The 57,671-nt window shown below is 60.8% G+C and carries 57 protein-coding genes (2 of these 57 cut by a window edge); 26 read left to right on the top strand and 31 right to left on the bottom strand.

Annotated elements, in window-relative coordinates; translation table 11 throughout:
• The 8 genes from A0257_16300 to A0257_16335 form a co-directional block, all read left to right on the top strand.
• Positions 1-115, top strand: partial view of a hypothetical protein gene (locus A0257_16300; GenBank protein ID AMR29809.1) — the 3' end only. Its footprint begins 308 nt before the window's first position; 115 of the gene's 423 nt are visible here — the last part of the coding sequence; its start codon lies beyond the left edge, outside the window; its stop codon occupies positions 113-115.
• Positions 116-153: 38 nt separating this feature from the next.
• Positions 154-675 carry a thioesterase gene (locus A0257_16305; GenBank protein ID AMR28499.1) on the top strand — a complete coding sequence of 174 codons (522 nt, stop codon included), beginning with the start codon at positions 154-156 and terminating at the stop codon, positions 673-675.
• A 619-nt stretch (positions 676-1,294) separates the two neighbouring features.
• Complete coding sequence (locus A0257_16310) at positions 1,295-2,050, top strand: hypothetical protein (GenBank protein ID AMR28500.1); 756 nt, start codon at positions 1,295-1,297, stop codon at positions 2,048-2,050.
• Positions 2,032-2,952: a hypothetical protein gene (locus A0257_16315; protein AMR28501.1), complete on the top strand. Its 921-nt coding sequence runs from the start codon at positions 2,032-2,034 to the stop codon at positions 2,950-2,952. Before A0257_16310 ends, A0257_16315 begins: the two co-directional genes overlap by 19 nt.
• A 386-nt stretch (positions 2,953-3,338) precedes the next feature.
• Positions 3,339-4,064, top strand: a complete 726-nt coding sequence (locus A0257_16320; protein AMR28502.1) for a hypothetical protein — start codon at positions 3,339-3,341, stop codon at positions 4,062-4,064.
• Positions 4,061-4,963 carry a hypothetical protein gene (locus A0257_16325; protein ID AMR28503.1) on the top strand — a complete coding sequence of 301 codons (903 nt, stop codon included), beginning with the start codon at positions 4,061-4,063 and terminating at the stop codon, positions 4,961-4,963. The genes A0257_16320 and A0257_16325 overlap by 4 nt, the downstream gene beginning before the upstream one ends.
• A 21-nt stretch (positions 4,964-4,984) precedes the next feature.
• The gene (locus tag A0257_16330; protein ID AMR28504.1) at positions 4,985-5,911 is read left to right on the top strand and encodes a hypothetical protein; all 927 of its coding nucleotides are present in this window, start codon (positions 4,985-4,987) and stop codon (positions 5,909-5,911) included.
• 71 nt (positions 5,912-5,982) lie between these two features.
• On the top strand, positions 5,983-6,807 hold the full coding sequence (locus A0257_16335) for a hypothetical protein (protein ID AMR28505.1): 825 nt from the start codon (positions 5,983-5,985) through the stop codon (positions 6,805-6,807).
• Positions 6,808-7,748: 941 nt separating this feature from the next.
• Here A0257_16335 and A0257_16340 read toward each other — a convergent pair.
• Both A0257_16340 and A0257_16345 read right to left on the bottom strand, forming a co-directional pair.
• Positions 7,749-8,621 carry an aldo/keto reductase gene (locus A0257_16340; GenBank protein ID AMR28506.1) on the bottom strand — a complete coding sequence of 291 codons (873 nt, stop codon included), beginning with the start codon at positions 8,619-8,621 and terminating at the stop codon, positions 7,749-7,751.
• A 593-nt stretch (positions 8,622-9,214) separates the two neighbouring features.
• A complete protein-coding gene (locus tag A0257_16345) occupies positions 9,215-9,562 on the bottom strand; it encodes an HxlR family transcriptional regulator (GenBank protein ID AMR28507.1) in 348 nt (115 codons plus the stop codon).
• A 223-nt stretch (positions 9,563-9,785) separates the two neighbouring features.
• Here A0257_16345 and A0257_16350 point away from each other — a divergent pair, with 223 nt between their 5' ends.
• Together A0257_16350 and A0257_16355 are read left to right on the top strand one after the other, a co-directional pair.
• Positions 9,786-10,844, top strand: coding sequence for an NADPH:quinone reductase (locus tag A0257_16350; GenBank protein ID AMR28508.1), 1,059 nt, complete (start codon positions 9,786-9,788; stop codon positions 10,842-10,844).
• A 98-nt stretch (positions 10,845-10,942) separates the two neighbouring features.
• Complete coding sequence (locus A0257_16355; GenBank protein ID AMR28509.1) at positions 10,943-11,266, top strand: hypothetical protein; 324 nt, start codon at positions 10,943-10,945, stop codon at positions 11,264-11,266.
• Between the two features lie 152 nt (positions 11,267-11,418).
• On the opposite strand, the gene A0257_16360 is transcribed toward A0257_16355, so the two are convergent.
• A complete protein-coding gene (locus tag A0257_16360) occupies positions 11,419-11,787 on the bottom strand; it encodes a hypothetical protein (GenBank protein AMR28510.1) in 369 nt (122 codons plus the stop codon).
• Between the two features lie 453 nt (positions 11,788-12,240).
• Between A0257_16360 and A0257_16365 the strand changes: the two genes are divergently transcribed.
• The 5 genes from A0257_16365 (at position 12,241) to A0257_16385 (ending at position 16,011) form a co-directional block, all read left to right on the top strand.
• Positions 12,241-12,489, top strand: coding sequence for a hypothetical protein (locus A0257_16365; GenBank protein AMR28511.1), 249 nt, complete (start codon positions 12,241-12,243; stop codon positions 12,487-12,489).
• Between the two features lie 384 nt (positions 12,490-12,873).
• A complete protein-coding gene (locus A0257_16370; protein AMR28512.1) occupies positions 12,874-13,482 on the top strand; it encodes a hypothetical protein in 609 nt (202 codons plus the stop codon).
• A 97-nt stretch (positions 13,483-13,579) separates the two neighbouring features.
• Positions 13,580-13,999, top strand: coding sequence for a hypothetical protein (locus A0257_16375; GenBank protein AMR28513.1), 420 nt, complete (start codon positions 13,580-13,582; stop codon positions 13,997-13,999).
• A 348-nt stretch (positions 14,000-14,347) separates the two neighbouring features.
• Positions 14,348-15,199 (top strand): AraC family transcriptional regulator, encoded by an 852-nt coding sequence (locus A0257_16380; GenBank protein ID AMR28514.1) that lies wholly within the window; start codon positions 14,348-14,350, stop codon positions 15,197-15,199.
• A 74-nt stretch (positions 15,200-15,273) separates the two neighbouring features.
• Complete coding sequence (locus A0257_16385; protein AMR28515.1) at positions 15,274-16,011, top strand: short-chain dehydrogenase; 738 nt, start codon at positions 15,274-15,276, stop codon at positions 16,009-16,011.
• 66 nt (positions 16,012-16,077) lie between these two features.
• Here A0257_16385 and A0257_16390 read toward each other — a convergent pair whose 3' ends face one another.
• Together A0257_16390 and A0257_16395 are read right to left on the bottom strand one after the other, a co-directional pair.
• Positions 16,078-17,631, bottom strand: coding sequence for a hypothetical protein (locus tag A0257_16390; GenBank protein AMR28516.1), 1,554 nt, complete (start codon positions 17,629-17,631; stop codon positions 16,078-16,080).
• 48 nt (positions 17,632-17,679) lie between these two features.
• A complete protein-coding gene (locus A0257_16395; protein AMR28517.1) occupies positions 17,680-18,525 on the bottom strand; it encodes a hypothetical protein in 846 nt (281 codons plus the stop codon).
• 120 nt (positions 18,526-18,645) lie between these two features.
• Here A0257_16395 and A0257_16400 point away from each other — a divergent pair, with 120 nt between their 5' ends.
• The 8 genes from A0257_16400 (at position 18,646) to A0257_16435 (ending at position 27,167) form a co-directional block, all read left to right on the top strand.
• On the top strand, positions 18,646-19,611 hold the full coding sequence (locus A0257_16400) for a hypothetical protein (GenBank protein ID AMR28518.1): 966 nt from the start codon (positions 18,646-18,648) through the stop codon (positions 19,609-19,611).
• Between the two features lie 228 nt (positions 19,612-19,839).
• On the top strand, positions 19,840-20,568 hold the full coding sequence (locus A0257_16405) for an ABC transporter permease (GenBank protein ID AMR29810.1): 729 nt from the start codon (positions 19,840-19,842) through the stop codon (positions 20,566-20,568).
• Between the two features lie 32 nt (positions 20,569-20,600).
• Positions 20,601-22,742, top strand: a complete 2,142-nt coding sequence (locus A0257_16410; GenBank protein ID AMR28519.1) for a hypothetical protein — start codon at positions 20,601-20,603, stop codon at positions 22,740-22,742.
• Between the two features lie 141 nt (positions 22,743-22,883).
• Positions 22,884-24,140 carry a hypothetical protein gene (locus A0257_16415; GenBank protein ID AMR29811.1) on the top strand — a complete coding sequence of 419 codons (1,257 nt, stop codon included), beginning with the start codon at positions 22,884-22,886 and terminating at the stop codon, positions 24,138-24,140.
• Between the two features lie 213 nt (positions 24,141-24,353).
• Positions 24,354-24,614 (top strand): hypothetical protein, encoded by a 261-nt coding sequence (locus A0257_16420; protein AMR28520.1) that lies wholly within the window; start codon positions 24,354-24,356, stop codon positions 24,612-24,614.
• A 65-nt stretch (positions 24,615-24,679) separates the two neighbouring features.
• Complete coding sequence (locus A0257_16425; protein AMR28521.1) at positions 24,680-25,366, top strand: hypothetical protein; 687 nt, start codon at positions 24,680-24,682, stop codon at positions 25,364-25,366.
• 26 nt (positions 25,367-25,392) lie between these two features.
• Positions 25,393-26,103 carry a hypothetical protein gene (locus A0257_16430; GenBank protein ID AMR28522.1) on the top strand — a complete coding sequence of 237 codons (711 nt, stop codon included), beginning with the start codon at positions 25,393-25,395 and terminating at the stop codon, positions 26,101-26,103.
• 47 nt (positions 26,104-26,150) lie between these two features.
• Positions 26,151-27,167 (top strand): hypothetical protein, encoded by a 1,017-nt coding sequence (locus A0257_16435; protein ID AMR28523.1) that lies wholly within the window; start codon positions 26,151-26,153, stop codon positions 27,165-27,167.
• A 640-nt stretch (positions 27,168-27,807) separates the two neighbouring features.
• On the opposite strand, the gene A0257_16440 is transcribed toward A0257_16435, so the two are convergent.
• The 10 genes from A0257_16440 to A0257_16485 form a co-directional block, all read right to left on the bottom strand.
• Positions 27,808-28,005, bottom strand: coding sequence for a hypothetical protein (locus A0257_16440; GenBank protein AMR28524.1), 198 nt, complete (start codon positions 28,003-28,005; stop codon positions 27,808-27,810).
• A gap of 331 nt (positions 28,006-28,336) precedes the next feature.
• Positions 28,337-29,173: an elongation factor Ts gene (locus A0257_16445; GenBank protein ID AMR28525.1), complete on the bottom strand. Its 837-nt coding sequence runs from the start codon at positions 29,171-29,173 to the stop codon at positions 28,337-28,339.
• Between the two features lie 170 nt (positions 29,174-29,343).
• The gene (locus A0257_16450) at positions 29,344-30,117 is read right to left on the bottom strand and encodes a 30S ribosomal protein S2 (GenBank protein ID AMR28526.1); all 774 of its coding nucleotides are present in this window, start codon (positions 30,115-30,117) and stop codon (positions 29,344-29,346) included.
• A gap of 21 nt (positions 30,118-30,138) precedes the next feature.
• Complete coding sequence (locus A0257_16455; protein ID AMR28527.1) at positions 30,139-30,525, bottom strand: 30S ribosomal protein S9; 387 nt, start codon at positions 30,523-30,525, stop codon at positions 30,139-30,141.
• A gap of 45 nt (positions 30,526-30,570) precedes the next feature.
• Positions 30,571-31,023 (bottom strand): 50S ribosomal protein L13, encoded by a 453-nt coding sequence (locus tag A0257_16460; protein ID AMR28528.1) that lies wholly within the window; start codon positions 31,021-31,023, stop codon positions 30,571-30,573.
• A 175-nt stretch (positions 31,024-31,198) separates the two neighbouring features.
• Positions 31,199-31,912 carry an RNA pseudouridine synthase gene (locus A0257_16465; GenBank protein AMR28529.1) on the bottom strand — a complete coding sequence of 238 codons (714 nt, stop codon included), beginning with the start codon at positions 31,910-31,912 and terminating at the stop codon, positions 31,199-31,201.
• Positions 31,913-32,067: 155 nt separating this feature from the next.
• Complete coding sequence (locus tag A0257_16470; protein AMR28530.1) at positions 32,068-33,159, bottom strand: two-component sensor histidine kinase; 1,092 nt, start codon at positions 33,157-33,159, stop codon at positions 32,068-32,070.
• Between the two features lie 60 nt (positions 33,160-33,219).
• A complete protein-coding gene (locus A0257_16475; GenBank protein AMR29812.1) occupies positions 33,220-33,933 on the bottom strand; it encodes a DNA-binding response regulator in 714 nt (237 codons plus the stop codon).
• Positions 33,934-34,060: 127 nt separating this feature from the next.
• A complete protein-coding gene (locus tag A0257_16480) occupies positions 34,061-34,873 on the bottom strand; it encodes an ATP-dependent exodnase (exonuclease V) alpha subunit - helicase superfamily I member (protein ID AMR28531.1) in 813 nt (270 codons plus the stop codon).
• A 211-nt stretch (positions 34,874-35,084) separates the two neighbouring features.
• Entirely contained in the window at positions 35,085-36,095 is a 1,011-nt protein-coding gene (locus A0257_16485; GenBank protein AMR29813.1) for a DNA recombination/repair protein RecA, read from the bottom strand.
• A gap of 465 nt (positions 36,096-36,560) precedes the next feature.
• Between A0257_16485 and A0257_16490 the strand changes: the two genes are divergently transcribed.
• Complete coding sequence (locus A0257_16490; protein AMR28532.1) at positions 36,561-37,589, top strand: hypothetical protein; 1,029 nt, start codon at positions 36,561-36,563, stop codon at positions 37,587-37,589.
• A 94-nt stretch (positions 37,590-37,683) separates the two neighbouring features.
• On the opposite strand, the gene A0257_16495 is transcribed toward A0257_16490, so the two are convergent.
• The 13 genes from A0257_16495 to A0257_16555 form a co-directional block, all read right to left on the bottom strand.
• Positions 37,684-38,055, bottom strand: a complete 372-nt coding sequence (locus tag A0257_16495) for a hypothetical protein (protein ID AMR28533.1) — start codon at positions 38,053-38,055, stop codon at positions 37,684-37,686.
• Positions 38,056-38,133: 78 nt separating this feature from the next.
• Positions 38,134-38,730, bottom strand: a complete 597-nt coding sequence (locus A0257_16500) for a hypothetical protein (protein AMR28534.1) — start codon at positions 38,728-38,730, stop codon at positions 38,134-38,136.
• Positions 38,731-39,086: 356 nt separating this feature from the next.
• Positions 39,087-39,512, bottom strand: a complete 426-nt coding sequence (locus A0257_16505; GenBank protein AMR28535.1) for a hypothetical protein — start codon at positions 39,510-39,512, stop codon at positions 39,087-39,089.
• A gap of 85 nt (positions 39,513-39,597) precedes the next feature.
• Complete coding sequence (locus A0257_16510; GenBank protein ID AMR28536.1) at positions 39,598-40,563, bottom strand: AAA family ATPase; 966 nt, start codon at positions 40,561-40,563, stop codon at positions 39,598-39,600.
• 140 nt (positions 40,564-40,703) lie between these two features.
• Positions 40,704-42,002 carry a peptidylprolyl isomerase gene (locus A0257_16515; GenBank protein AMR29814.1) on the bottom strand — a complete coding sequence of 433 codons (1,299 nt, stop codon included), beginning with the start codon at positions 42,000-42,002 and terminating at the stop codon, positions 40,704-40,706.
• A gap of 248 nt (positions 42,003-42,250) precedes the next feature.
• On the bottom strand, positions 42,251-44,626 hold the full coding sequence (locus A0257_16520; GenBank protein ID AMR28537.1) for a peptidylprolyl isomerase: 2,376 nt from the start codon (positions 44,624-44,626) through the stop codon (positions 42,251-42,253).
• Positions 44,627-44,933: 307 nt separating this feature from the next.
• Positions 44,934-45,350 carry a hypothetical protein gene (locus A0257_16525; GenBank protein ID AMR28538.1) on the bottom strand — a complete coding sequence of 139 codons (417 nt, stop codon included), beginning with the start codon at positions 45,348-45,350 and terminating at the stop codon, positions 44,934-44,936.
• Positions 45,351-45,436: 86 nt separating this feature from the next.
• The gene (locus A0257_16530) at positions 45,437-45,766 is read right to left on the bottom strand and encodes an anti-sigma F factor antagonist (GenBank protein AMR29815.1); all 330 of its coding nucleotides are present in this window, start codon (positions 45,764-45,766) and stop codon (positions 45,437-45,439) included.
• A gap of 21 nt (positions 45,767-45,787) precedes the next feature.
• Positions 45,788-47,887, bottom strand: coding sequence for a hypothetical protein (locus A0257_16535; GenBank protein AMR28539.1), 2,100 nt, complete (start codon positions 47,885-47,887; stop codon positions 45,788-45,790).
• A gap of 134 nt (positions 47,888-48,021) precedes the next feature.
• Positions 48,022-49,500, bottom strand: coding sequence for an IMP dehydrogenase (locus tag A0257_16540; protein AMR28540.1), 1,479 nt, complete (start codon positions 49,498-49,500; stop codon positions 48,022-48,024).
• 130 nt (positions 49,501-49,630) lie between these two features.
• Positions 49,631-49,837: a hypothetical protein gene (locus tag A0257_16545; protein ID AMR28541.1), complete on the bottom strand. Its 207-nt coding sequence runs from the start codon at positions 49,835-49,837 to the stop codon at positions 49,631-49,633.
• Between the two features lie 287 nt (positions 49,838-50,124).
• Positions 50,125-50,976 carry an FRG domain-containing protein gene (locus A0257_16550; GenBank protein ID AMR28542.1) on the bottom strand — a complete coding sequence of 284 codons (852 nt, stop codon included), beginning with the start codon at positions 50,974-50,976 and terminating at the stop codon, positions 50,125-50,127.
• A gap of 177 nt (positions 50,977-51,153) precedes the next feature.
• Positions 51,154-51,987: a short-chain dehydrogenase/reductase gene (locus tag A0257_16555; GenBank protein AMR28543.1), complete on the bottom strand. Its 834-nt coding sequence runs from the start codon at positions 51,985-51,987 to the stop codon at positions 51,154-51,156.
• A gap of 184 nt (positions 51,988-52,171) precedes the next feature.
• Here A0257_16555 and A0257_16560 point away from each other — a divergent pair, with 184 nt between their 5' ends.
• Entirely contained in the window at positions 52,172-53,275 is a 1,104-nt protein-coding gene (locus A0257_16560) for a hypothetical protein (GenBank protein ID AMR28544.1), read from the top strand.
• Positions 53,276-53,415: 140 nt separating this feature from the next.
• On the opposite strand, the gene A0257_16565 is transcribed toward A0257_16560, so the two are convergent.
• From A0257_16565 to A0257_16575, 3 genes are all read right to left on the bottom strand, one after another.
• Entirely contained in the window at positions 53,416-56,115 is a 2,700-nt protein-coding gene (locus tag A0257_16565; protein AMR28545.1) for an ATP-dependent helicase HrpB, read from the bottom strand.
• Between the two features lie 9 nt (positions 56,116-56,124).
• The gene (locus A0257_16570) at positions 56,125-56,886 is read right to left on the bottom strand and encodes a hypothetical protein (protein AMR28546.1); all 762 of its coding nucleotides are present in this window, start codon (positions 56,884-56,886) and stop codon (positions 56,125-56,127) included.
• A 161-nt stretch (positions 56,887-57,047) separates the two neighbouring features.
• On the bottom strand, positions 57,048-57,371 hold the full coding sequence (locus tag A0257_16575; protein ID AMR28547.1) for a rhodanese: 324 nt from the start codon (positions 57,369-57,371) through the stop codon (positions 57,048-57,050).
• A gap of 55 nt (positions 57,372-57,426) precedes the next feature.
• On the opposite strand from A0257_16575, the gene A0257_16580 reads away from it, so the two are divergent.
• Positions 57,427-57,671, top strand: the 5' portion of a protein-coding gene (locus A0257_16580; protein AMR28548.1) for a hypothetical protein. Its footprint extends 388 nt past the window's final position; 245 of the gene's 633 nt are visible here — the first part of the coding sequence; the start codon lies at positions 57,427-57,429; the stop codon falls past the right edge of the window.

The following is a 57,671-nucleotide window of genomic DNA, read 5'->3' on the forward strand; positions in this document are numbered from 1 at the left end:
AATCGTACTGGCCGCGCTGCCAGGCCTGGTTTTTACTCGCGAAACGGACCCCACTTTTGGGTACCAGGAATTAGTAGTGAAGTCTGCGCCGACGCGCGTTCCCAAAAAACGGTAGCTTTACGCCGACCTATTTCCCGCCTTTCGCCCCGTCCCATGCCCGATTCCACCGCCCTACCCCCCGCCCCGCCCGCCGACTCGCTGGCCGCCGCTGCCTTTCGCCGGCAGGTGCTGAGCCCGGCCAAGCTGCGGCTTTTTATGCTGCGTAAGCTGCCGATGGCCTGGCTGGCGGGGCTGCGCTTGGTGGCCCTATCGCCCGAAGCGGCCACCGTGACGGTGCGGTATAAGTATTTGACCCAAAACCCGTTTCGGAGCATCTATTTTGCCTGCCTGGCGATGGCGGCCGAGCTGGCTTCCGGCATTCAGGCCATGATGCAGGTGCAGGGGGGTAAGGCGGTGTCGATGCTGGTGGTGGGCCTCACGGCCGAGTTTAGCAAGAAGGCGGTGGGCACCATTGCCTTCACCTGCCCCGACGGCGCGGCCATCGCGCAGGCCGTGGCTGAGAGCCGCGCCACCGGCGAGGGGCGCGTGGTAGTGTGCACCAGCACGGGGCGGGATGAGGCCGGCGACGTGGTGGCGGTGTTCCGGGTCACGTGGTCGTTTCGGGCGAAGCAGTAGTGGCAGCCAGTTAACCGGCTTGTAATGTTTTTATCCTCGCCAAGTAAAAATCTCTACAGTCTTTGTAGGGATTTTTACTTGGCGAGGATAAAAACACTACAAGTCAACCTCCATGTTTGTCCGCGATGAAGGCGGGTCTGGCGGCGCTTCGGGCTCGGCAGCGTTGGCGGTTCTCGGGTTGGGGAGATAACGTGCAGAAACGCGCCCCTATCTAGTAGAGCGGTTTCAAGGTGAGGGTAGAAGGGGGGGCTGGCGGCTGGTTTTCTGCTTCCAGGACAAAGAAAAGTTGCCTTATCCACGTCCATTTCTACCCAACCACCTGAAGCCCGGTTCAGGCGGAAAATGCGCTCCTTGCCGAAGACCGATACCGGACACAGGAGCTACTTACTGTTGTTCTTACCCGACTGCAACTCACACAAGGCAGAAGCTTGAACCAGGACAATACCATAAAATGATTATCATGACAAGGCGCATCATCAAGTCAAAAAGTATCGGCATTGCCACCAAGCTCGTTGGCGTTGCCCTGTTCACCGGCGTAGCGGTGCTGACAGCTCCGGTGGCGGGTGGCCTCGTTCGCGCCCAGACCCGAAAACCTGCTTCAAGTACCGCAGGCGAGGGGATGAAATTCTATCAGTCCGAGGTGCATTCGGACGAACTCGGCCTCGACGTTGAGATTAATGGCATCTCCGTCGAGTCCGACGAGGGCGGTAGCGGCGGGCAGCTCCTGAACACGTTTCTGCTGGGCGAGCCAAACCACCTCACCATTACGCTGCACCCCCCCAAAGGGGCTGCGCGGCCGCCCGCTGGCGCGTTTGTCATCTTCAACATCAATGCTTTCGGGCGCGAGCGAACCAGCAAGCCGGAGCTGGTCTACCACTACGAGTGGCGGCAGACTAATCCGGCCAAGCCGCTGCCCGCCACGATTCACGCCGTCCTGCCGCCGGTAGTGCGCGCCGGGCCTTTGAGCTGGCAAGCCGCACCGAAAGTCACGTTGAATGCCCAATCGGAGGCGGCTATCAACGCGCTCGTCAAGCGCTACTACGCTGCCTTGGCGGCCAAGGACGCGGGCCAGCTCAGCGAGTTGCTGAACAATTCGTCACGGGATGCGTCCATTGCCCTGGGACGCCCGCTGGCCGACATCGAGGCCAGCCAAAAGCGGCGGTATCAACAAGATTTTGCTGATTCGCACTGGCGCGTCAAGCCCGTGGATTACGCCCATCTGCAGTACCATCTTTGTGCGGATAATCGAATTGTTGCCGTGGTGAACCCTAACGGCAGCGCCCCGCTCGTCTCCGCCCCGGACGCCAATGGGAGCACCTCCGAATTTACCGTCCGCGTTGCCCTGCTCCACGGCCAGTGGACCCTGGTGCTTTGAAAAACCGACCCCCAGCGGATGAGTTCCTACCCCAGGCGGGCACCGAAGCTCCCCGCCTGGCCGCGCCGCCGCGGCCGGTGCCGCGCCTGCTCCCGCTGTACCTGACCCTGCTGACGACCCAGCTGGGCTGGCTCGCGCTGGGCGTCGGCCAGTTTTCTTTCTGGGTCTGGTGCGCCTTTGGGGCGGATGTTAAGAGCGTCTTATTCCTGGCCCCAAAACAAACCGGGTCGGGAACCGTGACGCGCATCACCCTGACCCCGTTTGAAGAAGGCACCGGGTCCTCGCCCGGTGCTGGCAAGATTTCGGTTCAGTACACCAGTCCCATCTACGCCGTCCAGTACACGTACCGGCGCGGCGGGCGGCGGCTTTCGGGCGTTTCCTACGCCGTCGGAGACGCAGAAACGGGGCCTTCCCTGTGGATGCACGACCCCAACACCTATTCACGCCGGTTCGGGGACCTGGCCGATACGCCGCTGGCGGTCGGGATGGCCGTTCCGGTGGAGATAGTGCGGGGGCTGCCGGCTCTGTCTAGGGTGGCGCAAATGAGGTCCAACGTCTTCCCTGCCTACCGTCTCCTGGTATTGGCGTTTACCGCGCTGGGCCTGGTCTGGATTATTCCCGGCCTGCGGAACTACAAGCGCATTGGCACGCTGCTCGCCGCCGGGGTGGAAGACCAGGCCGGGGAAAACCTGACCGACCCAGCGGGCCGCCTGCCGGAGTTTCCAATCAGCCAGCCCGCGGACCGCTGGCTGGGCATCCGGGAGGGTCGGCTTCATGCACCAGGGCTGGCGCGGTGGCTTGTAGTGCTGATTATTCCTCTCGGCGGGCTTCTTGCCAGCCTCTCCTACCTCTTGCATCACTGGGCGGCAATCCGCTACACCTGGCACGCACTCACCGGGTAGGGCCGGTGGGGTTGGCTTCGAGCCTAAAGAGGACCCGGCCGCGAGCCGTCTCGGGGATGGGGGTAAAGCTGCTTGGCAGCCGCTTCTTGCTTGTTTACGTTTGGGGTAAACGTAATTACTCCATAGCTTTCGGGAGGGGTACTTTCCTGCCTGTCACTGCTGTCAATTTAATCTCCTGAGAAAGGAACGAGAAAAATATGGATACTCTTGGCTACGCTTTATTGGTGATTTTGGGAGTAGCATTACTGGGTGCCCGCCAGGCCGAGCCCGCAACCCAAATCGCAGCGGCGAAAGCAGCTACGCCAGTCTCCGCGCCCCGTCCCGATAACTCGCCGCCGAGGAAAGCCCGAGAGCGCTACCATCTGACGGCCGATTATGAGGGCGTCTTGCTGGAGGTGCGGGTCAACGACATGCCCGTTATTCTGGACGATGGGAGGGACGGCACGGGGTCATACGTTATCAATAATTTGCTCACCAGCGCGGAAAACACCATTACCGTGGTGGCAAAACCGCCCCAGGGCCAAACCCACGCCCTCGCAAATGCCACCATCCAAGTTAGTGTCATCACCATTTCTGGTCTGGGTGGCGACAACGATAAGGTAAAGGCGTTGTATAGCTTTGACTGGAAGATGAAAGACACGCAGCTGCCCCTGCCGAGCGTCCGCGGCCAGTTCCAGACCACCCCGCCCGCGGAGCCGCTGAGCTGGCAAAACGCCACCAAGCTGAGCTTGGCGACGCTGGACAAGGCCGGCATCAACGCCCAGATTAAACGGCTTTATGAGGCGCTTATAGATAAAAATGCGGCGGAAACCACGGCCTTGCTCGCCTCCGCAACTCACGACCTGAATGTTGGTTTTGGCCTGCCGCCGGGAAACCCGGATGGCGGCTGGCGCAAAATTTACGAGGAGCAGTTCCGCCGGCCGAACTGGGGGCTCAGCCCAATTCACTACGAGGCTTTGGGGTACACTATCTATGGTGGCGGGCGCGCAGTCCGCGCGCACGCCCCGAACGGCCGCCCGGCTTTTACGTCCACGCCAGACGAAGACGGCGGGACTATCATCTTCGACGTTTACCTTTCTTTACTCAACGGCCACTGGGTAATCGTGAAATGAGCCAGCAAAACCCCCACGCCTCACCGCGCCCCACCCCGCGCCTACTCGCCCCGCCGCCGCGCCCCGTGCCGGCGGGGGTAGTGCTCTACCTGCTGCTGCTGGCGAGTCAGCCCGGTTGGTTTTTTCTGAACTTCGGTATGCTGCTGTTCTGGTTCAACTGCGCTTTCGGAGCAGATGTCAAGTCTCTGCTGTTTCTGGCCCCGCAGCACGCTCTAGGCACGGTGACGAGCTTGAAAGTAACGCCAATTCTGGAAAGCACCGGCTCAAGTTCCTCCGCCGGCGGCTTGCATCGTGACTATGGCATCCGGCCGATATTCGCATTTCAGTACACTTACGCCTTGCCCGGCGGCCAGCTGAGACGGGGAACCTCTTACGTAGGACATTATAATCCCAGCGATGCAGGGGAAGACCTCCGCGACGGCCTGTTGATTGAGGGCGCTTCAGCGGACACAACCGGAGGCTACGAGCTGGTCAAGAGTGGCTCCAAAGTCTGGGTCGAGTACGTGGGCTTTTTGCCCGCGGTCTCGCGCATCCGGGGAATGCACTCCAACGTGTATCCCCTGTTCACGCTGGGCGTTCTCGTCTTCGCCGTTATCGGCGTGGTGCTGCTGCGGCCGGCCGCGAAGAACTACCGCCGCATCCAGTTCCTGCTGCGGTCGGGGGTAGAAGATGCCGCCCACGCCAACCTCGATGACCCAGCGGGTCAGCTGCTGAGCTTACCCATCAGCCCGCCCGCGGACAAATGGCTGGGCATCCGGGAAGGCCAGCTGCACGCGCCGCGACTACTGAGGTGGCTGCCGGTGCTTCTCATCCCGCTGGGCGGGCTGCTGGTTAATGGCCTGTACTGCTGGCAGCACTGGGCGGAAATCTCCTACACCTGGCACGCACTGGTGGGGTAGCTAATTGTAAAAATAACCGCTATGAAATTAGGTTTCAGAGTGCCGCGCGGCTCGTCCTCGGCCCCCTTTCTGTGGGCGGCGCTGGTCTTTTTCCCGGCCTACCTGCCCCTGCCCGGTCACGGACAAACAGCCACCAAAAAGACACCCGCCATTCCGCCGAAATCGGCCGCCGTTGCGCACCCTGGTAAACCTGTGATTGGAACCTACTACAACTACATTCTCGACGTTGACCCCAACCCGTATGCCTACACCGTCCGCGTGAACGGCTGGCTGCTTTCCAGCAGCCCCGGTGAGGCCAACACCCATTTTAGTTCCACCCGCCTCGGCTGGTACCTTGTTCAGGGGCAAAACACGGTTACCATCGACATTGGGCCGCCGCCAAAGGGCGTGCCGCCGGGATACCAGTTCGCCGTGCGGGTCCGCACGGCCGCCGGCACCGTCGCCGCGTATCACTGGGACCCCGCCAAGCCTCATGCCTCCTTGCCCGTGCGGGCCAACGCGCAGTTTGAGGTGCCGCGTTTGCCATTGGGACCCTGGGCCTGGCAAACGGCCCCCAGGATTACGCTGGACGCCCCGACCAAGGCCGCCATTAATGCCCACATCAAGCGCCTGTTCAACGCCCTCGACACCAAGAACGTGGAGGCGGCCGTTGCCCTGTTCGCACCCAGAAACCGGGAGGATTCAGCGATAGACGGTACTTCTGCCGCTGAGTCAGATGCCGCCTCCCGTGCTGATTGGCTGCGGATGTTCGCGGTTCCGGGTTGGCACCTGGACCTGATTGATTACTCCAAGCTGCACTACACATTGGAGGCAGACGGCCGTGCCGTGCTGGTGCTGCGGGCCAATGGCAGCGATGTACTACGAACAACTTCGTCCTTGGACGGGGCAGGGGGCAGCTACGACCTCTACTTCAGCCTCATCCACGGTCAGTGGACCCTAATCCGCTAATGTTTAATAATACCCATTGCCAGGGCCTTTTTGGGTCAGCAACACTGGCCGCCCTTTTGGTCCTTCTTGCATTGCACGCTCACGGGCAGGCAGCCACCAAAAAAACACCCGCCATTTTGCCAAAATCGGTAACCGCGTCGCACCCTGAAAAACGCGCGGCGGCTCCCGATTACACGGAGGATGTCCGGTCCGACGGCGAGGCCGTGACCGTGCTGCTCAACGGTTGGCCCATCGCTGACATGCAGGGCGGGCAGCATGCCGGGCTAATCAACTACGCCCTCGTTGACGGCCCCAATTACCTGGCGGTGACCATTGCGCCCCCGCCCGGCGGCAAGCCCGGCTCCGTGGACATCGCCACGGTCCTTATCCAGAACGGGGCTAAAAACGTGCTGAGCGTCCAGTGGAAAGCGAGGACGACCCCGCCGCCGCCGCTGCCGTTGCACCAAGCCGCTACGTTCCAGTCCGGCACGCACTTCGGGCCGCGCGTCTGGCAGACGGCCGCGCCCATCACGCTCGATGAGGCCACGAAGGCGGCCATTCGCGCTCAGATTCACCGCCTCCATGACCTGCTGGAGACCAAAGACCTGAACGGCATGGTCCAGCTGTTTGCCGTGCGGGACCGCGAAGACGCTCTTTCGCACGGCGAGTCGCCGGAGCAAAATACGGCGGCAGCCCGCAAAGATTACCAGCAAATGCTGGCTGACCCACACTGGCGAATGGCCCCGGTCCACGACGACCGCTTGCAGTTCCACTTGCTTGCGGATAAGCGCGTGGTGCTGGCGGACTATGGGAAGGATACCCAGGTGCTGACAACGCTGCCGACGCCAAGCGGCGATATAACTGCTTTTGAGCTTTACTTGTCCCAGGTCAATGGGCAGTGGATTATTGTCCATTAGCCGCTTAGGTAGCAGAAGCTTCATTTAAGCTGTTAGGCATTAGGTGTCCGTTGCTAGTTTTAACTAGCACCTTGACTAACAACCGAATATCAACAACAGACAACCCATTTATTTTTGAACGACTACTTAGAAAAGCAGCTATGCCCGCAGTACAAATAATGGACGAAGCGAGCGAAGAATTAGTGGCTTAGCTAGCCTTCTACTGCCGGGTCTCGGCCAGGTTTTCCTTGTTAGCACGTCCACCATGCCGTCCTCGCTCACCACCACGACCAGGCAGGGGTAGGGCAAACTTTCGACGTAGTGCCCGGCCGCGTTCAGCAAGAAGGCGGTGGGCCCTATTGCCCAGGCCGTGGCCGAGAGCCGCGCCACCAGCGAGGGCCGCTCGGTAATCTGCCCTAGCACCAGGCTGGATGAAGAAGCCGGCGACGCGGTAGCCGTGTTTCGCGTTACGTGGTCGCTACGGAAGCAGCAGGAGCGGCGGTGTAGGGTTTTGAGGTTGAGCAATGAAAAAAGCCTACAGTCAGTGTAGGCTTTTTTTATTGCTCAACCTCAAAACCCTACACGCAATTGATTAAGCGGAGGTAAATGTCCCCAACCGAATTATTCGCCTACAGAGAAGCGATTTTTCAGCGCTTCGGCAGCTAACTGATTTTCTAGCGGTTCAACTGCTGAGCGAGGCCCAGGTTACAGATTGTGAACGACCATTTACTAAATTAGAACTTACGCAAAAGACGGTTGTCATTGCGGGCGAAGCGCGGCAATCGCACCCGAACGATGCCCGAACGATTTCGTTCTGGTGCGATTGCTTCGCTTTGCTCGCAATGACAACCATCTTTTGCGTAAGTCCTATAAATGTAGAAGGCTATTTCCTCATTTGCGTTAGTCAAAGCGCCAGCGTGCCCTTGAGATAGCCCCATTTGGTCGAAAGCTACGCCTCATCACTACTCCAAATAGGCCATGTCTTCCGCGCTTAAGTGGATATCGGCTGCCGCCAGGTTTTCGCGCAGGTGGGCCAGCGACGAGGTGCCGGGTATAGGCAACAGCAGCGGCGACTTGTGCAGCAGCCAGGCGATATTGAGCTGGGCTTTCGTCACGCCCCGCTGCCGCGCCAACTCGGCCAGTTTATCATCGGCATTGGGCAGGCCATGCACTAGCGAAGAGAACGGAATGAACGGAATGCCGTGCTGCTCGCACAGGGGTAATACTTCGCCGCTCCGGGTTTCCCGGTGGCCCTCGCCCAAGGTGGTGCGCTGGGCGTAGCCGTACATATTTTCCACGCTGGCCACCTCGCCTAGTTGCCTCGCGGCGGCTAGCTCGTCGGGGCTGACGTTGCTCACGCCCACGTGCTGAATTTTACCCTCCTGTTGCAATTCGTACAGGGCCCCCATCGACTCGGCGAAGGGTACTTCGCTGTGGGGCATCACCCGGAAATGCACCAGTTGAATCTGCTGCTGCCGGAGCGTGCGCAGATTATTTTCGATGCTGGTGCGCAGTTCCTCGGGCCGGGCAAACAGCGCGATGCTTCTGTCTGGCTTACGGATGCCGCCTACTTTCGTGCAGATAACCAGGTCGTTTGGATAGGGGTAGAGGGCCTCGGCAATCAGCCGGTTGGTCACATCCAGCCCGTAAAAATCGGCGGTGTCGAGGAAATTGACCCCGCTGGCCACGGCTGTTTGCAGGATTTCGAGCGCCTGCGGCCGGTCCGCCGGCTCGCCCCAGTTGCCGGGGCCTGTGAGGCGCATAACGCCGTAGCCGAGGCGATTGACGGTGAGTGGCTGGGCCGACTGGGGCGCAATAGTGAGGAAAGAGGACATGGAAGAGGTGGAGTCGTGAGCGTGAAGAACGTGAACCGCACAAAGGTCGCCCGGCCCGAAACGGGAGCCTAATGGAATTCAAACGAAAGGGTAAGAAATTCAACCCATCGGCGGCAGCGGAGGGGCCAGCTGGTTTTGGCCCGGCCTGGAAGAAGGAAGGGGAAATGCCGGTTTGTTTCTTGAAAAAGTTGTTGAAGTGGGGGTAGCGCAAGGGTAAGAACAGAAATTCCCGTTAGGGCCGTAGCGGCGGATTTCGGTGGAGTTGGGGTGTCTCAGAATACGGGCGTTTTAACGCTGCTAAGGCATTTTTGAATGACAAGCCGTTTCTGCCCCACCAATGCGGCTCGTTTGGTTATCTCGCTAATCAGCGGCTCATACCACCCATAGAACGTGACTTATTGAGACAAAAGCACCTGCTACGTGCTAAGTTCTGACGCCAGGAGTGCCTAACGGGGATTTCCGTTCTTACTCTTGCCCTACCCCTATAATTGCCCTTTTTACAGGCGTTTTAGAGCTACCCTGTTGCCCGATGGCAATGCCTGAGTCTGGCTGGCGGTCACCTTATATCCGGGTTGCTGGGAGTAGACTACCCATTACCGCTCTTTCATCTTTTGCTGGTGCATGATACCAAACTCAATCATGGACAAGATGATGGGGCCGTACACTTGGCTGTAGTCCGTCGGCTCATAGAGGACGGTGACCGGGATGTCGGCGTGGACGGTGCGGGAAATAATTCCGTTCATTTCCAGCTCCTTTAGCTCCTTGGACAGCATCCGGGTGGTAATGCCTGGAATGCTGCGCGCTATCTCCCGAAACCGGCTATTGCCGTTGCAGATGGATTGGACAATGGGGAGTTTCCATTTGCCCCCGATAACATAAAGCGCATCCTGAAGCGCCCGCAGTTGCTGGGGCTGGTCGTGAAGCGGGGGACAATTTTTCATGCTAACTGGTATACTTGGTGATACTGGTTGTAAATGTATACCAGGTAGCGGGTAATTTTGGCTTCGCTTAACAGCCAGTAAGCGCGGAGCCTCGCAAACGCGGGGCCGCAAGCCGGTTAGCAGCCCGTCCGCAACGGCTAGCGGGGCTGCTAGCTCCGTCAAACGACGACGGTTTACCGGTTGGACTACCCTCTTTTTTATCTTTAAAATAACCTAAACTAGCATGACAACAGCAGAGGCAGGCCCTACCCCCCAGGAGAGAGCGGCAACGCCAACCAATACGATGCAGGCAATTCGGCAGCACGAGTTCGGTGGGCCGGAGGTGCTGCGCTACGAAGAGGCCCCAATTCCTGCGCTACAGCCGGGGGAAGTGCTCGTGCGCGTGCACGCCATTGGCCTCAATCCCCCCGACTGGTACCTGCGCGACGGCTATAAAATGCTGCCGCCCGAGTGGCGGCCGGCGGTGCCCTTCCCCATTGTTCTGGGTACGGACGTGTCGGGGGTTGTAACGGCTGTTGCCCCGGATGTGTCGGGCTTCGCCGTGGGCGAGGAAGTGTTCGGGATGGTTCGTTTTCCCAGCTTTGGAGACAGCCGGGCGTATGCCCAATACGTCGCCGCACCAGCGTCGGACCTAGCCCACAAGCCGGCGAGTATTACGCACGCGCACGCCGCCGGGGCCGCTATGTCCGGGCTCACTGCGTGGCAGTTCCTGATTGAACTGGGGCACACGGAACCGAATCCGCTGCAACCGGAATTGCATCGTCCAGTGCCGCTTCAGGGCCAGACAGTGCTCGTGAACGGGGCCGCGGGCGGCGTGGGGCACTTGGCGGTGCAGCTAGCCAAATGGCAGGGGGCGCACGTTATCGCCGTAGCAGCGGGCACGCAGGAGGCATTCGTGCATGCACTTGGGGCCGACGAGTTTATCGACTACACCAAGACCAACCCTGAGGACATCGCGCACGACGTTAACCTCGTCGTAGATACCCTTGGCGGCCCGACCACCGGTCGATTCCTGCGCACGCTCAAACCGGGCGGTGCGTTGTTCCCCATCTTCCCCTTGGGCTTCTCCGGTGCCGAAGAGGCCGCGCAGCAGGGCTTCACGGTCTCGGCGACCCAGGTGCGCTCGAATGGCCCACAGCTGGCCGAACTCGGCCGCTTGCTCGAAGCCGGGACGGTTCGCGTCGCCATCGACAGCACGTTTCCGTTGGCGGATGCACGCCAGGCACACGAACGGGCCGCCCAGGGGAACCTCCAGGGCAAAATTGTGCTCACGGTCGCATAAGCCCAACTGCCTGACGGATGGACTGCCCCCTCGCGACGCGAAAAACTCACCCGCGGGGGTGGCAACCCAGTGCCTTTCTCAACTCAATCCCTAGTCCCATGCCTACTTCTGCTAAAGATGCCGAGCGTCACCTCTTCATAACTGTTCGGAGTCAGCCGGCGCACCGCACGCACGCGCAGCAACTCCTACTTGAACTCGTAGACCTGGTGCGCCTCGAACCTGGCTGTCTGTACTACAACCTCTTCCAGCAAACCGAAGACGCGGAGGTGTTTCTGTTAACCGCTGCCTGGGCCAACGACGAGGCCGTAGCCGCCCACTCGACCCCAGCCCAGTCCCAGGTGGTCGAGCGGCTGAAGCCGCTCCTGGCCAGCCCACTGGAGGTTATTCCCATCCGGCGGGTAAGTGAGAGCCCGGCAGTATAAAGTACCACGCCGGCCGCGCCGTAGGAGCAGGCCAAAACCAACACTTTTCCCAGAAGACGCTTATAAGATGTTTTATGTTATCCGACTTTTCCGGGAACCAACGGGAGAATAATAGTCTCCTTACTATCCCCAGAATGCTATTCGCAGCGAGCTTATTGATTTTTACTGTGCCAATAGCTGGCGTATTCAGTTGGTAGCATCCCCCCAGGAACAAACCGTTCTGCCGAAGCCCCATAAGTTTGAACAGCAAAGGCAACAGCTTCTTCAACCGAAGTAAAGGAGTTGGTAACCTCCTCATCTGGGTCTAGCAGCGAGAACTCAGCGACGTTATGCCATTCTTCATCGCCTTCATCAAATGACTCCATGTAAGAGACAGTATATTGGTTCTGAATCTTTTTGGCAATGTATAACCATTTTATCACTGCGTAGTCAGCTGTCTCAGAGTGGCCTAACCACTGTTCGACTTCTTTACCTAAGTGAACTCGTGCAACTAGTTCTAATGGAGAAAGATAGAGCACCATGCAGAGCTTTTTTGCTAGAAATTTAGCGCAAGTAAGTACCCGATACCAGACCTTAATTCGCTCTCACTACCATCGATGGTAAGTCATTTCTTAAACGAGGGATTGTCTTGTGTGACAGGCTGCCCTAATAGCTTGTCACATTTTCTAGACGAAGGACTACAAACAGTGACAACTGCTCTGCCCGCGCACGTCATTGGCAGAAGTCAATAACATAACGCGTCGTCGAGGACCGAACTTAGGAAAATGCTCATGTGCGCAAGTAGCTATTCTCACGATTTGATAGTAAGCGTGGGCCTCTGAAAGGTATGCCTCTCAGAGGCCTCGTCTAGTCAAACTGAGGTGGTCGGGCGCCTGGTCGGCGTGGCTGGACATCCCACCGCGGCGACGGAGGGCCCCTGGATTGAGTCGATTCCAAATCAGAACTACCGCGCTAGCTTTGTCGAAGTCGAGGGGTTGTATTATCCCTTCGGTATTACCCGGCGCGTGCGCTTTGCCCTTGGCTTCGGCGGCTTTACGGGCCGCTATAAACTCAACACCTTCAACTCGGCGACTATTATCGACAACCAGGTGCAGACCTATGAGCTGGCGACGCGTCAGGGCGCGGCCACGGGTTATCTGGGTTCGCTGAATGTAGAAGTTGCCTTGGGCAAGCAGCGCGTTTGGCTGCTGGGTCTCAAGGCCACCCGTCAGCAAGGGCAGTAGGCTAGCCTTACTAACTGGAGCCGCGGCATTACCAACTTACCCGGGCAAAGCCTGACCCTAGCTCGGCAACTATAGCCCTGCGCCCAAGCCAAAGGGGCCTAGCTCATTAAGGTGCGCCTTTCTGAGCGATAGGGCCAGCCTAGCAATTTGTTGCTGGGCTTGGCCCTTTTGATAATTTAAGAAGTGGGTTCCGTAATATGAATTTGTAACTCATAGGTCACACTTGGTTCATGGGGTGAGAATACCCTAAAAGGGAGAGGGCTTCGACTGACTGTTTACGCCGGGTGCTATTCTGTAACTTGTAGAGTTATTTTTTTGATAACATAATTAACGCTACACAATTTGTAGCGTATTTTTGCTGCTAACCTCGCTAACTCTACACGTATGCCCCGCCGCCCTGCTTCGCTCGATTCCGTGGTGGCCGCCTTGCGGCAGCATTTCAACCTGGGGCAGCCCGAGCTGGCCCAGTGGCTGGGCTTGAGCACCGCCACCGTGAGCCACCTCGAAACCGGCCGGCGCGCCCTCAGCCCCGCCGCCGCTGAAGCCCTGGCTCCGCTGGTGGCGCTGCTACCCCCGCCCGGCGGGCCGGCCACTGGGGCGTTGCGGCTGGCCTCGGCCGCTACGCCGCCCGCGCTGGCAACGGCTCCGCCCGACATTGCGCCGCTGCTAGCCCGGCTCGACTACTGTCAGCACCACGCCCGCCGTCTGCGCCGGGCGCTGGTTCCGCTCGAAGCGCAGGCGGCCACGGCCGCCCGGTGGGCCGCCGCCCTGCCCGCGCTGCGGGCGGCCCTACCCCCCGACCCCGGCCCCACCGCCGCCCCCGACCCGGCCGCCGACTGGCCGGCGTGGCAAGCCTGGCACCGCCACCGCTGGCTCGACCAGCGGCCTACTACCCTGCCGCCCGACCTGAGCGCCCACTACCACCTGCTGCGTCTGCAAGCCGAAGCGCTGGAAGCGGAAGCAGCAGCGCTGCTAGGCTTGACCGCCGCATAGCCGCAGTCTATTTATAGCCGACTACTTGCGAAAATGAAGTTGGTGGTTACTTTTGGGCGTTCAAGTATTCACCAAATTTTCATTTTTACGAATCCGCATGACCTACAACGTAAACACTCTTAAAGACCGGGCGCAGTGCCTGGAAGCCCAAACCTCCCTGGAAGCCGAACTGGACGGCTACCAGAACCGCGACCAGAACCTGGCGTTTCAGGACCGGCGCAATGACCGGTCGGATGCTTCGGCCACTACGCGCCTGGCCGCCGCCACCGACAAGGTGAACTACCTGACCCAGCAGCTGGCCGGCCCCAACCTGGCCCCCGCCGACCGCCGTCGCTTTGAAGACCAGCTGTTGACCGCTACCTACCAGCAGGCGCGCCTCACCAGCCGCACGGCCGACGCGGGCGGCGCTGCCGGCTTCCTGGCCGACGTGGACTCCGACCAGATTGATGCCCAAGTAACAGTGCTGAGCGGGGCCATTACCGCCGTCAAAGCCCGGCACGACGCGCTGCCGGCCTAGTTGGCTGTAAAACTCCTGCTTAAAAGAGGCCGCTCCGAGTATCGGGGCGGCCTCTTTTAGTGACCTGACTAGACGCTTACTGGCGGGTTTCGACTAGGTTTTCCTTGGTGAGCACGTCCACCATGCCGTCTTCGCTTACCACCACGACCAGGCAGGGGTAGGGCGAGCTTTCGACGTAGCGCCCGGCCGCGGGCCAGCGCGTAACCGTCGGCGCGGGCGGCCCGCTGAGCAAAGCAACTTCGGCCTTTTGAACAAAGCGCTCCAGTTCCGGGCTTACTAATTTTGCCTGGTCAAGCAGCGTTTCTCGCCGAAGCAGGCTGCCTGGCGAGCAACTAATCGCACTCCCCGATGAACGTCAAGCAGCTGAACCGCTACGCGGAAATGGTCGTCGTGTGCCGCGGTGACCGGCGCTACGGGCGGGAGACGACCTTCGAGGATAATGTCCTGGTGGGGGTGCTGGCCGGCGAGCTGAAAGTGGTGCAGGCCGACCGCACCCGTTACTGCGGCGCGGGCGACACGCTGTTGCTACCCCGCCACCAGCCGGCAACTCTGCTAAAATATCCGAAAGATGGCGTGGCGTATCAGGCCGTGCTGGTGAAGCTGCCCACGGCCCTCGTGCGGGCCTATTACGCGCAGCACGCCCCGGAGCCCGGCCGGCCGGCGGCCACCGACGCGCTGGTTTTCCCCAAAAGCCCGCTCTTACGGAGCCTTTTCGCCTCCCTGCTGCCCTACCTGGAGCTGGAACACCGCCTGCCAGCGCAGGTCCTCGCCGTGAAAATAACGGAGGCTATCGAGATACTGCGCTGCCTCGACCCGCGCAGTGACGGGGTGCTGGCCGACTTCGCCGATCCTGGAAAAATCAACCTGGTCGAGTTTATGGAAGCCAACTATCGGTTCAATATTCCCCTGGCCAAGTTTAGCTACCTGACCGGCCGCAGCCTCACCACCTTCAAGCGGGACTTCAAAAAAGCCTTTGCGCTGAGCCCCCAGCGCTGGCTCACGCAGAAAAGGCTAACGCTGGCCCACTACCAGCTCGCGGAGAAAAAGCGCAAGCCCGTGGAGCTGTACCTGGAAGTAGGCTTTGAGAATCTCGCGCATTTTTCGGTGGCTTTCAAAAAGCAATTTGGCTACCCCCCAACCGCCCTGGTCGGGCCGGGAGCGGGCCACCAGCCGGCTAGGCCGGCGCGGCAACAGCCCTAACATACTCACTGGTTTGCCCGGCTGAAAAGATTCCGCCGGTTCGTTTTTCGTTTTAAATTCAACTAGTTCCGCCCATGAAATCAGCCTTAATAACCGGCGCTAACAAGGGCATTGGCCTGGAAGTCGCCAAACTCCTCGCCCAGCACGGATTCTTCGTGTACATTGGCAGCCGTAAGCTGGAAAGCGGGGAAGCCGCCGTTCAGCAGCTCAAAGCCGCCGGGCTCGATAACCTCGCCGCCGTTCAATTAGACGTCACCAATCCCGAATCCATTCGGGCAGCTCGGGCGGCGATTGGCGAAAAAACGCCGGTTCTGGACGTGCTGGTCAATAATGCCGGCATTTCCGGCGGCATGTCCCAACCGGCCCTGGAAGCTACGCTGGAGCAATTCCGGGCCGTGTTTGAAACCAACGTGTTCGGCGTGGCCGGGGTCACGCAGGCGTTTGTGGACCTGCTGCGCAAGTCGCCGCAGCCGCGTATCGTTAACGTCAGCAGCGCAATGGCGTCCCTGACGCTGTACGCCGATTTCGACAACGACAATTTCGCTTACCGGTTTCCGGTGTACCAGGCATCGAAAACGGCCCTGAACATGTACACCGTCAACCTGGCCTACGCGCTGCGCGACACCCCTTTCAAGGTCAACGCGGTGTGCCCCGGCTACACCAAAACCGACTTCACGGGCCACCAGGGCACCAGCACGGTGGAGGAGGCCGGGCAGCGCATCGTGAAGTACGCGCTGCTTGACCCGGATGGGCCAACCGGCAAGTATTTCAGCGAAGAATACTTCCCCGCCCCGGCCACCTGCCCGTGGTAAGGCCCAGCGGAGCTTGGGGAGGCGCCCTCCCTCGCGCCCACTACGGGACCATTCACCAAGGAATACCTACTGCCGGGTTTCGGCCAGGTTTTCCTTGGTGAGCACGTCCACCATGCCGTCTTCGCTCACCACCACCACCAGGCAGGGGTAGGGCGAGCTTTCGACGTAGCGCACCGCCGAGTTGAAGCGCGCGCCGCGGGTGCTGGTGCCGTGGCCGCTGGCCTTGCCATCCAGAATGACGCCGATGGAGTAGCAGTAACCCTCGGGGTCGAGCAGCACCGCGCCATCAATGCTGGTGATGAGCTGGGTGATGAGCGGCGTGAGGGGCACCGGCTCAATGAGCGTGCATTGCAGCTTGAGGCGGTCGGCCTCGGCCAGCGCTTCGGTCGTGACGACGAGCAGCGTGCCCTTGGGCTGGCGGCTGGCTTCGAGCACTACCTCCCAGAGCAGCAGGGCCTTTTCGGGCCGCATCTCGGGAAAAGTTCGCTTGAGGTCGCGCTTGAAGCGGGCGCGATTGAGGCGCGGGCGGGGCAGCGTGGGCAGGCCGTAGCGCGAGCGCAGCAGCACCTGCCCGGCGTGGGCAAACTCCCAGGCGTAGTGCGTCACGAAATGAATGTCAAATAAATCCTCGCGGCTGGCCTCGTACTGGCCCACTTGCCGGCCCAGGGCGTACACTTTTTCGCCATCGGCGAGCAGATGCACGTCCTGGCTGGTCATTTCCAGCAGCTTGCGCACGGCGCGGTAGTCGCTCAGCTCGGTGGGGCAGGTGAGGGCAAATACCTCCTCCACGTTGGGGTGGCCGCGCTGGGCCAGCAGCAGCCGCCCTACCCCCTCGGCCCCCTCGTAGCGCAGGCTGGAGATGGTGTTGAGAGTCATAAAAAGTTGCGCTACCCCAGGGTCGGCCCCCAGGGCGTGGGCCGGCGTATCGAGCAGGCTGCGGCCCGAGGCGCGTAATAATTCGTCGGTTTCGCGGGGCCGAAAGAGGAAGCCCGCCCCCGGCTCGGGCTCATTCAGCGACTTCACGCATTCCTCGTTGAAGCGGAAGAGCGCGGCCACCAGCAGCGAGTTGGCCAGCGGCCGGCCGTTGGTGTAAAAGCGATGGGGCTGCAAGGCGGGGTAGGAGCGCAGGGGCTTGCGCCGCACCCGCAGCACCGTAAACACTAAGTAGCCGTTGAGGCGCACCGGCCAGCCCGCGAAGTGCTGGTAGGCGGCGGCTCCGGTCTCGTCCAGCTCATCCAGCACCTGCTGCACGGCATCATAAATACTGCGGTTCTGGTAGCGCTGGCGCAATATGCCAGGGCTCATGCCCGGTTCGAGGAACGGGGTCGCGGGGGGCTCGTGGCTCTGCTGCGAACGCAGGCCCTGGGCCACGGCGTGGGCAAAAGCGGCGGCGGGCAGCGCCGTGGCGGGGGCGGTCGGTTCCTGGCACACATCCAGGCCGGCTGTGGGGTCGGCGGGCAGAGCCAGCAGCTGCACGTAGGGCTCCAGGTCGTCGTCGAGGGCATCGAATAGCGCCTGGGCGATGTGCTGGGCCGCCTCGCGGTAGCGGTGCTGGTGGGGCCAGATGTAATTAAGGGCAAGAGCCGGCGGAGCCGGCGCGGAAGTCAGGGAGTCGAGCATAAAAGCAGAAGCTGGGCACTAAGGCGGCCCAGCTTCTGCCCGACAGCCCTATAGCTGAAAGATAACCGGCAACTGCATCTTTTGCTTTATCGGCCGGCCCTGGTAGAGGGCGGGCTCCCACTTGGGAGCCGCTTTAATGAGGCGCACGGCTTCCTCATCCATGCCCGAGCCGTGCTTTTGCAGCACCCGCACATCGGTGAGCGAGCCGTCGGGCTGCACCGTGAATTCCACCGGCACTTTGGCCTGCATGTGGCGCTTGCGGGCCAGGTCGGGATACTTCTGGTTGGCCGCAATCCAGGAGAAAAACGCCACATTGCCGCCCACCGGCTGCGCCGATTTTTCGGGCCGGATGATGGCCGCCCCGTTGGCCGTGGTGCCGATGACCGAGGTGGTGCCGGGCGCGGCCGCCTCGGTGCCGGGGGGTAGGGGCTGGGTCGAAGCCGTGAGGTTGGCGGGCACTTCCACCGTCTCGCCCGAGCCGGGGGCCAGCACGAAGCTCACCGGGGCCGTCACGCGCTGGCGAACCGCCACGCCGTGCTGGTGCGCGGGCGTCCAGCGCGGCGACGACTTAATGACCCGCACCGCCTCGGCATCGAGCAGCGGGGCCACCGGCTGCACCACTTTCACCTCACTCACGTAGCCGCTTTTTTCCACCACGAAGCTCACCTTCACCGTGCCTTCCTGCTTGGCTTGCAGGGCGGCGGTGGGGTATTTCTGGTGCGTTTCCAGGTACTGGGCGTAGCCGGCGGGGCCGCCCTTAGGCACGGCCGGCTGCTCCACGGCGTCGTAAATCTGGTTGGCATCGGGCGTGGGATACTTGAGCTTGGCGGGCTTCTGGGCGAGGGCCGGGGTGGCGGCCAGCGCCAGCAGCACCAGGAAACGGGAGGTAAGCATAGAAGAAGAAGGGAAGAAGCGAAGCGATAACAAAATTGCGGCCCAAACGCGGAGGATAGGGAGCGAACCAGCCCGATGACGGGCTTTTCTTTGTAGAACGCTCTTTTAGCTCGTTGACTTATGTATGTTCGTGAAAACCTGCGGGCTCGGTTTGTGTGGCAGCAATACGGCTGGAAACCCCTGCTCATCTTCGCCACCTACGATGCGCTGGTGTGCCTGCTCTACGGGCCGCTCAACGTGCATTGGCTGGACATTCCGTGGCAGCCGGTGGCGTTGCTGGGGGTAGCCGTAGCCTTTTACATCGGTTTTAAGAATAATGGTTCCTACGACCGCTTCTGGGAGGGCCGCCAGCTCTGGGGAGCCATCGTGAATGCGTCGCGGGTCTGGACCCTGCAAACGTTCGATTTCGTGCGCGGTTTTTCGGGGGCCTACCCCCCCGCCACGGCCGAGCTGCCCGCCACCCACCGCCGGCTGGTGTACCGGCACCTAGCCTGGTGCAACGCCCTGCGCCTGCACCTGCGCCGCCAAACCGCCGAAGACTGGGATGCCGAGGTAGCACCTTTCCTCTTCGATGCGGCCGAAATTAATCTCCACACTACCGCCAACCCGCCCGCCCACCTGCTGCGCTGCCAGAGCCGCGAGCTGCTGAGCCTGCACGAGCAGGGCCTGCTCACCGAGTTCCGGCACGTGGAGATGATGCGCACCATTCAGGATTTATTCAACTCGCAGGGCGGGTGTGAGCGCATCAAAAATACGCCTTTCCCGCGGCAATACGCCTTTTTCAGCTACTTATTCATCTGGATTTTCGCCGCCCTGCTGCCCCTGGGCCTGGTCGAGGAGTTCGACCGCCGGGTGGCGCTCGGCCCCCACCACGTCTGGCTCGTGGTGCCTTTCGCGGCCGTCGTGAGTTGGGTTTATAACACCATTGAGCGGGTAGGGCACCGCAGCGAGGACCCCTTCGACAACCTCGAAAACGACGTGCCCATCACAGCCATCTGCCGCAGCATCGAGATTGACCTGCGCCAGCTGCTGGGCGAAGACCACCTGCCCCCGCCCACGCAGCCCGTGGAAGATGTGCTGTATTAGTGACTAATGACGATAGGACTTACGCAAAGAATTGTTTTTTCAGCCCCAGCGGGGCGTTAACCATTTTGCGCAGGTTCTAAACAAGTGACCAATGGCAAGTGAAAAGTGCCGAATGACGCGCATCAAGTAAAGCGGGGCTTTGCGCGTCATTAGGCAGTAGTCCTTAAATTTAAAGGGTACCTTTGTGGTCTTATGTTAGGTGGAATAAAGTATAAATATCCCCGGCCGATTTCCGCGTTTGGCCGCTTCGTGCTCTTGATGCAGAGCATGGTGACGCGACCCGAGCGCCGGCAGGTTATCTGGGAGCGCACGCTCGAAGAGGCGGTGGATATTGGAGCGGGCTCGGTGTTTATCGTGGGGCTGGTGGCCACCTTCATCGGGGCCGTCACCTGCGTGCAGATTGCCTACAACATGGTCAATCCGCTCATCCCGATGAGCACGGTGGGCTTCATGGTGCGCGAAATGACCATTCTGGAGCTGGCCCCCACCATTATTTCCATCGTGCTGGCGGGTAAAGTGGGTTCGGCCATCGCGGGCAGCCTGGGCACGATGCGCATCACGGAGCAGATTTCGGCCATCGACGCGATGGGCATCAACTCGGCCTCCTACCTGGTGCTGCCGCGGGTGCTGGCCTCGCTCTTCGTGTTTCCGCTGCTCGTCATTCTGGCCATGAACCTGAGCATTCTGGGCGGCTACATCGCCACCCAGCTATCGGGGGCCATGCCGGGGGCCGATTACATTGAGGGCATTCGCTACTCGTTTAAGCCCTACACGGTGGTATTTTCGCTGATTAAGTCAGTTGTATTTGCCTTTCTGGTGTCGGCCATCTCCTCGTATAAGGGCTACACGCTGCGCGGCGGTGCCCTCGAAGTGGGCAAAGCCAGCACGGCAGCCGTCACCAATTCGATTATCTCCATTCTGCTGGCCGACTACGCGCTGGCCAGCTTGCTGCTGTGAGCTGCTGGTCGTTAAAACAATAGACCATCTCCATGCGCCGCCTGACGGATTTTTTCTTCAGCCAGCAATTCTCAGATGGGTTGCGCACCACGCTGGCCGTGGCGTTGCCGGCGCTGGCCGGCCTGTGGCTGGGGCAGCTGGACGCGGGCATCACGGCCGCCATCGGGGCGCTTTGCTTGAGTATTACCGACACGTCGGGGCCGCTCCAGCACCGGCGCAACGGGCTGCTGGCGGCGCTGGGGCTGGTGTTCGTGGGCGCGCTGCTCATGGGAATACTGGCGCCCTACCGGCTGGCGCTGGGGGTGGTCATCGTGGCGCTGAGCTTTGGGCTGACGATGCTGCTGGTGTGGGGCGCGCGGGCCGGGGCGGTGGGCTCGGCCACGCTGCTGGGCATGGTGCTCACGCTGGCCCACCCGCCCGCCGACGGCCCCACGGGCCTGCGCCATGCCGCGCTGCTGGCGCTGGGCGGCACCTGGTATTTGCTGCTGGCGCTGCTGCAAGGCCGGGTGCGACCCTACCGGGCGGCGCAGCAGGCGCTGGGCGAGTGCCTGCACGCCGTGGCGGAGTTTCTCCAGCGCAAGGCGGCGTTTTACAACGCAGGCACTGACCTGGAGGACGACTACCGCCGCCTGGTGGCCCAGCAGGTGGTGGTGAACGAGAAGCAGGAAGCCGTGCGCGACCTGCTTTTTCGCACCCGCCAGATTGTGAGCGAAAGCACCAGCACCAGCCGCCGCCTGGTGCTCACCTTCACCGAGACAGTGGACCTGTATGAGCATATCGCGGCGGGCTACTACGACTACGCGGCCCTGCGCGCGGCCTTCGGCCACACGGGCGTGCTGGCCGAAATGCAGGCCCTGCTAAGTCGCCTCGCCACCGACCTGCATTACCTGGGCAGCGCCATCCTGGCCAACCGCGCCCACGGCAGCCCGCCGCCCGACCGCCTGCCCGAGCTGGCGCGCCTGCAAGCCCGCATCGCCGCCCTACCCCCCGATATTGGCCCGAGTACGCTGGTGTTGAAGAAAATCCTGCTCAACCTGCGCGACGTGAGCCGGCGCGTGGGCAGCCTCCGGCGCTACTTCGACGAGGCGCAGGCCGCCGCCCTACCCCCCGACGCCGGCCGGGTGGCCAGCCACGCGCAGTTCGTGGCCCGCCAGGAGTTGCAGTGGCGCGCTTTCGGCCAAAACCTGACGCTGGGCTCATCGGTGTTTCGGCACGCCGTGCGCATGGCGGTGGCCTGCGCCGTGGCCTTCGCCGTGGCCGAGTTGCTCTGGCACGGCGCGCACAACTACTGGATTCTGATGACCGTGACCTTCATGCTTAAGCCCGGCTTCAGCCTCACCCGCGAGCGCAACACGCAGCGCATCGTGGGCACGCTGCTGGGCGGCGCGCTGGGCGTGCTGGTGCTGTGGGCGGTGCCCAATGGCAATGTGCGCTTCGGGCTGCTGCTGGGCTTTATGGTGGTGGCGTATTCGTTTCAGCGCACCAGATACCTCATCACGGTGGTGTTCCTCACGGCTTATCTGCTGATTTTATTCAGCTTTTTGGGGCTGGGTTATTTGGGGGTCGTGCAGGAGCGCCTGACCGATACGGTGCTGGGCTGCGCCATCGCGCTGGCCACGGCCTACCTGTTGTTTCCGCGCTGGGAGGGCCAGCAACTGCCCGACCTGCTAGCCGCCACCCTGCGCGCCAACCTCGCCTACCTGCGCCAGCTGGCCGAGCGCCTGGCCGGCCGGCCGGTGCCGCCCACCACCTACCGCCTGCTGCGCAAAGACGTGTACGTGGCCTCGGCCAACCTGGCGGCGGCCTTCCAGCGCATGCTTTCGGAGCCGCGCCGCACCCGCCGCCGCCCCACCGAAGTCCATCAGTTCGTGGTGCTGAACCACATTCTTTCGGCTAATATCTCGGCCCTCACCACTGGCTGGGAAGAAGCCGGCCCCGCCGCCGCCCTACCCCCCACCAGCCGCCGTGCCCTGGTGCGCGCCGAAGCCGCCCTCAGCCGCAGCCTGGCCTGCCTGACCGCCGCCGCGCCCGCCCCTACCCCCCCGCCGCCACCCGATGCGGTTGAGTCCGCCGAAGCTCCCGAAGTCGCTGGCCCGCTGGCCGAGCAGCTGGCTTTCTTACAAAAAGTGAGCGCCGACCTGAGCCGCGTGACCGAGGCTTTGGCGATGAATTAGAAATAGGCCGTCAAATTTTTAATTCTTACTTCAACACCAGCGCTAGGTAAGCGCCACCTTAACAAACCTTCGCTAACGGCGTTCTCACTGCAACCCACTCGCCGCTTCGTGAAACACCTGGTACTCCGCGACAGCGCCCGGCTGCGCTACGCTACTTTTTTTTACCTGTATGTGATGCAGGGCATCCCGGCGGGCTTCGCCCTCACGGCGATGTATAACTACCTGGTTGGCCACGGCTTGTCGGCGGCGGCGGTGGGCTCGTTCGCGGCCATCGTGGGGCTGCCCTGGACGTTCCAGTTCGTGTGGGGGCCGCTGATTGATAAATATCAGTATTCCATTATCGGCCACCGCAAGCAGTGGGTGGTACTCACGCAATTGGTGGCCATGCTGGCCTCGCTTTCGCTGCTGCTGGTGCATGACCCGGTGCGGGAATTGTCGCTGCTGGGGGCCGTGTTTTTCACCCACAGCGTGTTCGCCTCCATCCAGGATGCCAGCGTGGACGCCATTGCCATCTCGCTGGTGCCGGTGGCCGAGCGCGGGCGGGTGAACGCGTTCATGCGGGGCGGTTTTTTGCTGGGCTCGGCGGCGGGCGGGGCGGGGCTGGCCTACGTGCTGGGCCACGGCGGCTTCGGGCGAGCGGCACTCACGCAGTCGCTGGTGCTGCTGGCCTTCACGGCGCTCACGTTTTTCATCAAGCTGGAACGCACCGACCGCCTGCTGCCGCGCCTGGGCCGCCACGACCGCCCCGCCCTGGCCGACGACGAGGAAAACCCGTCGCTGGCCTGGCTTTTCAAAGAACTGTGGCACAGCATGTTGGAGAAACATAGTCTGCGCGCTTTCGGCATTATTTTCGGCAGCTACCTGGCTGGCTCGCTCTTCGCCAATGCGTATTCATTTCACCTCATCCGTAATTTGCACTGGGCTTACACGGAGGTTTCTATTCTGCAAGGGAGTTGGGGGAGCCTGGCCGCGTTTGTGGTGTTGCTGGGCGGCGGCGTGTTGGTGGACCGCCTGGGCACCAGCCGCTTGCAGCGCTGGGTGCTGGTGGGGCTGGCGGGGTTTCTGCTGCTGTTCTGTTCCCTGTCGCCATTCTGGGTGAATAAAACCGTCAGCTTTTCGGGCCTGGTAGTGCTCAACCTGGCCGACCCGCTGCTGAGTGTGGCCGCCATGCCGCTGCTCATGGCCTACTGTCGCCCCAAAATCGAGGGCTCGCAGTTCACGACCTACATGGCACTGGTCAACCTCTGCACCGTGAGCGCGAGCTACCTCAACGGGCAGCTGCTCAAAATCACGACCGCGCCCATCATCGGCCTGGGCTGCGGCGGGCTGCTGCTAGCGCTGCTGGCGGCGTTGCACCGCTACCGCCCCACGCCCGAGCGGGCGCTGGCCAACGCGTGAAGTAGGGTGCGGGGCAAGCCCCGCACCCTACTTGGTGTACTTTGGTTTATATCTCCGTGGCATCGTAGTAAGAATAAACGTGATAAAACCCAGGCCCGCGCGACGAGCCGGACCACCGTTTACACGTTGCCGCCGCGAGGCGCGTTAAAGTGGGGTTAAGCTGGCCGGGTAGGGTAGGGGCCTTATCTTCGGCCGTTTCCCTTCTTCTTTCGCATGCGTCACGTCGCCGATATTCCGTATCCGCAAGTCAAAATCACCCTGCTCGCCTGGAATGGCAAGTACCTGCTCAAGCTGGAACAAGGCCCGCTGGAGCAGACCTATAAAGTGGCCGAGCTGGACCTGAGCGGCATCGTGCCGCCCGACGTGGAGATTCGGCAGCTGCTCGATGAGGAGTTTCTGACCGCCGTTGTGGCCCGCTTTCAGCTCATGCAGCAGGACCTGCGCGCCGCCTTCGCCCGCCACGACCTGCGCTGATTCCCTACCCCCACCTTCTTTCCCTTGCCATGCTAAAATTTTGTATACTAGTGCTGCTGACTTGTTTGCCGGGTTTAGTCGCCGCCCAAACTGACCTCTACCTGGTGAAAAACGGCCAGCTACCCTACGCCGGCCGCACGCAGCAGAGCGTGAACGTAGTGATAGAAAGCCCGGTAAATGATGCGCGCAACTTTTTTCAGTCCTTTATGAAGGATAATTACCGGATGTCGTTTAAGGGCGGGCTGGGCGGCTTGCTGGGTAAAAACAGCATCCTGTCGGTGAAGCAGGTGCCGGGCACGGCCATCGCGAGCCGGCCCGTGGACCTATATACTGCCTTCACGTCCCTCACCGACTCAACCACGGAGGTGGCGCTGTTTGGCGGCTTCGGCGAAAAGACGTTCTTCTCGCCCGACCTTACTTCCGTGGAGTTTAAGCGCATGCAGGCCATGCTGGAGCGCTTCGCGCCCGCCGCCCGCGCCAATGCCTACCGCCAGCAGGTGGCGGTGGCCGAGGCCAAAGTGGTCGCCATCGACAAGGAAAAGGACAAGCTGAACAAGGCCATGCAGTCGGCCCGCGACAACACGACCGCCAACCTGAAGCGCATCGACGAGCTGCTGCGCCAAAACCAGAACAACGCCCAGCTGCTGCGCCAGGATAGTACCCAGCTCGTGGGCAACGCCCAGCTGCGCGAGGTCAGCCAGGCTCAGCTCGAACACCGCCGCGAACGGCTGACCAACGTAGAACGCAAATAACCCATTCGCCCCGTCGCCGCTGCCCCATGAGCCCGTCCGATGCCCATTCGTCGCTCGCTGCCCTGCGGCAGCTCCAAGAACTGCTGGACGCGGGCACCATCACGCCCGCCGAGTTTGAAACGCTGAAGCGCCAGCTCATCTTTGGCAATGAGCCGCCCGCGCCGCCTACCCCCCCCTCGGTCGCCGAAGGGGTGCCTACGGTTCTGATTCCCAACCCAGCCGGCTACATTAACCTGAGCCCGGAAATACCAGTCGCCCCTACCCCCCCGCCGCCGGTCAGCCCCGACTGGCTGGCCGCCGTCGCGCCGGGCCTACCCCTCATTGACGAAGCCGGCCTGCCGCCGCTCGCCGAGCGCCGCAATCCGCTCAACATCGTGTTTGTGGTGGGCGGAATACTCGTGCTGCTGGGCATTGTGCTTTTCCTGTTTATCGACCGCCCCAAAACCCCCGATGAGCACCTGACCAGCGCCAGCCAAACCGCCGCCGACTCAGTGGCCACCGTGCCTGAAGTGGGCCCGCAGGCCGAGCAGATAACCCTACCTCCCGTTGCCGCGCCCGAAACCATTCGGGTGGCTCCCGTGGTGCGGCCCGTGCCGGTGGCTCGTCCGCTCAGCGCCGATTCGGCAGCCACACCAGCGCCGGCCGCCGCCGCGCCGGCAAGCAAAGCACCAGCCCCGGCCGCTGTAAAGCCCGCGGCCACGCCCGCGCCGAATGATTCAACCACCAAGACGCCGTAGCCGTGCGGCCGTGCTTTCTGCGTTGGGTCCTGTTGGGCAGTAGTCTGTTGACAGTCAGTTTTTTAAGCGGCTGCGTCACTCTCCTCAAACCTATTCATAAATTTTCGGTTGGGAACGCTGGCCCCGCGCCCGACTACGCCGACTCGGCTGCCTGGGCCGCGCTGCCGGGCCACTACACGGCCGCGCAGCTCCGTCCGCCCGGCCTGCCGCGCCCCGCGCCTACCCCCGCCGACACGGTGGCCGATGTGTTCTACGTGCACCCGACCACGTATTTCTGGAAGCTGGGCTATTGGAACGCGCCGTTGCGCCTGAAGCGCTTGCGGCGCTTCACGGCTCGCACCTGCCTGCGCAACCAGGCCAGCCTGTTCTACGACGCGGGCCGGCTCTACGCGCCGCGCTACCGGCAGGCCACGCTCTACGCTTTTTTTGCCCCTAAGCACGTCAATAGCAAGCCCGCCCTCGACCTGGCGTATGCCGATGTGAAGGCTTCGTTTTTGTATTACCTGGCGCACTACAACCACGGCCGGCCATTCATCCTGGCCGGCCATAGCCAGGGCACTACCCACCTCGCGCACCTGCTGCACGAGTTGGTGGACGACAACCCGCAGCTGCGTAAGCAATTGATTGCAGCCTACTTAATCGGCCGTAAAATAAAACCCAACGAATATCAGCACCTGCCTGCCCTGCGCGACTCGCTCCAGACCGGCGGCATCATCGCCTGGAACACTGTTTCGCGTGGCACCGAGTTTCCGCCTTATCGCGGCCTGCTCGTCACCAACCCGCTCACCTGGACGCTCGACTCGGCCGCCGCGCCCGCCAGCCTCAACCGCGGCGGCGTGCCACTCACTTTCAACCGAATCGACCCGCACGTGACCGGCGCGCAGGCACACCACGGCCTGCTTTGGGCCAGCCCTACCCACCCCGCGGGCTACAAGCACCTGCACATCCCCGGCGAGTCGGAGTTGCGCGCCTCGTACCACTTGGTCGATTATAATTTTTTCTACCTCAACATGCGCGAGAACGCGCGGGCCAGGGTGCGGGCGTGGCAATCAACTCATAGATAGTTTTAATTCAAACACGTTGCGGTAGTGAGAAAGCTGCGTATTAGGATTGCGCTGATTAAATGCGTCAATACCAACCCAAAATGTTACTTCGTCAAAATCAATGAAATTATTCGCAGAAGCTAGGGCGTGAGGACAATAACGCCGGTTAATATATCTTTGTTGTTAATTTCTGATTTATGCGCCGTCACGAAGTTTCCGATGCCACTTGGGCCTTGGTCGCCCCTCACCTTTCCGGCAAAGCCACCGATTGTGGCGTGACGGCTACAGATAATCGCTTGTTTTTCAACGCTGTACTCTGGATTGCGCGTACCGGCTGTCCGTGGGCCGACTTGCCTGAACGCTTTGGCAAGACCAATTCCGTTTGCAAACGCTTTCGCCGATTAGCCCAAAAAGGGGTCTGGCTCCGCTTATTTGAGGCCGTCAAAACGCCGGATTTGGACTGGGTCATGCTCGATTCGACAGTCGTGCGGGCCCACCAGCATTCGGCTGGCCAAAAAAAAGCGACCCCGTTACCGAGTGCCTGGGCCGCAGCCGGGGCGGCATCGGCACCAAAATCCACGGCTGCGTCGACGCCTTAGGCAACGCCGTGCGCCTGATAGCCACTGAAGGCCAGGCCGGTGATAGCCCGCAGGCCCTGCCACTACTGGCGGACTTGGCACCGGGTAAAGTACTGGCTGACACGGCTTATGATAGCGATGAAACCCGCGCTTATTGCGCCCAACAGGGCATCGAGGCGGTCATTCCGAACCGTCCCAACCGACTGGAGCCAGCCTCGATAGACGAAGAAACCTACCGCGACCGCAACAAAATAGAGCGGTTTTTCGGTCGCCTCAAGCAATACCGACGACTGGCAACGCGCTATGAAAAAACCGTTGTTTCGTTTCTGGCTTTTTGGCATATGGCAGCAGCCATAGATTGGCTTCGATAATTGTCCTCACGCTCTAGAGCCGAAGTTGTGCAATTGGTAAGCTGTTGGCCCCGCAAAGCGTCCAATTCTTATAGCCTGCTCATCGTCAGTTAGTGGTAATGGAACAGTTCGTATATCAAGTAAGAACTGGTACACGATGGTACGATAAGCAGCTTTACGTTTGTTGTCCATGCCGCAAATAAAAAGCCCGCTGGCACAATACCAGCGGGCTTTCTCATTTTAAAGCAAATTAACTCAGCAATTACGCGCCGATTGCTACGCGCTTGAACGCTTCTACCGTCATGCCTTTCGACGTTTTGTCGAGTAGCTGGGCAATGGTCATCGAGTTGTCCTTTACGAATTCCTGGTTCAGCAAAGTGTTGTCTTTGTAGAACTTGTTGAGCTTGCCCTGGGCGATTTTCTCCAGCATAGCTTCGGGCTTGCCTTCGGCGCGCGCCTGCTCTTTGCCGATTTCGATTTCGCGCTCTACTGTGCCAGCGTCCACCCCGTCTTTGTCAACGGCAACGGGCTTCATAGCCACGATTTGCATAGCTACGTCGCGGCCAATGGCGGCCGTGTCGGCGCTACCCACGTTTTTCAGGCCCACGAGCACGCCCTTTTTGTTGTCCGAGTGGATGTACGAAGCCACTTTCTCGGCGTGCAGGGTAGCGTAGGTGAGGTCGAGTTTCTCACCGATTTTGCCGGTAAGCTCAGTGATGTGCTCCTGCACGGTGCGGCCGTCCGACTCCTTGGCGGCCAGCAGGTCTTCCTTGGTTTCGGCTTTGGTAGCCACCGCAGCGTACAGAATCTGCTGCACCAGGTTGCGGAAGTCGGCCACTTTGGCTACCGACTCAGTTTCGCAGGCCAGGGCCACCAGGCGGCCGGTTTTGGCATCGTCGCTCACGCTGACCATAACCAGGCCTTCCGACGTAGCATTGTCGGCGCGCTTGTCAGCGATTTTCTGACCCTGCTTGCGCAGAATGTCGCGGGCGGCTTCGAAGTCGCCATCGGCTTCGGTCAGGGCTTTTTTGCAATCCATCATGCCCGCGCCAGTCATGGTGCGGAGCTTATTTACGTCTGCGGCGGTGATAGCGGCCATTTGGAGAGGAGTTGTAAAACGCAGTGGCACTGCGTTTAATCGTGTTTGATAAAACAAAAGTCGTTTAATCGGGAACGGAGTGCCACTCCGTTCTACAAGCAAAAATGAAAAAGGGAACCGCCAAGCACTTGCCTCGACCGTTCCCTTTTTCGTCAAGCTTTAAAAGCAGCTTAGGCTTCGGTATCAGCTTCGGTTTTTTCGGCAATGGCTGCCTCATCGGCTTCCTTGCGGTCGGCATCTTCTTTGTCAACCTTGCGCTCCGACAGGCCATCTTCGATAGCCTTGCCAATCACGTTCATGATGAGCTGAATCGACTTCGAGGCGTCGTCGTTGGCCGGAATCGGGAACTGCACCAACTCAGGATTCGAGTTCGTATCCACGATGGCGAAAACCGGGATGCCCAATTTCTGAGCTTCTTTCACGGCAATATGCTCACGCTTCACGTCCACTACGAACAGGGCGGCGGGTAGGCGGCTCAGTTCGGCGATGCCGCCCATTACGCGCTCTAATTTGTCACGCTCGCGCGACATCATGAGCTTCTCGCGCTTGGCCAGTGCGGCGTAGGCGGTGTTTTCTTTTACCATCTTGTCGATGGTACTCATCTTCTTCAGCGACTTGCGGATGGTGGCGAAGTTCGTCAGCATCCCGCCCAGCCAGCGGTCAGTAACATAGGGCATCTTGAGGCGAACGGCCTCAGTCTGCACAATTTCCTGCGCCTGCTTTTTGGTAGCCACGAACATGATTTTGCGGCCGCTCTTCGCGATGTTGCGAATAGCATTGGCAGCGTAATCCAGCGAAGCCAGCGTCTTGTTCAGGTCAATGATATGGATGCCGTTCTTCTCCATGAAGATATACGGCGCCATTTTCGGGTCCCACTTGCGCGTGAGGTGGCCAAAATGGGCACCCGCGTCAAGCAGCTCTTTATAAGTGGTGGACTGAGCCATGATACTACTACGGTTAAACGATTAGCGCTTAGAGAACTGGAACGAGCGGCGAGCCTTGCGCTTGCCGAACTTCTTCCGCTCGACCATGCGGGGGTCGCGGGTCATAAAACCTTCCTTGCGGAGGGCCGGCTTAACTTCCGCGTTGTCGCTCACCAGTGCTTTCGAGATGGCGAGGCGGATAGCCTCGGCCTGGCCGGCGATGCCGCCGCCGCTCACGTTCACCTTGATGTCGTACTGGCCCACCTGCTCAAGGGTAGCCAGCGGCTGGTTCACGATGTTCTCCAACAGCTCGTTGGCGAAGTAGGACTTCATGTCCCGGTCATTGATAGTGATATTCCCTTGCCCGGCCTGCATGTAAATGCGGGCCACCGAGGTTTTTCTTCTACCAGAAGTGTTAGTAGTTGCCATTTAGTGGAAAAATATGCGACCAAAAGCGGTCGTAAAGACAATGATTTACAGATTCTTCAGCTCGTAAGGCTGCGGCTGCTGAGCCTCGTGGGGATGCTCGGTGCCAGCGTACACGTACATATTGCGGTACTGGGCAGCGCCCAGGCGGTTGCCTTGCAACATGCCTTTCACAGCGTGCTCGATGGCCTTGCGCGAATCGCGGTTCATCTGCTCGCGCAGGGTGCGTTGCTTCTGGCCGCCGGGATAGCCCGAGTGCGAGATATAGAGTTTTTCTTCCATCTTCTTGCCCGTAACACGCAGCTTGTCAGCATTGATAACGATAACGTTATCACCGCAATCGGAGTTCGGAGTGAAGGAAGGCTTGTGCTTGCCACGCAACAGGTTGGCAATTTGGCTGCACACGCGGCCCAGCGGGGCCACGCTGGCGTCTACGATAACCCAGTTTTTCTGGGCGTTGGCCTTGTTGACGTGGGTCGTCTTGAAGCTCAGGTGGTCCATATGGATGGTAAAAAATTACCGGCTAAACAATTGACAATAAGCCCCAAGCCGGACGGGCTTAGGGAAAAACGGACACAAAGGTACTATTTTTCTGGCAGATTACCAAACCAGGAGCCGAAGTTTTGCAGGGTAACCGCGTAGCTCCCTACCCCCCTTAACTCGGAAAAAGCTGCTTCTACTGGTACTCCCGCAGCGTTTCGACTAATACCCGAAAATCTTTGGGGTAAGGCGCTTCTACCTTAATGGGCGTGCCATCCAAGCCCGCGAAGCCGAGCTCTTTCGCGTGCAGGGCGAAGCGCTTGATGAACGGCTGCTCAGTTTCGCCGTCCTTGAGGTTGAACTTCTTCTTGAGTGAAGACAGGAAGAAATCCGCGCCGCCGTAGAGCGTATCGCCCACGATGGGCGTCTCCACGTAGGCCAGGTGCAGGCGAATCTGGTGCATGCGGCCGGTTACGGGCTCGGCCTGCACGAGGGCGTGGCGGGCAAAGGTTTCGAGGGTCGTGAAGCGCGTTTCGGCGGGCTTGCCCTTGAAGGCCAGGCGGGCTTTGCCGCTCTTGGTGGTTTCGATGTTGCGCTCCACGATAAACTTATCGAGCGGCGGCGCGCCCCAGGTCACGGCGTGGTACACCTTGTTCACCTCGCGGTTTTCAAACTGCATCGAGATGTGGCGGTAGGCCTCGGGGTGCTTGGCCAGCACCAGCGCGCCGCTGGTGTCGCGGTCGAGGCGGTGGCCCACCTGGGCATCGTCGGCGTATTCGCGGGCCAGTCGCAATAGGCTGGCGGCCACGCCAATGCGCTCATCGAGGGTAGAGAGAAACGGCGGCTTGTTGACGACAATGTAATCGTCGTTCTCAAACAAAATGAGGTCTTTGAACTTAGGTGGCTTCATGCGAGCCACGAAGGTACGAAGGGGGTAGGGGAGTGTAGGGTAGGCTTCAGCTTACTGGGAGGGGGTAGGGTAAGCTTGCTGGGCGGCAGCGTATCCCAAAACGACAAGCTAAATCTTACCCTACACTTCCCTACCCCCTCCCGGCAAGCTGAAGCTTACCGCACGTTCTCGTGGCCCTTTATCTCCTTTGGCTTGGGCAGCTTGAATTCCAGCGTTGTGCCTTCATTCAATACGCTCTTAATGTGGATGGTAGATTTATGCGCCTCCACGATGTGCTTGCTGATGGCCAGGCCCAGGCCTGAGCCGCCCGCCGCGCGTGACCGGCTCTTATCGACGCGGTAGAAGCGCTCGAAGATGCGCGCCTGGTGCTCGGGCGCAATGCCGGCACCGTTGTCGCGCACGGCCACGCGCACGCCGTTGCGGCCCGGCGTGAGGGATACGACCACGTGGCCGTTGTGCTCGCGGCCGTACTTTATCGCGTTGTCTATCAGGTTGGTTAATACCTGGCGAATGCGGTTGCGGTCGGCAATGACCGGCAGCTCCTTTTCGGCCAGGTGCGGCGGAAACAGCTCCAGCGTCGTGCCGCGCCGCTCGGCGTGCTGCTCCAGCAGCTCAAACAGCTCCTGCACCAGCGCCACGAGGTCGAAGCGCTGGCGGCGCATCCGAATGACGCCTTTTTCGAGCTGCGAAATGGTAACGAGGTCCTTCACCAGCGCGTCGAGCGCATCGAGGCTGGCGGCCGCGCGCCGCAAAAACTTGCGCCGGATGGTCGGGTCCATGCCGCCGGTTTCCGCTCCGTCCTCCTCCTCATCCAGGATGGTGTGCACGAAGCCCTGGGCGGCAAAAAGCGGCGTTTTCAGCTCGTGCGACACGTCGGCCAGAAACTCGCGGCGCAGGGCTTGCAGGCGTTTCAGCTCGTCGAGTTCCTGCTGGCGGCGCTCAGCCATCTGCACTATCTCATCGCCGATGCGCTGGAGCGGTTCGGGGCGAAATAAAAACTTGTTGCTCAGCTTTTTAAATTCCTTGCGCTTAATGTGCTCCAGGCGCGAGTAGATGCCGTTTATCTCCCGAAAAATCAGGGCCTCAAACGATAAATACACCAGTAGAAAGCACGCCGCCACCGTAATGCCCGCCGCCAGAAACGCCTGGTGCGTGGGCAAGCCAGGAGTCACGTAGGCAAACGTGGTGAGGACCCCCGCCACCACGAGCGCAATGAGAACGGCAATGGTGCGGGAAGAAAGATTCATGCGCAGATGAGATAAGCGGACGCCAGATGAGCATGACGTTCGAATGGCAGGCAATGGTTGTTAGTCGGCGTTGAATTTATACCCTACCCCCTTGATGGTCTGGATGTGGTGGTCGCCGACTTTTTCGCGCACTTTGCGCACGTGCACATCCACGGTGCGGGCCAGCACGAACACGTCGTTGCCCCAGATATTTTGCAGCAGCTCGTCGCGGCTGAACACCTTATGCGGGGCGGCGGCCAGGAACGCCAGCAGCTCAAACTCCTTCTTGGGGAGTGTGATTTTGCGGCCGTCCTGGTACACGGCGAAGCCAGTGCGGTCGATGCGCAGGCCATTAATATCGATGGCCTCCACGCCGGCGTGCGGGTCCTGGTCGCGGCGCACGATGGCGGCCAAGCGGCTCAGCAACGCGCGGGGCTTGATGGGCTTGGCTAGAAAATCGTCGGCACCAGCCTCAAAAGCAGCTACTTCCGAAAATTCCTCGGCGCGGGCCGTGAGGAAGAGAATGTAGGTGTCCTTAAACTTGGGCTGCTCGCGCAGGATGCGGCAGGTAGCGATGCCATCGAGGTGCGGCATCATCACATCGAGCAGAATGATGTCGGGACTGAATTCCTGGGCCACGGCCAGCGCCTGGCGGCCGTCGCCGGCTGAGGCCGTGAGGTAACCTTCCTTTTTGAGGTTGAACTCCAGCAGCTCCACGATGTCGGGGTCGTCATCGACAACCAGAATCTTGTAGGCAGCGGTTTTGGCTTGCGCTGACCGTTGATTGGCGGGGATAGCCACGGCGGGAGTGCGAGAGGGATAAGGACTTTCGCGCCACAAAATTACCTAACCCGTCGCGGCACGCATGTTACGTTTGTGTGACGTGAAATGCGCCGAGCAATTAGGCTTGAAAATCAATAATTTACCGAGCCAGGTTCAGCCGGTGTTTCAGGCCTTCATACTTATACATATCCACTTTCACGGAGCCCACGAACAGCTCGGCCTGAAAGAGCACCGGGATTTTGTTGCGGTCGTCGGAGAGGTATATCTTGATGGCTTCTTCGCCGCGAAAGATGCGGTTGGTAGGCATTTTGGGCACCAACTTCAGCACGTGGATGGGGCCGGCCCTGGTTTCGATTACCTCCCTACCCCGGAAAACAACGTCCATGTTGAACGTCGATTCGTCGAAGAAGCCGCCCATGTGGATAATCTCGCCGGGCTTCATGCGCTCGTAGCTGAGGGTGCGCAGGTAGTAGAAACCGCTCACCAGCTCCTGCACGTTGTTGGGCACCTTAAAGGTGTAGCGAATGGGCTCTTTGGTGTGGGTCTGGAGCACGTTCACGATGGCGTGTTCCTGGTCAAAATCAACCACTTCCTTCTTGCGATACGAGCTTTCCTCAATATCGCGCGAGGAGCGCAGCGGCAAAATGCTGGCCGTGTCGATGTAGGAGCGCCACTGGTCGCGCACGTGCAGAAAGAATTCGAACGAGCCGGTAGTGCGGCCGCTCACGGTGGCCTTGTAGCAGGGCCGCCCCGCCACACGCTCCAGCGAGCCGGAGGTTTCGACGGTGGCCTCGGCCGCGTTCAGCACCCCATAATGCACCTTATAGCGAATGGTTTCGCCGGCCTGGAAGCTGGCGTTGGGCCAGAGCCGCACCGGCTCCGCGGAGCCGGAGGGTTGGGTCCAGGCGCCGCACAGCAAGAGTAACGAAGCAAGCAGCCAGCGACGGGGCATAGGGTAGGAAACTAGCAAACGGCAGTAGCGCGGGTGCAAACGCAGTGCCAGCGCGTAAAAATACGTAACGGGTCATGCCTTCGGCTTGCCGCCCAGCCACAAAAAAGCCCCGCGGCCGGTGGGCAGCGGGGCTTTTTACATTAGTTCGAACTCAGTACTAGGCAGTAGGCACTAGGTCAGCCCTACCCCCCTCACACTGGCCGAAGCCGGCTTACAACGTGTCGTCGCCGTCTTCGGGGCCGCTCATATCCACGGGGATTACGTCGGTATCGCCCTTGGCCATCGCGCGGATTTTGGCCTCGATGGTATCGGCTAGCTCGGGGTTATCGAGCAACAGCGTTTTAACGGCTTCGCGGCCCTGACCGATTTTGTTGCCGTCGTAGCTGAACCACGAGCCCGATTTGCCAATGATGCCCATATCCACGCCCAAGTCCACGATTTCGCCGACTTTGGAAATGCCCTGGCCATAGATGATATCAAACTCGACCACTTTGAAAGGCGGCGCGACTTTGTTTTTCACCACTTTCACCTTGGTGCGGTTGCCGGTCACGTTGTCCTTGTCTTCCTTAATCTGGCCGATGCGGCGGATGTCGAGGCGCACCGAAGCGTAGAATTTCAGGGCGTTACCGCCAGTCGTGGTTTCGGGCGAGCCGAACATCACGCCGATTTTTTCGCGCAGCTGGTTGATGAAGATACACAGGCAATTAGTCTTGTTAATCGTGCCGGTGAGCTTGCGCAGGGCCTGGCTCATGAGGCGGGCGTGCAGGCCCACTTTCGAGTCGCCCATGTCGCCTTCGAGTTCGCCTTTCGGCACGAGGGCCGCCACGGAGTCGATTACAATGATGTCAATCGCGCCGGACGAAATGAGCTGGTCGGCGATTTCGAGGGCTTGCTCGCCGTTGTCGGGCTGCGCGATGAGCAGGTTGTCCACGTCAATGCCCAACTTCTTGGCGTAGGTCGGGTCAAAGGCGTGCTCGGCGTCGATGAAAGCGGCGGTGCCGCCGGCTTTTTGGGCCTCCGCGATGGCGTGCATCGTCAGGGTCGTCTTGCCGCTCGACTCGGGGCCGTAGATTTCGACCACGCGGCCGCGGGGCAGGCCGCCGATGCCCAGGGCAATATCCAGCGAGAGCGAACCCGTGCTGATGGACGGCACATCGTTTACCTTCTGGTCCGAGAGCTTCATCACGGTACCTTTGCCGAAGGCTTTGTCCAGCTTCTCCATCGTCAGCGCGAGGGCTTTGGCCTTCTCGGTGGCGGTGCTGGAGGGACCAGTTTTGTCAGCTTTCTCGACCGTTTCTGTTTTTTCGGCTTTTTTGGTTGCTAAGGCCATGAAGGAGGGGGGAGGAAAATAAACTTAAAGTTTGTAAAACTACGGTATTTTAGTTTACCACCGATACGCAGCGCAGCAGGGGGGTAGGCCCCGCTACCGTTCTGTTTTAGGTGGCCATTTCTAACGCAGCCGCCGCCGGTTTTGTGCCGGATAGGGCGCAAATTTATGAGGAAATTTCTAAAAATTTTAGTTAGCGTTGGGGCTGTGTTATTTATGGCCTTGCCAGCCTGGGCGCAGCTGGATAACCGGGCGTTTACGTCGCCTACGCCGGGTAGGGACCGTACCAGCACGGAAGTTTTGCCGGTCACAGAAGACCCGGAAGAGTTAGACACGCATGCGACACCCGCACAAGGCGACTTGCGCATTTCCCTCAACGCCTTCACTTTCCTCAAAGACAACGAATATTTCAACGATATTGTCGAAGGCTACACGCTATTTGGCACGCAACTGAACCCGCAGCTCGTTTACTACCCCACCAAAGACCTGCGGCTTGAAGCCGGCGTTTTCCTCTGGAAAGACTTCGGCAACCCGGTGCTGAAGCAGGTGCGCCCCACCTTCCGCGCCACCTGGACGCACGGTAGCAGCCAGTTTATTTTCGGCAACATCAAGGCCAATCTCAACCACGGCTACATCGAGCCGCTAATGGACTTTGAGCGCGTGATGCTAAAGCCGTTGGAGGAAGGCATGCAGTACCGGCTGAACACCAAGCGCGTGTTTCTGGATGCGTGGGTGGACTGGCTCAAGCAGGAATATCCGGGCGTGAATTACCAGGAGCAGATTGCCGGCGGCCTCAGCAGCAGCTTCCGCGTGAGCGGCGACAACAGCCCAGTGGATATCTCGATTCCCTTCCAGTTTACGGCCCGGCACCACGGCGGGCAGATTGATACCCTGCACATTCCGGTGCAAACGCTCTTCAACTACGCCAGCGGGGTAGTGGCCCGGCTGCCGCTGCACGGGTCAGTTTTCCAGGCCGTGCGGCTCAATGCCTACGGAGTCTCTTTCAGCGACCACTCGGGGCTGTTTCTGCTGCCTTATAGCAGCGGCAATGCGCTGTATCTCAACGGCACGCTCGAAACCCACTACGGGGACCTGATGCTCAGCTACTGGCGCGGGCACGATTTCTACGCGCCGTTTGGTGGGTCTTATTACGAATCAGTGGCCTCGCGCTACGGCACGCCCGGCTTCACGGATGGCGAGCGCCGCCTGCTTTTCGTGCGCCTGCTGCGCGATTTCCGCATCTCCGACGCGGCGGCCGTGACGGTGCGCGTGGAGCCGGTCTATGACTTCAACCGGCAGCTGCTTGACTATTCGTTCGGCGTCTATTTCAATTTCCGGCAAGACTGGCTGCTCGGCAACTTGGCCCGCCGGGTGAGGGTAGGGCAGTAAGTTAATGACTAATAACGAGGGGCTACTGACTACTGTCGTTCTTCGTTTAGAACGACAGTAGTCAGTAGTCCCTCGTTATTAGTCATTAACTCAACTACATGCTGCTCATCATCTTGCCTTTTTTGCTTTTCATTTTCACGTCTTTCACCTGGCCGTCCATCATCACGCACTGGCCGTTGTGCAGCATCATGGTCTTGCCGCCGCGCATTTCTACTTTGCCGTCGGTCATCACTTTGGTGCCGTTGTTCATGGTCATGGTTTCGGTCATGGCCATTTTTTTGCCGTCCTGCATGCGCATCATCTGGCCGCCGGTCATCATGGCGCAGTCTTCCATGCCCTTGCTAAGCATGCGCTTGTCTTTGGTAGGCATGTGGCCTTCTTCCTTCGCAACGGGAGTTTGGGCGTGAGCCAGCGTGATGGTGCAGGCTAGGGCTAGCGCGGGAGCGAATTTTAGGAGCGGCTTCATAAGAATGGGGGGGTAGGGAATTGACAACTGGCCAACTTCCTACTCTAAACGGATTATCTACTAAGACGTTGTGCGTAGCTACGGCCGCGTTGCGGCATTGGTAGGTGCCGCGGCGCGCATAAAATGCAGGATGGTAGAAGCTGGCTCGGGCTGCCGCCGAAAATGAAGGCGCAGCCAGCCCGAAGCCCCCGGCAGCTTCTGCGCCGCAAAGCCCAGCGCGCGGGCCACTGCCTGCCCGCGCAGGTTGTTGGCAAAGCAGCGAATGAGCAGTTGCCGCGCGCCCAGCGCTTCAAAGCCAAACTCGCAGATGGCCGCCAGCGCCTCGCGGGCGTAGCCCTGGCCCTCGGCCTCGGCGGCCAGGTAGTAGCCAATCTCGGCCTGCCCGTGCCGTTGCGGCATCAAGCAGATATCGCCCAGATAGTCAAGGCTTTCGCGGTGCCAGATGCCCAGCACGTAAAACCGGCCGGTTTGCCAGTCGTCGGCAAAGGCGGCGAGCTGCACCGGCGCATCGGCCAGACTGCGCACGGCCCGCAGGCGGTCGGGAAACGACGCGCGCAGCCGCGCGCGGCTACGGTCGATTAATGCAAAAAATGCCTCCGCGTCGGTGGGCTGGTAAGCCCGGAGCAGGAGTCGCGGCGTTGCCAGTAAAGTAGTTACAGGAATAGAAACAGGCATCACTAGCTTACTCAGAAAACAGCAACCGGACTGCCGCTTGCCCGGTGGCAGTGGGAAAAGGATAGGAATTCGTTGTACGCATGTAGTCGTTTAGAAAGTCGTTAGAGCGTCATTCCGAGCTTGCTGAGGAATCGCGCTCGCATCATTGAACGAGACCCGAACGACCGCGAGCGAGATTCCTCAGCAAGCTCGGAATGACGTTCTGCTTTGCAGCCTACGCCGCTATGACTATAAACAACCTTGGGGAGTAATGATAGTTACGCTAACACCAACCAGCATGCTGCCCAGCACCTTATGAAGCAAAAAGAGGGGGTAGGGATACTATCCCTACCCCCTCTTATATAGCTAATGGGCGGCTAGTCAGCGTATTGGCGGGGGCTGCCCAGGGCCTGCTGGGTGCGCATCACGTTCACCTGCCGGGCCGCCTCGTTGAAAAATTCGAGCCGGCGAATCAGCATTTCCTTGGTGAAAACGCGGCCTTCGGGCGTGCGCATGATAGATTTTTGGTCGGCCAGCACGCGCTGCATGGCCGCCAGCACCTGGTCTTCGTGGCGCATAAACTGCTGCTGAAACTCGGCCAGCCGCGCCACGCCCGTGGCCGTGAGCGTAAAGTGCTCGCCGGCACCCTGGTTCAGCACTTCGCACAGCACATATACTTCCAGTGGCAAGCTGGTGTCGAGCGAGGTGGTGCGCAGGTCGAGGCCGGCTGCCAGCGCGTCGAGAATAATGCGCACGTTGCGCTCAAATTGTTGGTAGTACGCTTGGGCTTCCATATTTTCCAATTATGAATTAGAAATTAAGAATTATGAATTAAAACGAGGTTGCTCTGGGCAATTCATACTTTCTAATTCATAATTCCTAATTAAATCAAAGTAGTTCTTTCACAATCTGTTCCACTGTCACGCCTTCGGCCTCGGCCTTAAAATTGCGCACGATGCGGTGGCGCAGGATGGGCAAAGCTACGGCGCGCACGTCCTCGATATCGGGCGAATACTTGCCGTTGAGCAGCGCGTTGCACTTGGCCGCCACCACGAGATACTGGCTGGCGCGGGGGCCGGCGCCCCATTCGAGCAGCTGCTTGGCGCGGGGCGCGGCGCGCTCGCCCTGGGGGCGGGTTTTGTGCACGAGGTTAACGGCGTATTCCACCACGTTGTCGGCCACGGGCACGCGGCGTACCAGCGACTGATAAGCCTGAATATCAGACGAATGCAGCAGCTTGTTAACCACAGGCTTGCGGTCGGAGGTTGTGTTTTTGACGATGTTCAGTTCTTCCTCGTAGCTAGGGTAGCCCAGCTGGATATTGAACATGAAGCGGTCGAGCTGCGCCTCGGGCAGGGGGTAGGTGCCTTCCTGCTCAATCGGGTTTTGGGTGGCCAGCACGAAAAACGGGCGCGCCAGTGGGTAGCGCTGCCCGGCCACCGTCACGGCGTATTCCTGCATGCTTTCGAGCAGCGCGGCCTGGGTTTTGGGCGGCGTCCGGTTTATTTCGTCGGCCAGGATGATATTGGCGAAAATCGGCCCCTTCACAAACTGAAACTCGCGCTGTTGCGTCAGCGTCTCCGAGCCCACGATGTCGCTGGGCATCAGGTCGGGCGTGAACTGGATGCGGTTGAAGCTCAGGTCGAGCGAGTCGGCGATGGTCTGAATGAGCAGCGTTTTGGCCAGGCCCGGCACGCCCACCAGCAGGCAGTGGCCCTGCGCAAACACGGCCGTCAGCACCAGCCGCACCACCTCATCCTGCCCCACGATGACCTTCCCGATTTCCAGCCGCAATTGCTGGTAGGCGCGGGCCAGCGAGTCGGCCGCTTCTTTGTCGTTTTGAAATGGAGCCATTAGAAATCAAATAACACGAACAAAGAACGTCATGCCGAGCTTGCCGAGGCATCTCGCTTGCGCCGTTGGAATGCTAATCCAACGATTCGGGCGAGATGCCTCGGCAAGCTCGGCATGACGTTCTGCTTCAATAGATTTTATTACTCGGTGCTGGCGGTCAGTACTTTACACTGCGCATATTCTGGGGCTACTTCTAGGTACACGGTGCTGCGGTTCTTCTCGTACCAGTCGTCCAGCGCACGGCTCTTTTTCTGCGACAGCGCGGCCTGCGATATTTTCTGATAGTCGTCGAGCAGGTTAGCTTGGTGAGGCGGAGTGTTGCTCTTAAGGTACAGAATGCGCATGGCGTCCTTGCCGTCGTCGGTGCGGTAGGGTAGGGGCGGGGTAATGTGGCCAACTTTCATCGTATCGATAATGAAGAAGATGGCCGGGTCAAGCTTATCAAGTGGCAGCCTGGAGCCGCCGTCCTGGCGGTTGGCCAGCAGGCCGCCGTTGGCCGCGCTTATTTTATCGGTGCTGAAATCCTTGGCGGCCTTGGCAAAAGTGATGCTATCCTTTAGAATCTCGCGGCGGATGCGAGTGAGCTTGGTGGCGGCCACGCTGGCGTCGGCCGTGCCAGTAGCAGGCTTGAGCAGAATGTGGCGCGTCGAATACGAATCGCCCTTACGCTCAATGAATTGAATGAGGTGAAAACCGAACTGTGACTCCACTACCGGCGACAGCTGGCCGGGCTCCAGCTTGCGCGAGGCGGCCTCGTATTCAGGCACCAGCTCGCCTTTTTTGAAGAAGCCCAGGTAGCCGCCCTGCGCTCCCGAGCCGGGGTCCTGCGAATATTTCTTGGCCAAATCCTCGAAGCTTTCACCGGCCAGCACCCGCGCCCGCAGGTCGTTGAGCTGGGCAATGGCCGCCTGCTTGGCCGCGTCGTTCACCTGGGCCGGAATCACAATCTGGCCCACTTCTACTTCCGTCGAGAAGTACGGAATGCTGTCTTTGGGCACTTTGTCGAAGTATTCCTTTACTTCGCGGGGCGTCACGGCTACCTTGCCCGCAATCTGCTCCTGCATTTTTTGCTGCACCAGCTGGTCGCGCACCTGTGAGCGCAGGTCTTCCTTGAGCGCTCGCACGGGCTTGTTGTATAATTCCTCCAGCTTTTTCTCCGAGCCTACCTGCTGCACGAAGTAGTTCATGCGGCGGTCGAGCTCGCTACCCACCTGCGCGTCAGTTACGGTTACGGAGTCCACATCGGCGCGGGCTATCATCAACTTATTGAGCACCAGGCTTTGCAATATTTTGCAGCGCAGGTCGGGGGGTAGGGGCTTGCCCTGGGCGCGGGCCTGCTCCTGGGCCATAATGCCCTCAATCTCGGAGCGCAGAATAATCTGGTTGTCCACCTTCACCACGATGCCGTCCAGAATCTGCTGGCCGCGCGGGCGGCTCATGCCCAACTGGGCAAAGCTGGCGTGGGGCAGGGCCAGGGCGGCCGTTAGGGCGATTAGAGAAAGGGCGGAAAGCCGCCGAAAAATACGTTGCATAAAATACGGAGTCACAAAACGGCCCAGAGGTTGCCGCCGCTATAAAAGGTTTTTTCCAGTTCCTGGTTCCTTATTGGGGCTTGGGGCTTGGATATTGGTATTTGGGTCGTTCAAAAATCTTCAAGCACTAAGCCGCAATACCCAAGCCCCAAAAACTATTTTGTCACCAGCTTCGTCACCTCTTCCTCGTTCACCTTCACCGGATATTGCTGGCGTAGCTGCTCAATCCACTGTTTTTCGAGGTAATTCTGGTAGTCGCTCGTGGCCTGGCCGCGGGCATCGCCCAGGGCTTTAGGGCCGGCCGGCAGGCTTTGGTTAACAATGATGGCGTAGTAGCGGCCGTCGTGCTGGGTGGTGTAGGTGCCGGCCGGGCGGGTAAGGTAGTCGTCCATTACCTTATTGTCGCCCTTCTGAAAGGTACGCTGCTGAATCTGCACCGCCAGCGGATTTTGTTGGTTGAGGTTGGTTTCGAGTGCGGTAGGTAAGTTGCTGAAAAATGCCACGCGGGTATCACCAGTGGCCGTGGCGGCTGGGCTGCCGGGTGCGACCGCGAGGCGGCGGCGAGCAATTTTACCCGTCTTGGCTAGGTATTCGATAGCCGCCGTTGTGCGCTGGCGGGCCAGCGTGGCGCTCTCGCCCTTGCGGATATGACCGGCCACGGTCACGGTCAGGGCCGTGTCCTGGCCCAGGCGGCGGGCCACGTCATCGAGTACGGTCGAGCCGTTGCTGGTGGCGGGGGTAGCAGTGCCCAGCTTGAAATGCACCAGCGCTGAGCCGGTTTTGCCAGCTACGGCGTAGCGCCCGGCCGGCATTTCGCGCTGCGCGCGGGCCAGCAGCTGCGGTGAGGCGGCCGAAACGACCGTGCCCCGTGCCCGCTGCCCAAACTGGTAGTTGGCTTGGTTGGCCATGAAGAATTTCTTCAGGCCCGCCGTGTCTTCAATAGCCTTGCTCCACACCTTATTATCCATCAATTGAAAGAGCAGAATGCCGTCGCGGTATTCCTGCACCAGCATGCGGTAGTCTTCATACTTGGTGGGCAGGCTGGCTTTCTCAAAGTCGGTCAGGCTCTGGTCCACGTACTGGTCGTAGAGCTGCTGCATGGCAAACTGCGGCGTGGCCGTGGGGCGCGGGCGCTGGTTTTGCTGCGCAAAAGCCAGGAAGTCGGTCACCGGGTAGGGCTTATTCATAATGGTGAACAGCGGCAGCTTGTCGCCGCCCGCCTTCACGGTTTTTTTCGAGGCTTTGGCACCGCTGGCCGTCATGGTAGCGGGGTTGAACTTGTAGCGGCCCTTCACCAGCGCCGTGTCGGCCTGGGCAAACGCCAGCTCCTTGGCCGCCGGAATCTCCCGGAACTGGTCCTCCTGCCGGATGCGCTTGAGGAACGCCGCCCGGTTCAGCTCCGAGCGCGAGTCCTTGGCTACCTTGCTCTTAAGCGTCGGCTCCAGGGTAGCGAAGGGGGGTAGGGGCTGCTTTTCGATGAGCTTGATGATGTGCCAGCCGTAGGGCGTTTGCACCGGCGGGGCAATGTCGCCGGGCTTTTGCAGCTTAAACGCGACTTCCTCAAACGACGGAATCATGCGGCCCGTGCCGAAAGGCGGCAGCTCGCCGCCGTTAGGTGCCGAGCCGGCATCTTCCGAAAACTGCGCTACCAGCTTGTTCCAGTTCTCGCCTTTGCGCAGGCGGGCATACAGCTCATTAATTTTCTTGTGGGCCGCCGCCGAGTCGGCCTTGGGCGCCTGGGGCGTCACGCGCACCATCAGGTGAGCTACTTTGATTTCGCCCTGCGCCGCGCGGCGGTCATTCACCTTAATAATATGGTAGCCGAAGCGCGTGCGAATGGGTTGGCTCACCTGCCCCACCGGCGTGCGGTAGGCCGCCGACTCAAACGGATACACCATCTGCATGGCAGTGAAATAGCCGAGCTTGCCGCCATTCTCCTTGGCCGAGGGGTCTTCGCTACTGGCGCTGGCCACGGTGCCAAAATCCTCGCCGCTCGTCACGCGCTGGCGCAGGGCCATTATTTTCTGGTAAGCGGCCAGCGTGTCGGCCGGCGTCGCGTCGGGGGCCACGCGGATGAGAATGTGCGAGGCATTCACCTCCTGGCTCATGCGGTCGTAGGCCTCATGCACGAGCTGGTCGGTCACGCCCTTCTCGGTGAGGTAGGGCTGGGCCAGCTGCTGCTTATAGCCATCGAGCTCGCGCCGAAACGCCTGGGTAGTGTCGAGGCCATGCTTCTCAGCATCCAGCACTTTTAGCCGGAAGTTGGTATAGAGCGTAAGGTAGTCCGTCACGCTCGGGCGGGTGCCGTAGTCGGCGGCCGTGCCATTATTCTTCTTATAGACGTAGGCAAACTCGCGGGCCGGCACCGGGTAGGTGCCCAGCGTTTCGATGGCGGGCCCGGCAGCTACCGGCAGGGCCATTGCCGCGCCGGTGGGCAGAGTGGTGGCAGTGGTAGGCTTGCTGGTTTGGCAGGCAGCCAGCTGGAGCAGCGTGGCGGCAGCGGCCCCAGCCAACGGAAGGCGGGAATGCATAGACAAATGGAAACTACTGGCCGAGGTAAAGCGGGCGGTAAAACGCAACGCTTCGGACACAATGCTGGTACAATTTTACGAACAAATTAGCGCTCCGTGCGCCGGGCGTACTGAGTTAAGAGTTAAAAGTTAAAAGTGAAGAGGTCAGGACTTGCGCAAAAGACGTTTGTCGTTGCGTAAGTCCTGACCTCTTCACTCTTAACCCTCAATCAACTGCCGGTGCGGAGGCCCCTCTGGACGCACCACGGGCAGCCGGCTCTACTTGCCGGCTGCCCGCTGCGGATGTGGCTCGGAAAAAGTGAGTACGCTACAGCAATTCCTTGCTTAAATGACAGACGGTGTGCGAGTTGCGCTCAAAAAACTCTACCCGGTCCATAATGCGCGACACCAGGGCCATGCCCATGCCCCCTCGGCGGCCTTGCTGAATGTAGGCCCGCAAGTCGGGGGTAGGGACTTTGCCAGGCGGCAAAAACAGCGTGGTGCCGTTGTCCTCAATCTCGATGTCGAGTCGCTGGTCGGCCAGCACCAGCAGCAAATCCAAGAACTGAGTCGTGTCTTCGCCGTTGGCGTGAATGATGAAATTGGCCACTACCTCGTCCACCGCTAATACTACCTGATTCACTATCAACTCACTACGATTAGTCGCCAGCAAAAAGCCGCGCACGAAGTCACGCACCTGCTGGAGGTTGTGGCGTGAGCAGGTAATGCGAATGCGGTCTTGCATAACAAGTAGTGGTTGAGCGATTTAGTGAGATGGTGAATTGTCGTTAGACATAAACTCGCCATTTCACTAAATCACGACCTCACCGATTAGGCGGCTTTGGCCTCCTGCTCGGTCGATACGATGGTCATCAGGGAATCAAGACCTAATATTTCGAAGACGTTAAATACTTTCTCCTGCATATTGTAGAACACCAGCTTCACGTTGGAATCCTGCAAGCGCTGCAAGTGCGAGATAAACACTCCCAGGCCCGCCGACGAGATGTAGCTAAGGCGCTGGCAATCAATGAGCACTTTCTTGTATTTGAGCAGCTCGGGCTTATTCAGCTCCGTGTCGAGCACTACGGCCGAAGAAGCGTCCAGCTCGCCGTCCAGGATAAGCGTGAGGGTAGTGTCGGTGGGTTGCGTGGTTACTTTCATAATAGGCTCCATACGGGGGAGCTACGGTTGGGGTTGAGCCGACTTAAACTTGATAACGAGCAGCGTTTGGTCATCGTGGAGGGGTAGGCCCTTGCTAAATTCCTGCACGTCCTGACGGATATACTGGTTTATCTCTTCAGCGGATTGATAGAAGCATTGCTCCAGCATCAAAGCCAGGCGCGCCTCGCCATACTCGTCGCCCTCGCCGTTGCGCGCCTCCGGAATGCCGTCGGTGTAAATCACCATCACGTCGCCGGGGTTGTAGTCCCAGAATTGGGTTTTGACGTGGCGGCCGTAGCTGGCGTCGCGTAAAATCCCCAGGCCCAGGCCTTCGCTCTGAAAATAGCTAACCTCCTCTTTGATAGAGTGATAATACAGCGTGTGGCAATGTCCGGCGCGGGCAAAGCTAAAGCCACCCGCCTCGTAGTCAATCAGGTAAAAGGAGGCCGTGATGAACGACGAGCGTTCGAGGCAATGGGTGAGGGCCTCGTTGGCCAGCACCATGAAGCGGTGCGGGTCGGGGTAGCGGTCGCGGTCCTTTTTGGCCAGCGGGTTGGGCTGCATCAGGGCGTGGAAGATGCCCTTCATCTGGGCCGTGTGGAAGGCGGCCGTCACGCCCTTGCCCGACACGTCGCCGATGAGCACGGCTAGGCGCTGACCCGGCAGGTGCAGAAAATCATAAAAATCACCGCCGACCTCCTTTGCCGCCTGAGCGTAGGTGCTGATTTCAAACCAGTTGTCGGTGGGCAGGTGCTTCGGAATCAGCCGTTCCTGCACCAGCGCCGCGATGCGCAGCTCGTCCTGGGCGCGCTGGCTCACGCGGGCTTCCTGGGCCAGCTGCAGGTTTTCGAGGCTGAGAACGGTTTGCGTCGTGAAGGTGTGCAGAATACTCAGGTCTTCGGGGTCGAAGCCGCTCAACTCTTCTTTTAGCAACACCAGCACGCCATAATCGTGGGTGGGGCTGCGCAACGGCAGCACGGCCGCCGAGCAGTAGCGCTTGCTCAGGCCCGTGAAGCGCTGCGAACGGTTTAGGTCATTGTCAATCAGCTCGTTTTGCCCGGCGGCGAGCAAAGAAGGAAGTTGAGTGCGCAGCGTGTCGAGGTCAGTCGGCGTTAGTTCGTGGGCGAGGGGAGGGGGGGTAGGGCCGGCCAGCTCAGCGGGCTGCGGCTGGGCATCGAGCCAGGCCGCATCGGCCCGGATGGTTTGCACCGCCGAAGTAAACAGCGCCTGGTAAATTTCCGGGGCCGTCTGGCCGCGCTGGATAATCTGGCTCAGCTGCTGCAGGCTGAGAATTTCGGCTCGCCGCTGCTCATATACATCGGCGATGGGCAGGTTGAAAAATGACACCAGCAGCCCAGCTACGGCATAAAACACCGCGAAAAAAGCCGCCAGCACCAGAAAAGCCTGTTGCGTGGGCGGGGCCAGCAGCGCGGGGGTGGCCTGCGCCCCGCGCAGGTAGAGCAGGAAAAGCACCAGAAAGCTCAGCATCCCCAGCTGGAGCATAATGGCCTGGAGCTTCTGCCCCTGGCTGAGATAGGCAATCCAGCGCTGATGGCCGCTCAAATACACGCCAAACAGGCCCAAACCCAGGATGGTCCCCACGTAGAGGAAAGCCGGAATCTGCCACACGAATAGCAGCAGCGCCGCGCCCAGCAGCAGCTCAAATGCCAGCCACTCGCGCCGGAGCTTGGCCGAACTCCTGAACTGCACCAGTGAGCGCCAGGTATAAAACGTTTGCGCCAGGAGTAGCGTAAATAACGCCAGGTTGAGGGTATAGCCCACGGCCATCATCAGGCTGCCGGGCAGGGGTAGGGAATGGGACGCCGTGAGCCGCTCAAGGGTCCAGACGGCCACCAGCCCCGCCGTGAGCACCAGCCCGCGCCAGAACAGGCGGCGCAGGACCGCAATAAACCCGTGGCCCCGCAGCGCATCGGGCTGCAGGCGGACATACATAAAAATGCTGGCGGCAAAGCTGCCCTGCGCCAGCAGCAACAGCCAGCGCGGCCAGCTGGCCGGCAGGCCCAGCACCGGACGCCCCTGGCTAATCGTGCCGAATAGCAGCAGCAGCCAGCACACGGCGGCTACTACCAATAGCCAAGCAGGGCGGCGAAATTTTAGCATAGACTACCAAAGCGAGAACAAAGCAAAACAACTTCCCTACCCCATGCCCTCCGTTATCTAGCCAGCGAAGGCAAAACGCAAAACTACGCGTCGGGCGTCAAGTGTAGGGCAAGCTTCAGCTTGCCTTACACTTGTTACCGGCTCGAATAATTCGGGGCCTCGCGGGTAATCTGCACGTCGTGCGGGTGGCTTTCGCGCAGGCCGGCCCCGGTGATGCGCACGAACTGCGCGGCCTGCAGGGCCGCCATGTCGGGCGCGCCCACGTAGCCCATGCCGGCGCGCAGGCCGCCCGCCATCTGGTACAGCACTTCGCCTACCCCCCCTTTGAAGGGCACGCGGCCCACGATGCCCTCGGGCACCAGCTTCTTCACGTCGTCTTCGGCATCCTGGAAATAGCGGTCCTTCGAGCCGTCTTCCATCGCCTCCACCGAGCCCATGCCGCGGTAGGTCTTATACTTGCGGCCTTCGTAAATAATCAAATCGCCGGGAGCTTCCTCGGTGCCGGCCAGCAGCGAGCCTACCATCACGGCGGCGGCCCCGCCGGCCAGCGCCTTCACGATATCGCCCGAAAACTTAATGCCGCCGTCGGCCACGATGGTCGCGCCGGTGCCGGCCACGCCGCGCGCCGCCTCCAGCACCGCCGACAGCTGCGGCACGCCAATGCCGGCAATGATGCGCGTGGTGCAGATGGAGCCCGGCCCTACCCCCACCTTCACCACCTCCGCGCCGGCATCGGCCAGGGCGCGGGCGCCGGCGGCCGTGGCCACATTGCCCGCCATAATATCGAGGGTAGGATATTCTTGCTTGAGCATCCGCACGGCGTCGAGCACGCCCTTGCTGTGGCCGTGGGCCGTGTCGATGCTGATAATATCGACGCCCGCCTCCACGAGGGCGGCCACGCGCTGGAGCAGGTCGGCCGTGACGCCCACGGCGGCCCCCACGCGCAGGCGACCCTGGCCGTCTTTGCTAGCCTGGGGCGAGCGGCGGCGCTTGCGAATATCCTTGTACGTCATCAGGCCGGTGAGGCGGCCGTCGGCATCCACCAGCGGCAGCTTGTCCACCTTGCTGTCTTGCAGCATGTTTTCGGCGGCCGTTTGGTCGATGCCGGCGGGAGCCGTCACGAGGCGGGCCAGCGGCACCATCACCGTGGTCACGGGCGCTTCAAAATCTTTCTCGAAGCGCAGGTCGCGGCTGGTGAGAATGCCCACCAGGCGGCGGTCGGCTTCCACCACCGGAATGCCGCCGATGTTGTGCTTGCGCATCAGCTGGCGGGCGTCGGCCAGCGTGGCGGAGGGGGGTAGGGTGAACGGGTCCTGAATCAGGGCCGACTCACTGCGCTTCACGCGCCGCACCTGTTCGGCCTGTTTGTGGATGCTCATATTCTTGTGCACGATGCCCAGGCCGCCGGCCTGCGCCAGCGCAATGGCCATGTCGGCTTCCGTCACGGTGTCCATCGCGGCCGAAATGAGCGGCAGGTGCAGCCGAATGCTGGGGGTGAGTTGGGTGCCGGGGTCGCAGTCGCGGGGTAGGACCTCCGAGTAAGCGGGCAGCAGCAGAACGTCGTCGTAGGTGAGGGCCTCGAAGGCGATTTTGGGGGTGGCGTGGTCGGCCATAGCAACAGGGGTTTAGCAGAAAACCTTATTGCCAGACAAATATACGGCGGATTATGGCGACGGACGCCTATTATTTATCGATAAGGCATTTAACTATGCTCCTTCACCTGTCGTTTAAGAAGCAAGCGTTTCACGCTGAATAATCACTCCTTAAAAACCTTCTGCAATGGGTAAGACCCTTCTTCGGCACATTCTGCCCCTCGTCGTGCTCGGCACGCTCACCCTTTCTGCGTGCGTAGTGCACGAACATGACCGGGGCCATCGTGACCGCGGCTACCACGACCGTGGCTACCGCGACCGAGGTCACAACTATTAAATAAGCCAGCGAAAGGACCAAAAAAAAGACCCGCCCCAAGCGGGACGAGCCTTTCCAACAGGTTCCTTTTCCACAAGAAAACCAAAATCGTTTACCAGTTAACCAATGCAATACTTATGCCAGAAGTGCGGAACATGATGCCGCCGCCTGGCCTGTCAGCGCGCGTGGGGCAACTGCTCCACGCGCTTTTTTGGCAGTTGATAGGACAAAGCTAAGCCAGCGACTGGATAAAAACCTATTAAGAGTCGCTCAGTTCTCTTTTATTCTCGCTGAACGCTAGGTGCGGTTAACTGAACAGGGGTAAGGGGTTAGCCCGGCAATTCGGCACCTTCGCCGGTGGCGGGGCGGCCCTGCGCCGCCGAATAGTGGCGGTGCAGCCAGCTGCTGAGGCCACCGAGGCCCGGCATCAGCACGCGCTCCGTGATGTTGGCTTGGTCGAGTTTATCGCGCACTTCCCACTTCAGGCGGGCAGGCAGGCGAATGCGAAAATATAATTCGGGGTGCTGGGCCAGCCAGGTGTGTAGCATGGATTCGGGCGTGCTCATCAGCGAAAAAAGGGCGTACTGATGCACGATGCGCGCATCGAGCGACGGCGGCTCCAGGAATAATACAAACGGCTCGGCTTGCAGGTTGGCCAAGTCGCGCAGGCCGGGCAGGGTAGGGGCCAGTAGCTCGGTGGTAAACACGTTGGAACCCTCGCTGGCCAGGGCTTCGCGCAAGCGGGGGGGGAGGTGCTCGGCCGCCTTCACGTAGTTCAGGGCCCAGATAATGCCGTCCTGGTGATAGGCGTTCAGGTCGTCGGTGGCAAAGTGCAGCGCTACGTAGGGCGAGTACGTCCAGTCAAGCAGGCGGGTAGGCAGGCCGTGGTGCTGAGCCAGAGCCAGCCAGTCCCAGGTGGTGGCGCTGGGCGGGGTAGTGGTGTCGCGGGCGTACTTGCGGAAGTTGCGCAGCAGGTGATGTTCCAGCTCCTGATAACTACCGCCGAGACGTTGCAGACTGGTGCTCAGCGAGTAACCAAAGCTGCGCATCCCGCGGTACACGAACGGCGAGCGGTAGCGCCCCAGCCGCGCATCCCAGGTTTCGTGAAACAGCAGGTCTTGCAGCTGCTGCCAGCTCTCGGCTTCAAAATCGTTGGGGGCAGGCGGGGTAGCAGTGGGCATAGGGTGAAGGTACGGCTGGGGGTAGTGTGGCTTAGGCTGTTCGGATTAAAAAGAACGTCATGCTGACGACAGGAAGCATCTCGCTCGCATCATTGGAATTACTATCCCAATGGCGTGAGCGAAATGCCTCCTATCGTCAGCATGACGTTCTTACTTATCCTAAAATCAACTGCTTAATTAATTAGGAAAATCTGCGCCGTTGCCGATGTGGGCGTACTGCTCGATTTCCTGCTTTATCTGGGTGAATTTATCCAGCGCGCCCTTCACGGCCGCTTTGCCGAGGGGTAGGTGCACGGGCGGATTATCCATGCGCACGAGGTCGAACATGGCCTGAGCAGCGCGCTCGGGGTCGCCGGGCTGCTGGCCGCTGGCTTTCTGAATGTTGGCCAGGTTCTGGCCGGCCGTAGCTTTATAATCAGCGATTTTGGGCTCGATATAGGTAGCCGAGCGGCCGGCCCAGTCGGTGCGGAAGCCGCTGGGCTCCACGTTGGTCACCTTGATTCCGAGCGGCCCTATCTGCTGCGCCAGGCTCTCGCCAATGCCTTCGAGCGCAAACTTAGAGGCGTTGTAAATCCCTACCCCCGGAAAAGTTTTCAACCCGCCAATGCTGGTGACGTTGATAATGTGGCCGCTCCGGCGCTCGCGCAGGTGTGGCAGCACCGCCCGTAGCACCCGCAGCGGGCCAAACACATTTACATCGAACTGCCGCTGCACTTCCTCATCGGGCACTTCTTCGATGGGGCCTAGCGAGCCGTAGCCCGCGTTATTTACAATAACGTCGAGGTGGCCCAAGGCCTTGATGGCGTCGGCCACGGCCTTTTTTACGGCGGCCTCATCGGCCACGTCGGCCACCAGGCCGATGCCATTTTTACCGGCCTGGCTGGTAAACGCATCAGCCTGCTGCTGGTGGCGGAAGGTGGCGGCTACTTTATCGCCCTGGGCGAGGGCCAGTGTGGCCAGGTGCTTGCCGAAACCGGTGCTAACGCCGGTAATAAACCAATGCTTGGTCATGAAATTACGAGAATTGAAAAACGAAAAATGCTATGCCGTAAGACGCGTCCAGCGGGACGATTGTTTGGCTGCCGCCGGGCACTTAGCCTTTTTCGCGGCCCACGGCTACCGGTGCGGGCGCTACATTTGGCGTGAGCCAGCTCAAAATAAGTTGGTCATGGTCAAGATAATCAGCTTGTTAAAAATGAATCGCTTTCGTCCTCTCCTGCTGCTGGCCGCCTGCGGCGTGGCGCTGGGCTGCGCGCCCGCCCGCGTAGCCGCTCCCCCGACTGATACATTACCAGCAAAAGCTTTGCAGCCCGTGGGCCGCTTTCAAATCACCAGCGCGGGGCAGTTGGAGCTGATAAGCTCGGCAGTTCACTTCGGCTTCACTTTTGAGGGGAAGGAATGCCAGGTTTTCGCTTCCCTACCCGGCGGGCAGGGCCACAGCTACTTGCAATACGAGCTGGACGGCGCGTACCAGAAGCGCCTGCGGGTGGAAGGCAATTCGGCCGCGCCGCTGACCATCACGGCCCCCACGGCGGGCCGGCATACGGTGTGGATTTATAAAGCCACCGAGGCCAGCACCGGCCCCCTCAACATTGAAAAAATAACCGGCGCGAAGCTCAAAGCCCTACCCGCGCCCACCGGCCCGCTCATCGAGTTTATCGGTAACAGCATCACCTGCGGGGCCGCTTCCGACCCCTCGCTAGTGCCCTGCGGCACCGGCGAATACCACGACCAAACCAACGCCTACCAAGCCTACGGCCCCCGCGTGGCCCGCGCCCTCAACGTCAACTACATCCTGAGCAGCGTGAGTGGCATCGGGGCCTACCGCACCTGGAGCCAAAGCGGCCCCACCATGCCGCAGGTGTACGAGAAGTTTGATTTCCGGGCAGATAATCCCAAGCTCTGGGATTTTACCAAATACAAGCCTGCTATAGTAAGTATTGCGCTGGGTACCAACGACTTGAGCAATGGCGACGGCAAAACGCCCCGCCTAGCCTTCGATAGCGCCTCCTTCGTGAATAACTACGCCATGTTCGTGCGCTTGGTAAAAAGCAAGTACCCACAGGCGCGCATCGCGCTGCTGAACAGCCCGATGGTCACCGGCAACAACCGCGTAAAGCTGCAAAATTGCCTGACCGCGATAAAGACGGCTACCGATGCCTCCTACCCCACCGCCCCGCCCGTAGCGCTGTTTTTCTTCGAGCCCATGCAGACCCACGGCTGCGGCGGCCACCCCGACGTGTTGGACCACGCGGTGATGGCCAAAGAGCTAGAGCCGTTTTTCAAAAAGCTGCTTTAATAAACAAGATTAAGGGTTTTTAAAAAAAAGATACTTGCTTATACGGCAGTGAGTTACGCAGTTGCCCAAGCCTATTATTTAATACCGTCACAACTTTTTTTGTACTGCTAAATGAACTCCTTGTACTAGCTTAGCAAATTCTAGGACGTTCCAAGGCGCTTTTTGGTGAGTTTGGTGGGGATGTGCTTCATCGGCTCGTCGGGCCATGGGTGGCGCGGGTAGCGGCCTTTCAGGTCCTTGCGCACCTCAAAATAACCCTTTTCCCAGAAACTGCGCAGGTCGCGGGTGACTTGCGCCGGCCTCCCACCCGGCGACAGCAGGTGTAACAGCAGCGGCACCCTACCCCCCGCCACGGTGGGCGTCTCGGTGAGGCCGAATAATTCTTGCAGCTTCACGGCCAGCACCGGCGCGGCGGGGTCGGCGTAGTCGAGGCTGACGTGTGAGCCGCTGGGCACTTCGAGGTGGGTAGGGGCTAGGCGGTCCAGCTCCTGGCGCTGGGCCCAGCCGCCGGGCAGCCGCGCCAGGAGCGGCTCCAGCAGGTCGAGGCGCTGCACCTGGTCGAGGCTCTTGAGGCCAGTCAAGTGCGGCCCGAGCCAGGCCGGCAAATCAGCCAGCAGAGTAGCTTCATCGAAAGCCAGCCACTCGGCAGACGCCTCCCCAAAATGCCGCCGCAGAAACTCCAGCCGCTGCTGAAGCTGGCGGGCGGCGGGCGTCCAGCTCAGCTTATCCAGCCCTGCCTCCTGCAAATAGCTGAGTAGCGCCTGGGCCACCAACTCGGCATTAGGCTGGCCAATAACTTTTTCTTCGAGCAGCAGCGCGCCCAGGCGGCGCACGCGGCGGCCCGTCACGCGCTGGGTGGCGGGGTCGAAGCTAACTTCCTCGGTGGTAGTTATTTGCTCCGCAAAAGCCGTTTCCAATTCTTCGCGGTCGAGGGGTGCGGCCAGCGTGGCGCGGGGCGCGCCGGCCAGCCCGGCCAAGTGCGCCACCGCAAAAAACTCGGCCTGCGGGTCCACGTCCTCGGTGCGCAGACTCACGCGCTGGCCGGTGATGAGGCGCAGGCGGTCGGGAGCTTCGCGCTGGGCCAGGCGGTCGGGGTAGGCCAGCGCCGTGAGGAGGCCAATGGGTGAATGGGCGAAGGATTGAAGGAGTGAATGGCTTTTTGGGTGGCCCAGGCGGGCTTGCATGTGGCGGGCCACGTCGCGCACGCGCTGGAGCGTAGCGTGGTGCAGCGCCAGGCCGGCCATCGGTGCCCGGCCGCTGGCCAGCGCTTCGAGCCTGAGGCGCAGGTCGGGGGGTAGGGAGCGCGGGTCATGGGGCGTGGCCCAGCGCAGCAGGTCGCGCTCGGCCAGCAGGGCGGCCAGCGCGGCGGCGGCCGGGCCGTGGCCCAGCGCCGCGCCGCGCACCACGAGGTGGCCCAGGCGCGGGGGTAGGCCGAGCTTGGCTAATTGGCGGCCGTGGGCGGTAGGTTTTGAAAAGGAGTTAAGAGTTAAAAGTGAAGAGTTAAGAGTTAAAAACTCGGCCGCTCCCTCGCCTGTCAAATCCGCATTTTTAACTCTTAACTCTTCACTTTTAACTCTTAACTCTTCTTCCAGCGCCCCCAGCCTGACCAGCAGTTCCCGCGCCTGGGCCACGGCGGCGGCCGGCGGCGCGTCCAGCCAGCGCAAACTGCCGGGGTCCGGCGCGCCCCACAGGGCCAGCTCCAGCACCAGGCCGCTGAGGTCGGCGGTGTGAATTTCGGGCGGGCGGTGGGCGGGTAATTGGGGATGCTCGGCCTCGGTCCAGAGGCGGTAGCAGGTGCCGGGCGCGAGACGGCCGGCGCGGCCCCGGCGCTGGTCGGCGGCGGCGCGGGCCACGGGCACGGTTTCGAGCGAGGTGAAGCCCGTACGCGGCGCAAAGCGCGGCACCCGCGCAAAGCCCCCGTCAATCACCACCCGCACGCCCTCGATGGTGAGGCTGGTTTCGGCGATGCTGGTGGCCAGAATGACCTTGCGCCGGCCGGCCGGGGCGGGCTTCAGAGCCGCGTCTTGCGCTTCCAAAGGCAGCTCGCCGTGCAGCAAGTGCAGGTCGGTGCCGGGGGGTAGGGAGCCGTCGAGCTTGCGGGCCACGCGCTGCAAATCGGCCACGCCGGGCAGGAACACCAGCACGTCGCCTTCGTGGGCGGCCAGCGCCGCCCGCACCTGGCCGGGCACGGTCTCGGCCAGCCGCTCGCTGGGCTTGTTGGGCAGCGCGGCGGCCCGGCGCGGGTCGAGGTAAAGGGTTTCAATCGGAAACAAAAAGCCGGCGCTGCTCACCACCGGCGCGGGCAGCCACTGCCCCAGCCGCTGCGCCTCCAGCGTGGCCGACATCAGCACGATGCGCAGCTCGGGCCGCAGCACGGCCTGCGCATCGAGCGCCAGCGCCAAGCCCAGGTCGGCGTTCAGGCTGCGCTCGTGAAACTCATCAAACACCACGCAGGCCACGTCTTCCAGCGCCGGGTCGTCTTGTAGCATTCGGGTTAAGATACCTTCCGTAATAACTTCAATGCGCGTGGCGGCCGATACTTTACTGTCGAGGCGAACGCGGTAGCCCACGGTGCGGCCCACGGGCTCGCCCAGCAGCTGGGCTAGGCGGGCGGCGGCGGCGCGGGCGGCCAGCTGGCGCGGCTCCAACACCAGAATTTTCTGGTCGGCCGGCCGCCAGGTGGCGGCCAGCAGCGCCAGCGGTACCACCGTGGTTTTGCCCGCGCCGGGCGGCGCTTCCAGCACCGCCCGCGGGCTGGTTTCGAGGGCCGCCAGCAGCTCGGGCAGGGCAGCTACGACGGGTAAATCGGGTAGGGGGGGTAGGCGAAAGTCAGTGGACACCCGCCAAAATTACACCCGCCGCAAGCGCCACAAGTCCACGCTCACGTGGCCACCCGCGTGCAGCAGCGGTCGGCCCACGGGGGTAGGCAGGCCGTGGCCTTCCACCAAATCAGACTCATAGCTCAGCAGCTCGACCTCGTGCAACGGCCAGGAAGTATGCGCGATGCGGCCCCGGTAGAGCTTGTCGCCGCGCCCCGGCCCCATGCCACCGGCCGCGTACAGGCAGTAGCGCTCGGTAAGGAAAAACGGGAGGGAGCCGGGCTCGGCGGGGGGTAGGACGGCCCCTACCCGCCAGGTAGCGGCGAAGTGGCCCTCGGGCGCGCCGTTATGCACGCGGTGGCCGATGTAGTGCAGCTCGTCGGCGGCGGGCCGCTCCAGCTTGAGATGCGCGCGGAAGTAGGGCAAATGAAAAAACGTACGCGCCGCCCACACGGCCAGCGGGTTGCTGGCATCGAGCGAAAAAAACCATACGCCCGGCACGCCATCGAGGTGCACGTAGGTGCGCACGTTCAACTCCAGAAACTCGCGCACGCCGGGCACGGGCGGCGTCACGCGACTATGCACATCCCACATCCGAAAGGGTACCACCGCCAGCCAGGCCATGCCGTCGTGCAGGTCCACTGCCAGGCGGGGGGGTAGGAGGGGCTGAATCAGCTCGGCCGGCACCGGCCAGTGCATAAAGAGCAGGTCGCCCCATTCCTGGTGCATCAGCGGCCGGCCGGCGGGGCGCTCGCGCAGGGCCAGGCGGTCGGCAAGGGTAGGGGAGGGCATGGGGTAATGACTAATGACGAGTGACTAATGCACTGACGAGTAAAAAGAACGTCATGCTGACGAAGGAAGCATCTCTACCGCGTCACTAACTTCTAACGTTAGGATTACTTACGCAGTAGAGATGCTTCGACAAGCTCAGCATGACGTTCTTATTACTAATATCAATAAACCGGCACCGTCGAATCCACTTCGCGGCTCCAGGCATCAATACCACCCCTTAAGTTAAGCAGATTTTCGCGGCCCAGGCGGTGCTGCAAATAACCCAGCGTCTGCGCCGAGCGCACGCCGTGGTGGCAGATGAGCACTACCGGCCCTTCGGCGCGGATTTCGGAGGCGCGGCGCGGCACCTCGCCCAGCGGAATGAGCACGCTGCCCGCGATGCGGCAGTAGTCAAATTCCATTTCCTCGCGCACGTCCACGAGCTGAATATTCTCGCCGGCAACGAGGCGGGCGTGCAGGGCGGCGGGGGTCAGGTCGGGTAGCATCGGGGGCAAAAGTACCGCGCCCGGCTACCTTGCGCGGCTTTTCTGCCTGTGCCCTATGCTGCTATTTGCCTTCGCCAACCTGCCCGCCGACACTCTGGCCGCTGTGCGCGCCACCACCGGCTTGGAGTGGGCGGCCGTGCTCACGGGCTTCGTCTGCGTGTGGCTGGCGGCCCGCGAGTCGCTCTGGAACTTCCCGATTGCCATCGTCAGCTGCCTGCTCTACGTGCTGATTTACTACCGGCAGGGTCTGTATTCCGACAGCGGCTTGCAGGGGATTTTCATTGCCCTGAGCGCCTACGG

Source organism: Hymenobacter psoromatis (genome assembly GCA_001596155.1).
GTDB lineage: Bacteria > Bacteroidota > Bacteroidia > Cytophagales > Hymenobacteraceae > Hymenobacter.

Coding starts and splice junctions, on each gene's coding strand:
- A0257_16305 (AMR28499.1), top strand. CDS start 154: ATGCCCGATTCCACCGCCCTACCCCCCGCCCCGCCCGCCGACTCGCTG.
- A0257_16310 (AMR28500.1), top strand. CDS start 1,295: ATGAAATTCTATCAGTCCGAGGTGCATTCGGACGAACTCGGCCTCGAC.
- A0257_16325 (AMR28503.1), top strand. CDS start 4,061: ATGAGCCAGCAAAACCCCCACGCCTCACCGCGCCCCACCCCGCGCCTA.
- A0257_16330 (AMR28504.1), top strand. CDS start 4,985: ATGAAATTAGGTTTCAGAGTGCCGCGCGGCTCGTCCTCGGCCCCCTTT.
- A0257_16340 (AMR28506.1), bottom strand. CDS start 8,621: ATGTCCTCTTTCCTCACTATTGCGCCCCAGTCGGCCCAGCCACTCACC.
- A0257_16345 (AMR28507.1), bottom strand. CDS start 9,562: ATGAAAAATTGTCCCCCGCTTCACGACCAGCCCCAGCAACTGCGGGCG.
- A0257_16350 (AMR28508.1), top strand. CDS start 9,786: ATGACAACAGCAGAGGCAGGCCCTACCCCCCAGGAGAGAGCGGCAACG.
- A0257_16355 (AMR28509.1), top strand. CDS start 10,943: ATGCCTACTTCTGCTAAAGATGCCGAGCGTCACCTCTTCATAACTGTT.
- A0257_16360 (AMR28510.1), bottom strand. CDS start 11,787: ATGGTGCTCTATCTTTCTCCATTAGAACTAGTTGCACGAGTTCACTTA.
- A0257_16370 (AMR28512.1), top strand. CDS start 12,874: ATGCCCCGCCGCCCTGCTTCGCTCGATTCCGTGGTGGCCGCCTTGCGG.
- A0257_16375 (AMR28513.1), top strand. CDS start 13,580: ATGACCTACAACGTAAACACTCTTAAAGACCGGGCGCAGTGCCTGGAA.
- A0257_16380 (AMR28514.1), top strand. CDS start 14,348: ATGAACGTCAAGCAGCTGAACCGCTACGCGGAAATGGTCGTCGTGTGC.
- A0257_16385 (AMR28515.1), top strand. CDS start 15,274: ATGAAATCAGCCTTAATAACCGGCGCTAACAAGGGCATTGGCCTGGAA.
- A0257_16390 (AMR28516.1), bottom strand. CDS start 17,631: ATGCTCGACTCCCTGACTTCCGCGCCGGCTCCGCCGGCTCTTGCCCTT.
- A0257_16395 (AMR28517.1), bottom strand. CDS start 18,525: ATGCTTACCTCCCGTTTCCTGGTGCTGCTGGCGCTGGCCGCCACCCCG.
- A0257_16400 (AMR28518.1), top strand. CDS start 18,646: ATGTATGTTCGTGAAAACCTGCGGGCTCGGTTTGTGTGGCAGCAATAC.
- A0257_16410 (AMR28519.1), top strand. CDS start 20,601: ATGCGCCGCCTGACGGATTTTTTCTTCAGCCAGCAATTCTCAGATGGG.
- A0257_16420 (AMR28520.1), top strand. CDS start 24,354: ATGCGTCACGTCGCCGATATTCCGTATCCGCAAGTCAAAATCACCCTG.
- A0257_16430 (AMR28522.1), top strand. CDS start 25,393: ATGAGCCCGTCCGATGCCCATTCGTCGCTCGCTGCCCTGCGGCAGCTC.
- A0257_16445 (AMR28525.1), bottom strand. CDS start 29,173: ATGGCCGCTATCACCGCCGCAGACGTAAATAAGCTCCGCACCATGACT.
- A0257_16450 (AMR28526.1), bottom strand. CDS start 30,117: ATGGCTCAGTCCACCACTTATAAAGAGCTGCTTGACGCGGGTGCCCAT.
- A0257_16455 (AMR28527.1), bottom strand. CDS start 30,525: ATGGCAACTACTAACACTTCTGGTAGAAGAAAAACCTCGGTGGCCCGC.
- A0257_16460 (AMR28528.1), bottom strand. CDS start 31,023: ATGGACCACCTGAGCTTCAAGACGACCCACGTCAACAAGGCCAACGCC.
- A0257_16465 (AMR28529.1), bottom strand. CDS start 31,912: ATGAAGCCACCTAAGTTCAAAGACCTCATTTTGTTTGAGAACGACGAT.
- A0257_16470 (AMR28530.1), bottom strand. CDS start 33,159: ATGAATCTTTCTTCCCGCACCATTGCCGTTCTCATTGCGCTCGTGGTG.
- A0257_16480 (AMR28531.1), bottom strand. CDS start 34,873: ATGCCCCGTCGCTGGCTGCTTGCTTCGTTACTCTTGCTGTGCGGCGCC.
- A0257_16485 (AMR29813.1), bottom strand. CDS start 36,095: ATGGAGAAGCTGGACAAAGCCTTCGGCAAAGGTACCGTGATGAAGCTC.
- A0257_16495 (AMR28533.1), bottom strand. CDS start 38,055: ATGAAGCCGCTCCTAAAATTCGCTCCCGCGCTAGCCCTAGCCTGCACC.
- A0257_16500 (AMR28534.1), bottom strand. CDS start 38,730: ATGCCTGTTTCTATTCCTGTAACTACTTTACTGGCAACGCCGCGACTC.
- A0257_16510 (AMR28536.1), bottom strand. CDS start 40,563: ATGGCTCCATTTCAAAACGACAAAGAAGCGGCCGACTCGCTGGCCCGC.
- A0257_16515 (AMR29814.1), bottom strand. CDS start 42,002: ATGAGCCGCCCGCGCGGCCAGCAGATTCTGGACGGCATCGTGGTGAAG.
- A0257_16520 (AMR28537.1), bottom strand. CDS start 44,626: ATGCATTCCCGCCTTCCGTTGGCTGGGGCCGCTGCCGCCACGCTGCTC.
- A0257_16525 (AMR28538.1), bottom strand. CDS start 45,350: ATGCAAGACCGCATTCGCATTACCTGCTCACGCCACAACCTCCAGCAG.
- A0257_16530 (AMR29815.1), bottom strand. CDS start 45,766: ATGAAAGTAACCACGCAACCCACCGACACTACCCTCACGCTTATCCTG.
- A0257_16535 (AMR28539.1), bottom strand. CDS start 47,887: ATGCTAAAATTTCGCCGCCCTGCTTGGCTATTGGTAGTAGCCGCCGTG.
- A0257_16540 (AMR28540.1), bottom strand. CDS start 49,500: ATGGCCGACCACGCCACCCCCAAAATCGCCTTCGAGGCCCTCACCTAC.
- A0257_16550 (AMR28542.1), bottom strand. CDS start 50,976: ATGCCCACTGCTACCCCGCCTGCCCCCAACGATTTTGAAGCCGAGAGC.
- A0257_16555 (AMR28543.1), bottom strand. CDS start 51,987: ATGACCAAGCATTGGTTTATTACCGGCGTTAGCACCGGTTTCGGCAAG.
- A0257_16560 (AMR28544.1), top strand. CDS start 52,172: ATGAATCGCTTTCGTCCTCTCCTGCTGCTGGCCGCCTGCGGCGTGGCG.
- A0257_16570 (AMR28546.1), bottom strand. CDS start 56,886: ATGCCCTCCCCTACCCTTGCCGACCGCCTGGCCCTGCGCGAGCGCCCC.
- A0257_16575 (AMR28547.1), bottom strand. CDS start 57,371: ATGCTACCCGACCTGACCCCCGCCGCCCTGCACGCCCGCCTCGTTGCC.